The sequence below is a fragment of the Eggerthella sp. BIOML-A4 genome (assembly GCF_009875575.1).
Lineage (GTDB): Bacteria > Actinomycetota > Coriobacteriia > Coriobacteriales > Eggerthellaceae > Eggerthella > Eggerthella lenta.
On the sequence record NZ_WWRX01000009.1, the window covers coordinates 44,096 to 100,913 of the forward strand.

The 56,818-nt window shown below is 66.1% G+C and carries 51 protein-coding genes, 5 tRNA genes and 1 pseudogene (1 of these 57 only partly in view); 40 read left to right on the plus strand and 17 right to left on the minus strand.

Translation table 11 applies throughout. The annotated features are described in order from the left end of the window. The first annotated feature begins 74 nt into the window (after positions 1-74). From GT613_RS10425 to whiA, 7 genes are all read left to right on the plus strand, one after another. Complete coding sequence (locus GT613_RS10425; protein ID WP_009307186.1) at positions 75-1,019, plus strand: lysine exporter LysO family protein; 945 nt, start codon at positions 75-77, stop codon at positions 1,017-1,019. 86 nt (positions 1,020-1,105) lie between these two features. Next, the gene (locus tag GT613_RS10430) at positions 1,106-3,307 is read left to right on the plus strand and encodes an ATP-dependent helicase (RefSeq protein WP_181870087.1); all 2,202 of its coding nucleotides are present in this window, start codon (positions 1,106-1,108) and stop codon (positions 3,305-3,307) included. 694 nt (positions 3,308-4,001) lie between these two features. Next, positions 4,002-4,430 (plus strand): hypothetical protein, encoded by a 429-nt coding sequence (locus tag GT613_RS10435; RefSeq protein WP_009307184.1) that lies wholly within the window; start codon positions 4,002-4,004, stop codon positions 4,428-4,430. Positions 4,431-4,646: 216 nt separating this feature from the next. Beyond that, positions 4,647-7,013 (plus strand): excinuclease ABC subunit UvrC, encoded by a 2,367-nt coding sequence (gene uvrC / locus GT613_RS10440; protein ID WP_009608666.1) that lies wholly within the window; start codon positions 4,647-4,649, stop codon positions 7,011-7,013. Between the two features lie 4 nt (positions 7,014-7,017). After that, the gene (gene rapZ, locus GT613_RS10445) at positions 7,018-7,986 is read left to right on the plus strand and encodes an RNase adapter RapZ (protein ID WP_009307182.1); all 969 of its coding nucleotides are present in this window, start codon (positions 7,018-7,020) and stop codon (positions 7,984-7,986) included. A 10-nt stretch (positions 7,987-7,996) separates the two neighbouring features. Further along, positions 7,997-9,121: a gluconeogenesis factor YvcK family protein gene (gene yvcK / locus GT613_RS10450; RefSeq protein ID WP_009307181.1), complete on the plus strand. Its 1,125-nt coding sequence runs from the start codon at positions 7,997-7,999 to the stop codon at positions 9,119-9,121. After that, positions 9,100-10,032 (plus strand): DNA-binding protein WhiA, encoded by a 933-nt coding sequence (whiA, locus tag GT613_RS10455; RefSeq protein WP_009307180.1) that lies wholly within the window; start codon positions 9,100-9,102, stop codon positions 10,030-10,032. Before yvcK ends, whiA begins: the two co-directional genes overlap by 22 nt. Positions 10,033-10,074: 42 nt before the next feature. On the opposite strand, the gene GT613_RS10460 is transcribed toward whiA, so the two are convergent. Then, positions 10,075-10,488: a PaaI family thioesterase gene (locus GT613_RS10460; protein WP_009307179.1), complete on the minus strand. Its 414-nt coding sequence runs from the start codon at positions 10,486-10,488 to the stop codon at positions 10,075-10,077. A gap of 285 nt (positions 10,489-10,773) precedes the next feature. On the opposite strand from GT613_RS10460, the gene gap reads away from it, so the two are divergent. The 8 genes from gap to GT613_RS10500 all read left to right on the plus strand — a co-directional run bounded on the left by gap (position 10,774) and on the right by GT613_RS10500 (position 17,865). Further along, positions 10,774-11,775, plus strand: coding sequence for a type I glyceraldehyde-3-phosphate dehydrogenase (gene gap, locus GT613_RS10465; protein ID WP_009307178.1), 1,002 nt, complete (start codon positions 10,774-10,776; stop codon positions 11,773-11,775). Between the two features lie 62 nt (positions 11,776-11,837). After that, positions 11,838-13,022 carry a phosphoglycerate kinase gene (gene pgk, locus GT613_RS10470; protein ID WP_009307177.1) on the plus strand — a complete coding sequence of 395 codons (1,185 nt, stop codon included), beginning with the start codon at positions 11,838-11,840 and terminating at the stop codon, positions 13,020-13,022. A gap of 68 nt (positions 13,023-13,090) precedes the next feature. Further along, complete coding sequence (gene tpiA, locus GT613_RS10475; RefSeq protein WP_009307176.1) at positions 13,091-13,864, plus strand: triose-phosphate isomerase; 774 nt, start codon at positions 13,091-13,093, stop codon at positions 13,862-13,864. Positions 13,865-14,023: 159 nt separating this feature from the next. After that, positions 14,024-15,595 (plus strand): 2,3-bisphosphoglycerate-independent phosphoglycerate mutase, encoded by a 1,572-nt coding sequence (gpmI, locus tag GT613_RS10480; RefSeq protein ID WP_009608658.1) that lies wholly within the window; start codon positions 14,024-14,026, stop codon positions 15,593-15,595. 165 nt (positions 15,596-15,760) lie between these two features. Then, positions 15,761-16,015 (plus strand): preprotein translocase subunit SecG, encoded by a 255-nt coding sequence (secG, locus tag GT613_RS10485; RefSeq protein WP_009307174.1) that lies wholly within the window; start codon positions 15,761-15,763, stop codon positions 16,013-16,015. Between the two features lie 68 nt (positions 16,016-16,083). Beyond that, positions 16,084-16,171: transfer RNA gene (locus GT613_RS10490), tRNA-Leu, on the plus strand. 89 nt (positions 16,172-16,260) lie between these two features. After that, a complete protein-coding gene (locus GT613_RS10495; protein ID WP_009307173.1) occupies positions 16,261-17,166 on the plus strand; it encodes a cation diffusion facilitator family transporter in 906 nt (301 codons plus the stop codon). A 6-nt stretch (positions 17,167-17,172) separates the two neighbouring features. Continuing rightward, positions 17,173-17,865 (plus strand): HAD family hydrolase, encoded by a 693-nt coding sequence (locus GT613_RS10500; RefSeq protein WP_009608608.1) that lies wholly within the window; start codon positions 17,173-17,175, stop codon positions 17,863-17,865. A gap of 64 nt (positions 17,866-17,929) precedes the next feature. Here the strand turns inward: GT613_RS10500 and GT613_RS10505 are convergent. The 3 genes from GT613_RS10505 to GT613_RS10515 form a co-directional block, all read right to left on the minus strand. Then, positions 17,930-18,005: transfer RNA gene (locus tag GT613_RS10505), tRNA-Gly, on the minus strand. A 51-nt stretch (positions 18,006-18,056) separates the two neighbouring features. Continuing rightward, positions 18,057-18,130: transfer RNA gene (locus GT613_RS10510), tRNA-Cys, on the minus strand. 67 nt (positions 18,131-18,197) lie between these two features. After that, positions 18,198-18,273: transfer RNA gene (locus tag GT613_RS10515), tRNA-Gly, on the minus strand. 162 nt (positions 18,274-18,435) lie between these two features. Here GT613_RS10515 and GT613_RS10520 point away from each other — a divergent pair. After that, a tRNA-Val gene (locus GT613_RS10520) sits at positions 18,436-18,510 on the plus strand. Between the two features lie 365 nt (positions 18,511-18,875). On the opposite strand, the pseudogene GT613_RS10525 reads toward GT613_RS10520, so the two are convergent. Next, positions 18,876-19,025 (minus strand): annotated as a pseudogene (locus GT613_RS10525) (hypothetical protein); the annotation flags it as partial. Between the two features lie 423 nt (positions 19,026-19,448). Between GT613_RS10525 and thiS the strand changes: the two are divergent. From thiS to GT613_RS10560, 7 genes are read left to right on the plus strand one after another with little or no spacing between them, the layout of a single operon-like run. Further along, positions 19,449-19,646: a sulfur carrier protein ThiS gene (gene thiS, locus GT613_RS10530; protein ID WP_009307167.1), complete on the plus strand. Its 198-nt coding sequence runs from the start codon at positions 19,449-19,451 to the stop codon at positions 19,644-19,646. Continuing rightward, positions 19,646-20,254: a sulfur carrier protein ThiS adenylyltransferase ThiF gene (gene thiF, locus GT613_RS10535; RefSeq protein WP_009307166.1), complete on the plus strand. Its 609-nt coding sequence runs from the start codon at positions 19,646-19,648 to the stop codon at positions 20,252-20,254. The genes thiS and thiF overlap by 1 nt, the downstream gene beginning before the upstream one ends. Before the next feature lie 42 nt (positions 20,255-20,296). Beyond that, positions 20,297-21,070 (plus strand): thiazole synthase, encoded by a 774-nt coding sequence (locus GT613_RS10540; RefSeq protein WP_009307165.1) that lies wholly within the window; start codon positions 20,297-20,299, stop codon positions 21,068-21,070. Between the two features lie 8 nt (positions 21,071-21,078). After that, entirely contained in the window at positions 21,079-22,320 is a 1,242-nt protein-coding gene (gene thiH, locus GT613_RS10545; protein WP_161172614.1) for a 2-iminoacetate synthase ThiH, read from the plus strand. After that, positions 22,307-22,942: a thiamine phosphate synthase gene (locus GT613_RS10550; protein WP_161172615.1), complete on the plus strand. Its 636-nt coding sequence runs from the start codon at positions 22,307-22,309 to the stop codon at positions 22,940-22,942. Before thiH ends, GT613_RS10550 begins: the two co-directional genes overlap by 14 nt. A gap of 53 nt (positions 22,943-22,995) precedes the next feature. Further along, positions 22,996-24,195, plus strand: a complete 1,200-nt coding sequence (locus tag GT613_RS10555; RefSeq protein WP_009307162.1) for a GAF domain-containing sensor histidine kinase — start codon at positions 22,996-22,998, stop codon at positions 24,193-24,195. Continuing rightward, positions 24,192-24,836, plus strand: coding sequence for a response regulator transcription factor (locus GT613_RS10560; RefSeq protein ID WP_161172616.1), 645 nt, complete (start codon positions 24,192-24,194; stop codon positions 24,834-24,836). Before GT613_RS10555 ends, GT613_RS10560 begins: the two co-directional genes overlap by 4 nt. Positions 24,837-24,914: 78 nt before the next feature. Here the strand turns inward: GT613_RS10560 and GT613_RS10565 are convergent, their stop codons facing one another. The 6 genes from GT613_RS10565 to GT613_RS10590 form a co-directional block, all read right to left on the minus strand. Then, positions 24,915-25,811, minus strand: coding sequence for a 4Fe-4S binding protein (locus GT613_RS10565; protein WP_156732904.1), 897 nt, complete (start codon positions 25,809-25,811; stop codon positions 24,915-24,917). Beyond that, on the minus strand, positions 25,808-26,065 hold the full coding sequence (locus tag GT613_RS10570; RefSeq protein ID WP_015760753.1) for a chaperone NapD: 258 nt from the start codon (positions 26,063-26,065) through the stop codon (positions 25,808-25,810). The genes GT613_RS10565 and GT613_RS10570 overlap by 4 nt, the downstream gene beginning before the upstream one ends. 121 nt (positions 26,066-26,186) lie before the next feature. Next, positions 26,187-26,519, minus strand: coding sequence for a hypothetical protein (locus GT613_RS10575; RefSeq protein WP_009307158.1), 333 nt, complete (start codon positions 26,517-26,519; stop codon positions 26,187-26,189). 10 nt (positions 26,520-26,529) lie between these two features. Next, a complete protein-coding gene (locus GT613_RS10580) occupies positions 26,530-29,094 on the minus strand; it encodes a molybdopterin-dependent oxidoreductase (protein ID WP_161172617.1) in 2,565 nt (854 codons plus the stop codon). A gap of 100 nt (positions 29,095-29,194) precedes the next feature. Further along, complete coding sequence (locus GT613_RS10585) at positions 29,195-29,809, minus strand: 4Fe-4S dicluster domain-containing protein (protein ID WP_161172618.1); 615 nt, start codon at positions 29,807-29,809, stop codon at positions 29,195-29,197. A 223-nt stretch (positions 29,810-30,032) separates the two neighbouring features. Next, complete coding sequence (locus GT613_RS10590; RefSeq protein ID WP_015760750.1) at positions 30,033-30,815, minus strand: hypothetical protein; 783 nt, start codon at positions 30,813-30,815, stop codon at positions 30,033-30,035. Between the two features lie 373 nt (positions 30,816-31,188). Here GT613_RS10590 and GT613_RS10595 point away from each other — a divergent pair, with 373 nt between their 5' ends. Continuing rightward, positions 31,189-32,298: a TerC family protein gene (locus tag GT613_RS10595; protein ID WP_009307154.1), complete on the plus strand. Its 1,110-nt coding sequence runs from the start codon at positions 31,189-31,191 to the stop codon at positions 32,296-32,298. 93 nt (positions 32,299-32,391) lie between these two features. Here the strand turns inward: GT613_RS10595 and GT613_RS10600 are convergent, their stop codons facing one another. After that, complete coding sequence (locus tag GT613_RS10600; protein WP_009307153.1) at positions 32,392-33,303, minus strand: diacylglycerol kinase family protein; 912 nt, start codon at positions 33,301-33,303, stop codon at positions 32,392-32,394. 75 nt (positions 33,304-33,378) lie between these two features. On the opposite strand from GT613_RS10600, the gene rnd reads away from it, so the two are divergent. From rnd to GT613_RS10630, 6 genes are all read left to right on the plus strand, one after another. Beyond that, the gene (gene rnd, locus GT613_RS10605) at positions 33,379-34,524 is read left to right on the plus strand and encodes a ribonuclease D (protein WP_009307152.1); all 1,146 of its coding nucleotides are present in this window, start codon (positions 33,379-33,381) and stop codon (positions 34,522-34,524) included. 158 nt (positions 34,525-34,682) lie between these two features. Beyond that, complete coding sequence (locus GT613_RS10610; RefSeq protein WP_009307151.1) at positions 34,683-35,354, plus strand: zinc metallopeptidase; 672 nt, start codon at positions 34,683-34,685, stop codon at positions 35,352-35,354. Positions 35,355-35,363: 9 nt separating this feature from the next. Next, entirely contained in the window at positions 35,364-36,806 is a 1,443-nt protein-coding gene (xseA, locus tag GT613_RS10615; RefSeq protein ID WP_035577115.1) for an exodeoxyribonuclease VII large subunit, read from the plus strand. Further along, positions 36,803-37,060: an exodeoxyribonuclease VII small subunit gene (gene xseB, locus GT613_RS10620; RefSeq protein WP_009307149.1), complete on the plus strand. Its 258-nt coding sequence runs from the start codon at positions 36,803-36,805 to the stop codon at positions 37,058-37,060. Before xseA ends, xseB begins: the two co-directional genes overlap by 4 nt. 33 nt (positions 37,061-37,093) lie before the next feature. Continuing rightward, entirely contained in the window at positions 37,094-37,447 is a 354-nt protein-coding gene (locus tag GT613_RS10625) for a histidine triad nucleotide-binding protein (RefSeq protein ID WP_009307148.1), read from the plus strand. Positions 37,448-37,626: 179 nt separating this feature from the next. Beyond that, complete coding sequence (locus tag GT613_RS10630; RefSeq protein WP_009307147.1) at positions 37,627-38,841, plus strand: acetate/propionate family kinase; 1,215 nt, start codon at positions 37,627-37,629, stop codon at positions 38,839-38,841. Between the two features lie 79 nt (positions 38,842-38,920). Here GT613_RS10630 and pta read toward each other — a convergent pair whose 3' ends face one another. Beyond that, positions 38,921-39,919 carry a phosphate acetyltransferase gene (gene pta, locus GT613_RS10635; protein WP_009307146.1) on the minus strand — a complete coding sequence of 333 codons (999 nt, stop codon included), beginning with the start codon at positions 39,917-39,919 and terminating at the stop codon, positions 38,921-38,923. Positions 39,920-40,138: 219 nt separating this feature from the next. Here pta and glf point away from each other — a divergent pair, with 219 nt between their 5' ends. The 3 genes from glf to GT613_RS10650 all read left to right on the plus strand — a co-directional run bounded on the left by glf (position 40,139) and on the right by GT613_RS10650 (position 43,624). Beyond that, entirely contained in the window at positions 40,139-41,353 is a 1,215-nt protein-coding gene (glf, locus tag GT613_RS10640) for a UDP-galactopyranose mutase (RefSeq protein ID WP_009307145.1), read from the plus strand. A 4-nt stretch (positions 41,354-41,357) separates the two neighbouring features. Beyond that, positions 41,358-42,380 carry a glycosyltransferase family 2 protein gene (locus GT613_RS10645; RefSeq protein WP_009307144.1) on the plus strand — a complete coding sequence of 341 codons (1,023 nt, stop codon included), beginning with the start codon at positions 41,358-41,360 and terminating at the stop codon, positions 42,378-42,380. 185 nt (positions 42,381-42,565) lie between these two features. Beyond that, on the plus strand, positions 42,566-43,624 hold the full coding sequence (locus GT613_RS10650; protein WP_035577118.1) for a hypothetical protein: 1,059 nt from the start codon (positions 42,566-42,568) through the stop codon (positions 43,622-43,624). A 73-nt stretch (positions 43,625-43,697) separates the two neighbouring features. On the opposite strand, the gene GT613_RS10655 is transcribed toward GT613_RS10650, so the two are convergent. After that, entirely contained in the window at positions 43,698-45,425 is a 1,728-nt protein-coding gene (locus GT613_RS10655) for an OPT/YSL family transporter (RefSeq protein WP_009608684.1), read from the minus strand. A 145-nt stretch (positions 45,426-45,570) separates the two neighbouring features. Between GT613_RS10655 and GT613_RS10660 the strand changes: the two genes are divergently transcribed. The 3 genes from GT613_RS10660 to cydC all read left to right on the plus strand — a co-directional run bounded on the left by GT613_RS10660 (position 45,571) and on the right by cydC (position 50,461). After that, the gene (locus tag GT613_RS10660; protein ID WP_009608624.1) at positions 45,571-46,371 is read left to right on the plus strand and encodes a type III pantothenate kinase; all 801 of its coding nucleotides are present in this window, start codon (positions 45,571-45,573) and stop codon (positions 46,369-46,371) included. A gap of 107 nt (positions 46,372-46,478) precedes the next feature. After that, positions 46,479-46,928: a YbaN family protein gene (locus tag GT613_RS10665; RefSeq protein WP_009608708.1), complete on the plus strand. Its 450-nt coding sequence runs from the start codon at positions 46,479-46,481 to the stop codon at positions 46,926-46,928. Between the two features lie 2 nt (positions 46,929-46,930). Continuing rightward, positions 46,931-50,461 (plus strand): thiol reductant ABC exporter subunit CydC, encoded by a 3,531-nt coding sequence (cydC, locus tag GT613_RS10670; protein WP_009608678.1) that lies wholly within the window; start codon positions 46,931-46,933, stop codon positions 50,459-50,461. Positions 50,462-50,480: 19 nt separating this feature from the next. Here the strand turns inward: cydC and yfcE are convergent, their stop codons facing one another. The 3 genes from yfcE to GT613_RS10685 form a co-directional block, all read right to left on the minus strand. Continuing rightward, positions 50,481-51,029 carry a phosphodiesterase gene (yfcE, locus tag GT613_RS10675; protein ID WP_009608614.1) on the minus strand — a complete coding sequence of 183 codons (549 nt, stop codon included), beginning with the start codon at positions 51,027-51,029 and terminating at the stop codon, positions 50,481-50,483. Between the two features lie 26 nt (positions 51,030-51,055). Beyond that, positions 51,056-52,282, minus strand: coding sequence for a deoxyguanosinetriphosphate triphosphohydrolase family protein (locus GT613_RS10680; protein ID WP_009608672.1), 1,227 nt, complete (start codon positions 52,280-52,282; stop codon positions 51,056-51,058). A gap of 239 nt (positions 52,283-52,521) precedes the next feature. After that, entirely contained in the window at positions 52,522-53,691 is a 1,170-nt protein-coding gene (locus GT613_RS10685; RefSeq protein ID WP_009608647.1) for a hypothetical protein, read from the minus strand. A 212-nt stretch (positions 53,692-53,903) separates the two neighbouring features. Here GT613_RS10685 and GT613_RS10690 point away from each other — a divergent pair, with 212 nt between their 5' ends. The 4 genes from GT613_RS10690 to GT613_RS10705 all read left to right on the plus strand — a co-directional run. Continuing rightward, on the plus strand, positions 53,904-54,095 hold the full coding sequence (locus tag GT613_RS10690; protein WP_009608583.1) for a hypothetical protein: 192 nt from the start codon (positions 53,904-53,906) through the stop codon (positions 54,093-54,095). Positions 54,096-54,103: 8 nt separating this feature from the next. Further along, complete coding sequence (gene dnaG, locus GT613_RS10695; protein ID WP_009608671.1) at positions 54,104-55,984, plus strand: DNA primase; 1,881 nt, start codon at positions 54,104-54,106, stop codon at positions 55,982-55,984. 70 nt (positions 55,985-56,054) lie between these two features. Then, positions 56,055-56,483, plus strand: a complete 429-nt coding sequence (locus GT613_RS10700) for an NfeD family protein (RefSeq protein ID WP_009307134.1) — start codon at positions 56,055-56,057, stop codon at positions 56,481-56,483. Position 56,484: 1 nt separating this feature from the next. Beyond that, positions 56,485-56,818, plus strand: partial view of an SPFH domain-containing protein gene (locus tag GT613_RS10705; RefSeq protein WP_161172619.1) — the 5' portion only. It continues 584 nt past the right edge of the window; 334 of the gene's 918 nt are visible here — the first part of the coding sequence; it begins with the start codon at positions 56,485-56,487; its stop codon lies beyond the right edge, outside the window.

Below are 56,818 nucleotides of genomic sequence, written 5' to 3' on the forward strand. Positions count from 1 at the left end.
GCTTTCCGCAGCGTGCAGGGGAGGCGTCGCGCCGATCGTACGCGCCCCCACGCTGATCGATGGAAAGGGGAGTCGTGGAGATACTGGCGGTCATGGCGGCGGGCGTGCTCGTAGGGGCGACGGTGTTTCCTGCACGGCTCAAAGGGCTGAACGAGAAGCTGACGCTCGCGGCCACTGGACTGCTCATTTTCTCGATGGGGGTGCTGCTCGCCGGACGCGATTCGTTTCTGGAGGAGCTGGGCCAGGTGGGATGGGCCAGCATCCTGTTCTGCCTCGTGCCGGTGGCGTTCTCGACGATCGCCGTGTACGCGCTGACGAACCTGTTCATGTCCGACATCGCCCGGCGTCCGGCGGGCCGGCATGTGTCTGCGGCGCAGGACGATGCCGAGGGCGGCGCGGATGCGCGCGGCGAGGCCGTCATGATCGGCGTGGCGGTGGGAGCTCTCTCGCTGGGAGCGGCGTACGGCCTCTCGGGCGTCTCGCTCGCGCCGGTCGACCTTGTGGCCGATCATTCGGAAGCCGTCCTCTACGCGCTCATGTTCTTCGTGGGCATCAGCGTGGGCGGCAGCCGCGGCCTCTTGGGCAAGCTGCGCCAGTACCATGTGCGCGTGCTCATCATCCCGGCCGGCATAGTGGCCGGATCCGTGCTCGGCGGGCTCGTCTGCGCGCCGCTCGCGGGCATGTCGCTGCCCACGGGCGCCGCCGTGGCGTCGGGCCTGGGATGGTACAGCCTGGCGGGCGTCATGATGACCGACATCGCCGGAGCGCAGGTAGGCAGCATCACGTTCCTGGCGAACCTGCTGCGCGAGCTCGTGTCGTTCTTCAGCATCCCCTGGATCGCCAAGCATCTCAACTATCCCACGTGCATCGCGCCGGCCGGCGCCACAAGCGAGGACACCACGCTGCCCATGCTCATCCGCTGCACGAACGGCGAGACCGTCGTGCTCTCGGTGCTGAACGGCGTCATCTGCTCCGCGCTGGTCCCCGTGCTGATCGAGGCGTTCCATCAATTCATGTAGGGAGCGGCGGTTTTTTCGTGCGCCGAATGCTTCGCGCGAAACATTTGTTCGGGAACATCTGTGCGTTTTCTGGTATACTGAACCCTATGGAACAAATGATCGACATGCAAGCGGAAAACCGACACGGCCTTCTCGGGGACGATGCGCCGCGCTTGAACGCGGCGCAGCGCGAGGCCGTCACGGCTACCGAGGGGTACGTGCGCGTGATCGCCGGGGCCGGCACGGGCAAGACGCTGGCGCTCGCGCACCGCTTCGCCTACCTGGTGAACGAGCTGGGCATCATGCCCGGCAACGTCCTGTGCGCCACGTTCACGAACAAGGCGGCAGGCGAGATGCGCCGCCGCATCCGGCGTCTTACGGGCGACAACGACACCGGCTACATCAACACGTTCCACGGCTTCTGCGTGTCGGTGCTGCAGGAGGACGGCCATGCGCTGCAGTACCCGAAGAGCTTTCTCGTGCTGGACAACGCCGACATCGATGCCATGCTGCAGGTTATCTACGAGGAGCGCGGGCTCACCCTGCGGGACATGACGTTCTCGAAGGCGCGCGACATGATCGAGATCATGAAACTGAAAGAGCGCCCGGGATACTACCGCGACATGCTGGCCATGCCGCTCGAAGGCCTGAGGCAGAAGTACCTCGACGCGACGGACGCGCGCGGCATCATCTTCTACGGCTACCTCTACCAGGAGAAGAAGTGCTTCGGGCTGGACTACAACGATCTCATCGTGTTCGTGCTGTACCTGTTCGAGCAGAACCCCGACATCCGGCTCAAATGGCAGAAGCGGCTCGAGTACATCATGGTGGACGAGTTCCAGGACATCGACGGCCTGCAGCACGAGCTCATGGAGGTGCTGGCCGGCTACCACAAGAACCTGTTCGTGGTGGGCGACCCCGACCAGACCATCTACACCTGGCGCGGGGCTGACGTGCGCTACCTGCTGGACTTCGACAAGCGGTTCCCCGGCACGCGCACCGTCATGATGTTGGAAAACTACCGGTCGGCGCCGCGCGTGGTGGCCGTCGCGAACTCGCTGATCGAGAAGAACCGCGAGCGCGTGCCGAAGCGGCTGGCGGCCATGCGCTCGGTTCACGGCCCCACGGTGTGGCGCCATGCCAAGAGCCCGGACGGCGAGGCCGCGTGGATCGCCCAGGGCGCCCTTGCGCTGCACGGCGAGGGCGTGGCGTACCGCGACATGGCGGTGCTCTACCGCGCCCATTACGCGTCGCGGCCCGTGGAAGAGGCGCTTTTGCGCGCGGAGGTACCGCATGCGGTGTACAGCGGCGTGCCGTTCTTCGGCCGCCGCGAGATCAAGGACGCGCTGTCGTACCTGCGCCTCGTCGCCTACCAGGACGACCTCGACTTCGCGCGCGTGGCGAATGCGCCCAAGCGCAACCTGGGTGCCCGGCGCATGGCGTTTCTGCGCGAGAAGGCCGACGAGCTGGGATGCAGCCTGTTCGAGGCGCTCGAGCGCTTCGTGGACGACGATCTGTTCAAGCGCACGAAGGCGCGCCAGCTGCTGCAGCTGGTCGACCGCTTCCGCTCGTCGTACGAGGGCCGGCCGGTGTCCGAGGTTCTGGCGGCCGTGCTGTCGGAAAGCGGCTACGAGCGCGCGCTGCGCACCGAGGGCAGCCAGGAGCGGCTCGACAACCTGGCCGAGCTAAAACAATCCGTATACGAGTTCGAGACGACGTGCGGGGAGGAAGTGACGCTTGAGCACTACCTGGCGCACACGGCCCTGCTCACGAACGCCGACGCGATGGACGACGCGCAGGACAAGGTGCGGCTCATGACCGTCCATGCGGCCAAGGGCCTCGAGTTCGCGCACGTGTTCCTCTGCTCGATGACCGAGGGCGTGCTCCCGTCGCGCAAGACCGACACGCCGCAAGGCATGGAGGAGGAGCGGCGGCTGGCGTTCGTGGCCATGACGCGTGCGCGCGACGGGCTGTACCTCACCGAGGCGGAAGGGCGCGGCCACGAGGGCGCGCCGCGCTATCCCTCGCGCTTCCTGCTGGACATCGACCCGGCGGCGCTCGAGTTCTCGAACAAGCCCGCCGAGCGCGAGCTCGACGACGCGCGCGCAGCCTACGCGCTCGCCGACCGGTGGATCGCCGACCTCGTCCGCGACGCGCGCTTCGCGGTGGGCGACCGCGTGACGCATGCGGCGTTCGGCTCCGGGCGCGTGCTGGCGGTCGATTCCCAGAAGCGCGCCTACGAGGTGGCGTTCGACGATCTGGACACGCCGCGCACCATCTCGTTCAAAGCCAAGCTCGAGCAAGCCTGACGAACCTCTTCCGCTCCGAGCTCCTTCGCGCTCGGCGTCCAAGCGCTCGCGACATACGCGGTTCGCGTCCTGCGCTGCCTCCTCGAGGGTCTGCTTCTGCACCCGAGCCCCGAATCCTGCTCGGCGGTCCGCATCGTACGCCTGGAGCCAACATCCGTTTCGCTGCAGCCATTCGCTCTTCTGCAAGATGTTTCACGTGAAACATTCGTTCGCTCATAGTCCGGGCGGGGTGCGGGCGAGGTACTGCGGGGAAGGGTGGCGCCTGCCGCGGGCTGTCCGCGCCGGCTGTCCACGCCCCGCTCGGCTGCGAGCGCTCCGCCAGCGCTGGTTTTCGGGCCGGTTCTGCAAGTTTTTCGACTTCGTGGCAAGCAGCTTCCGAGGACCGGCTTATTCACCGGGCGTTTTGCGTCTACATCGGGAAGGAGCGACCGGGCATCGAGAGGCGCCGAGGCTAAACCCCCGGTCGCGAACGACGTCCTTTGCCACGAAGTCGAAAAACTTGCACGGGCGGCCCTGTTTCCCGCTTCCGCAGCCTTCGCTCCCGTGCGATCCGGGCAAACTCCCCCGGACGCCGCCGCGGTCCGACGTCCCCGGCCGGAGGGAGAGGCGCACTGCATGATCGAGGATTGTGCGTTAAACAAGGAGTCGGAACATTCGTTCGCATGGTATACTGTCGGTGGCGAAAGGAGGAGGCATGCGGCGGATCGCCATGATCGGGTTTGCTCTGGCGACGGTCTCGGTGCTGCTCGCCGGGTGCGCGGCGGAGTCGTCGCAGGAGCCTCTGTACACCACGGTCGACACGCCGTACTACGACGTCATGCTGCCGACGTCGCTCTTTTCGTCGCTTGCGGTCGATTATGACGACTCGTACCGTTTGGACGGGGACACGGGGGAGGGCATCGGGTTCTGCGTTTCCGTGTGCGACGAGGGCACGGAAGAGCCGCTCTGGTACGTGCTGTGCGCCACGTCTTCGTACGGTCCGGACCCCGGCTTTCCGCGCACGGTGGACAAAGGCGCTCCTTCCGCATGGCCCGCAGCGCACGTGTACGTGTCGCAGCCGATCTTCCCATTCGACGCTCCCGACCGCGTAGCCGTCTACGCCCGCTACGTCGCCGTGAAGTAGTAGCACTGCCGAGGATGTGTCATGTGAAGCATCCATTCGTGTGCGTGGCATGTTGCCGCATCGGATTGCCGATAGGGGAATGCCGTGCCGTTCCCGACCGGATTCGTCGGCGGTGCGCTCGGCGAAACGCCTTCCGCGATCCGTCTCTCTTCTGCAAACCGCGTGGAGCGAACGTGCGCTCAGGGGAACGCTTGTGCGGTTTGCTATACTGGCCGCATGGACGATCTCAACGAAACCACTCAAAGCAAGCGCCCGCTCGACGAAGGGCTTCTCGCATTCGACGGGGCTCCTGCGCCCGCTGACGCTTCCGCATCCGACGATGCTTCCGCGCCCGGCGACGGGGCGGCTGCATCGGACGCCGTGCTCGGCATGCCCGATGCGGGCGGCGTCGAGCGCCTGACGGGCGACGCCTCGCTCCACGCGGGGGAGCTGCGCGACGACGAGCGCCTCGAACGCGAGGGCCGCCGCCGGCCATCGCTCGAACGCGCTGCGCGCGAGCACGACGCCGACGCCGCGCGCGCCGAAACCGGCCAGCGCGCCAAGCTCGAGCGCATCAAGGAAGAGCTGAACAGCGTGCCCACGCTGCCGGGAGTGTACCTTTGGAAGGACAAATCAGGCCAGGTCATCTACGTGGGCAAGGCCAAGCAGCTGCGAGCCCGCATGCGCCAGTACGTGAACTTCCAGGACGAGCGCGCGAAGATCCCTTTGCTGGTCGACCAGATCGACAGCTTCGACTACATCGTGGTGGAGAACGAGCACGAGTCGCTCGTGCTGGAGAAGAACCTCATCAACCAGCACGCGCCGTTCTTCAACGCCGACTTCAAGGACGACAAGTCCTACCCGTTCATCGCGCTCACGAAGGGCGACGTGTTCCCTGCCATTAAGTACACGCGCGAGAAGCACCGCGCGGACACCAAGTACTTCGGTCCCTACACCGACAGTCGCGCCGCCCGCGACATGGTGGACATCGCCCGGCGCGTCGTGCCCCTGTGCGCCACGTCGTGCGCCGATTGGCGCCAGCTCAAGCGCCGTTTGGAGAAGGACCCGCTCGCTCTCATGTCGCACGACGCCCGCCCGTGCTTCGACGCGCACGTGGGCCTGGGCCCCGGCGCCTGCTGCGGCGGCATCACGCCCGAGGAGTACCGCGTCCACGTCAAGCGCATCGAGCGCTTCCTGTCGGGCCAGCACCGCGAGTTCGTCGACGAGCTGCAGGCCGAGATGCAGGAGGCGGCGGCCGAGCTGGACTTCGAGCGCGCCGCGCGCATCAAGGCGCGCATCGACACCATCAACAGCCTCACTGACAAGCAGCATGCGGTGTCAACGCGCAACCTCGACGCCGACGTCGTGGGCCTGTTCCGCGAGGAGACGGTGGCCGGCGTGCACGTGTTCATGGTGCGCGAAGGCCGCATCATCAACTCCAACGAGTTCGTGCTCGACCGCGGCAAGGACGTGCCCGACGACGACCTCCTGCACATGTTCCTGCTGCGCTACTACGACGCCACCACGTCCATCCCGCACGAGGTCATCCTGCGCGACGAGCCCGAGGACAAGGCCGCCATGGAGGCATGGCTCACCGAAAAGCTGGCCAGCGCCTACGGGGCGAAGGTTCGCATCACCGCGCCGCAGAAGGGCGAGAAGGCCGAGCTCGTGGGCATGGCCGAGACGAACGCGAAGCACACGCTCATGCGCTACAAGGTGCGCACGAACTACGACGACAAGCGCATCAACAACGCGCTTTTGCAGCTGGAGAGCGCGCTGGCCCTCGACGAGCCGCCCATGCGCATCGAATGCTTCGACATCTCCACCATCCACGGCTCCTACACGGTGGCCTCGATGGTGGTGTTCACGAACGGCAAGCCCGACAAGAACCAGTACCGCCGCTTCAAGATCAAGACGCCGCTCGACGAGGCGAACGACTTCCTGTCCATGCAGGAGGTGATGGGCCGCCGCTACGCGCCCGAGCGCATGGCCGACGAGCGCTTCGGCAGCAAGCCCGACCTCATCATTCTCGACGGCGGCAAGCCGCAGCTGTCGGCGGCGCTCGAGATGTTCGAGCGGATGGGCATCGACGACATCGCGATGTGCGGTCTGGCCAAGCGCGACGAGGAGCTGTTCGTGCCCTGGCAGGACACGGGGCCGGTGGTGCTGCCCAGCGGCTCGGCGTCGCTGTACCTCGTGAAGCAGGTCCGCGACGAGGCGCACCGCTTCGCCATCACGTTCCACCGCGAGCTGCGCGGCAAGGGCATGACGGCCTCCATCCTCGACGACGTGACGGGCATGGGGCCGGTGCGCAAGAAGGCGCTGCTGAAGGCGTTCAAGTCGTTCAAGAACCTGAAGAGCGCCACGCTCGAAGAGATCAAGGAGGCGCGCGTCGTCCCCGTCGAGGTGGCCGAGGAGCTGTACCGGGTGCTGCAGCAGTATAATAGGGAGCGGAAAGACGAGCGCGTGGTGGGCGGCGAGGCCGGAGAGGCCGCCTGCCCGCCCGCAGGCGAGGGCCCGGCGGCGGTCGAATCCGCCGCGGTGGACGCGGCGGTCGAGGCCGCCGTGCAGGGCGAACGCGCGCGCACGGACACGGAAGGATAGCGCTATGAGCGAAGAAACCGCAGGCAAGACGGCAGACCAGTCCGTCGATCTGCAGCATATGCCCGAGCTGGTCATCGTCACCGGCATGAGCGGCGCCGGGCGCACCGAGGCCATGCACTCGTTCGAGGATCTCGGCTACTTCTGCGTGGACAACCTGCCGTCCAGCCTGATCGGCAATCTTTTGGAGCTGACCGGCATGCCCGGCCAGCCCGACGAGAAGCGCCGCCTCGCCGTGGTGTGCGACGCGCGCAACCGCGACTTCTTCGCGAGCCTCGCCGGCGAGCTCAAGAAGTTGAAGGGCCTGGGCATCGACTACCGCATCCTGTTCTTGGACGCCGCCGACGAGAAGCTCGTCGCGCGCTACAAGTCCAGCCGACGCCGCCATCCGCTGTGCGCCGACGGTGCGTCCATCGCGCAGGGCATCGAGCGCGAGCGCGACCTTCTGTTCGAGGTGCGGGAGAACGCCCATCACGTCATCGACACCACGTCCATGCTGCCGCCGCAGCTGCGCTCGACCATCCGCGCGCTGTTCGCGCCGGGCGAGGAGCGCGCGGGCCTGTCCGTCACCGTGTACTCGTTCGGCTTCAAGCACGGAGCGCCGCTTGACGCCGACCTGGTCATGGACGTGCGCTTCCTGCCGAACCCCTACTACGAACCGCAGCTGCGCAGCCTCACGGGCCTCGACAAGCCGGTCAGCGACTTCGTGCTGTACCGCCCCGAGACCGAAGAGTTCCAGGAGAAGTGGCGCGCGCTTCTGGATTGCGTCATGCCCGGCTACGTGGCCGAGGGCAAACAGCAGCTGGCCATCGCCGTGGGATGCACGGGCGGCCAGCACCGCAGCGTCGCGCTGGCCGAGTCCACGGCCGACTACCTCAAGGCGAAGGGCTACCGCGTGAGCATCGCGCACCGCGACCTGTCGCTGGCCGAGGGCGCCGACGCCTCGGCGCGCTCCGGTGCCGCTGCAGGCCGGTAGGGGAGCGACCATGGTTGCCCGTCCGTTCTCCCACGACCCCTCGGCTACGGCGGCGTTCGCCGCACTGCGCGAATCGCAGCCCGTCGTCGCGCGCGACGAGCGCTTGCGCGTCGTCGTCATCGGCGGCGGCACCGGCGCGCCCGTGTCCATACGCACGCTCCTGTCCATGGGACTGGATACGAGCGCCGTCGTCGCCATGGCCGACGACGGCGGCTCCACCGGCATCCTGCGCGAGGAAGCCGACGTCACGCCGCCGGGCGACGTGCGCAAGTGCATCGCCGCAATGGCTGCGGACCCGAACGACCCTTTGACCAAGGCGTTCAAGTACCGCTTCTCGTTCGCTCGCAACCACACGCTGGGCAACCTCATGCTGTCTGCGCTCGAGGATGCGGCCGGGTCGTTTCCCGAGGCCATCTCCATCTGCGAGCGGCTGCTGGATGCGCGGGGGCACGTGTATCCCTCCACGCTCGATCGCGTGACGCTCACGGCTCGCACGCGCGACGGCCGCTCCCTCGAGGGGCAGGCCGTGGCCTGCCATTCGCGCACGGCGCTCGAGCGGGTGGGCCTGCGCGCCGCGCACGAGGTGGTGCCCTACCAGCCGGCGCTCGAGGCTATCCGCGAGGCCGACCTCATCGTTCTGGGCCCGGGCTCGCTGTTCACGTCCATCATCCCGAACCTGCTCGTGCCCGGCGTGGTGGATGCGATCCGCGCGTCGAAGGGTTCCACGCTGTTCGTGTGCTCGCTTGCCGACATGCAGGGGGAGACCTGGGGTCTCACCGCGCGCGAGCACGTGGAGGCGCTCATGGACCACGGCACGCGCGGGCTGCTGGATTACGTGCTGGTGCATACCCCGGTCTCGCTGCGCCCCGACAGCCCGGCCACGGGCGTGTTCACCGCTGTGACGGGTGCCGACTCGGAGCACGCCTCCACTGCCGACCTCGACGATCTCGTGCTGTCCGGACGCATCCGCCCCGTGCGCGTATGCTACCAGGACGTGCAGGCCATCCAGGCGCAGGGGCCGGTGGTCATTGCGCGCAACCTCGTCGATCCCATTCATCCAACCTGGCACGATCCTGCTGCCTTGCGCGATGCGTTTGCGGGGGTGTTGAAGCTATGTCGTTCACGGCGGAGGTAAAGGACGAGCTGGCTCGCGTCCCTCCCACGTGCTCGCACTGCGAGAAGGCGACGCTGGCCGCGCTCGTGCGCATCGAGGGAACGCTGTTCTTCAGCGGCCAGGGAAAGTACCGCATCGAGATAGCAACCGACGTGCCGTCCGTGGCGCGCCTCATCATCAAGCTGCTGCACGAGCTGTACCATCTCGAGACGAACCTCACGGTGCGCCGCAGCGTGCTGCACAAGACCCCGAACTACCTCATCGAGGCTCCTTCGCAGCCCCGCCTCGCGCCGGCTCTCGTCGACATGGGGGTTCTCTCGCCCGATGGAGGCTTGGAGCTTGGCCTCAAGCCCGACCTCGTGGAGAAGCAGTGCTGCACGGCGGCCTACCTGCGCGGCGCGTTCCTCGGCAGCGGCTTCGTGTCCGACCCGCGCGGCGACTTCCACTTCGAGATCACCGTGGAGAGCGAGGACCTGGCCGGAGGCCTGGTCGACCTGCTCGACCGCAAAGGCATCCGCGCGCGCGTCATGCAGCGACGCAGCTCCTACATGGTGTACCTTAAAAGCGGCAGCGCCATCCTGGAGTTCCTCGCGTTCGCCGGCGCGCACCAGAGCGCGCTCGCCATGGAGAACGCGCGCGTCATCAAGAGCGTGCGCAACGACGTGAATCGCATGACGAACGCCGAGATCGCGAACCAGGCCAAGGCCGCGAACGCCTCGGTCGACCAGCTGTACGCCATCCGCGTGGTGCTCGAGGCGCACGGCATGGAGAACCTGCCGCCGGCGCTGCAGGACTTCATCAAGCTGCGCGTGACCTATCCCGACGCCACGCTCAAGGAGCTGGGCGAGCGCGCGAACCCGCCCTTGTCGAAATCCGCCGTGTACCACCGCGTCCGCCGCATCGAGCAGATGGCGAAGGAGGCGCAAGGCTAGGAGGCTTCAGCCGGAAGACGGAGACGCTCGGTGCAGGATGCGCTAGCTCTCGAGCGGCCCCAGGAAGAACATCGTGAATGTGGACTCGGCCACGAGCCTGCCGCGCTCGTCGACGATGGCGCAGTGCGCCACCGACGTGCTGCGGCCCTTGTGCGAGGTGTCGGCGCTCACGGTGAGGCGCTGCGGGCGTACGGCGCGGACGAAGTTCGTCGCGCAGGAGACGGCCACGTTGCTCTCGCCGTAGGCGTACGTCGCCATGCCGGCGGCGATTTCCAGCATGGTGGACACGAAGCCGCCGTGGATGCAGCCGTGGTAGTTCAGCACGTTGTCCGGCACGTCGATCTCGTAGCGCACGCTGCCCGGCGAAGAGGCGAGGATGCGGATGCCCTCGAGCTCCTTTTGCGCCGGCACGTTGCCCATCAGCTTCTCCACGGTTTCCTGCGGTACTGCTTCCATGCTGCTCCTTCGGTCGGACGTGCGTCTACGGGCACCTTACCGCAGCCGTCGGCTGTGCGACACGGACGGATCGGGCGAACTGGCCGATGCTGGGAGAAGCGCGCTGCTGTACGGCGCGCACCGGGTGCGGAGCCCCTCGGCGAGCGGTGTGAAACTTCTGTGAATGGCCTGTTCGGTTGCTTTTTTTATACGGCTGCCAGATAAGGCTTGCAGCATCTGGGCGGCTACCGCTATGATCGGGGCGTTCCTGCAATTCTTAGTGCGAGTATCTGAAAGGGGATACGCATGGCAATCAAAGTAGGCATTAACGGATTCGGTCGCATCGGCCGCCTGGCGTTCCGCGCGATGGTGAACGATCCCGAGATCGAGGTTGTGGCAGTGAACGACCTCGGCGACATTCCGACGATGGCCCACCTGCTCAAGTACGATTCCATCCACGGGCGCGCCTTCGACACGGTCGAGGTCACCGAGGACGGCTTCGTGGCCGACGGCCATGCGGTCAAGGTGCTCTCCGAGCGCGAGCCCGCCAACCTCCCCTGGGGCGAGCTGGGCGTCGACGTCGTCGTCGAGTCCACCGGCTTCTTCACCGACGGCACGAAGGCCAAGGCGCACCTTGACGCGGGCGCCAAGAAGGTCGTCATCTCCGCGCCGGCCAAGAACGAGGACATCACCATCGTCATGGGCGTGAACGACGACCAGTACGATCCCGAGAAGCACAACATCATCTCGAACGCCTCGTGCACGACGAACTGCCTGGCCCCCTTCGCGAAGGTGCTCATGGACAACTTCGGCATCAAGCGCGGCTACATGAACACGATCCACTCCTACACGAACGACCAGAAGATCCTCGACCTTCCCCATAAGGACTTGCGTCGCGCCCGCGCGGCCGCCATGTCGATGATCCCCACCACCACGGGCGCCGCCCGCGCGGTGTCGTTGGTGCTGCCCGAGCTCAAGGGCAAGCTGGACGGCTTCGCCACCCGCGTTCCCACGCCGGACGGATCGATGGTCGACCTCACCGTGGAGCTTGAGAAGGACGCCACGGCCGATGAGATCAACGCCGCGATGAAGGCCGCCGCCGAGGGCCCGCTCAAGGGCATCCTGGAGTACACCGAGGACCCGATCGTCTCCATCGACATCGTGGACAACCCGCACTCCTCCATCTTCGACAGCAAGCTGACCATGGTGCTGGGCGGCGAGGGCAACTTCGTCAAGTGCATCTCCTGGTACGACAACGAGTGGGGCTACTCGAACCGTGTGAAGGACTTGGTGAAGATCCTTCTTTAACAGCATTCCCCGAAACGAGCCTGCCTTGGCAGGCTCGTTTCTCGTTTAGACAGGAGGGCCCCATGGCCGAGATCAAAACCATCGACGAGCTGGACGCGCGCGGCAAGCGCGTGCTCGTGCGCGTCGACTTCAACGTGCCGGTGAAGGACGGCGCCGTCACCGACGACACGCGCATCCGCGCGGCGCTGCCCACCATCCAGAAGCTCGTCACGCAAGGCGCGCGCGTCATCCTCATGAGCCATCTCGGCCGTCCGGCCGGCGAGGGCTTCGAGGAGTCGTTCACGCTGCGTCCCGCCGCCCAGAAGCTCTCCGAGCTTATGGGCAAGCCCGTGGTGTTCGCCACCGACACGGTGGGCGACGACGCCCGCGCGAAAGCCGCCTCGCTGCGCGACGGCGACGTGCTGGTGGTGGAGAACCTGCGCTTCGACAAGCGCGAGAAGAAGAACGATCCCGCGTTCTGCGAGGAGCTGGCCGCGCTCGGCGAGGCGTACGTGAACGACGCGTTCGGCACCGCGCACCGCGCCCATGCGTCCACGGCGGGCGTCGCCGCGCTCTTGCCGGCGTACGCGGGCTACCTCATGCAGCGCGAGGTGGCCACGCTCTCGGGCATGCTGGAGGAGCCGCGCCGTCCCTTCGCCGCCATCCTCGGCGGCTCGAAGGTGTCGGACAAGATCAAGGTCATCGACGCGCTCATGGACAAGTGCGACACGCTCATCATCGGCGGCGGCATGTGCTTCACGTTCCTTTTGGCCCAGGGCAAGGCCGTGGGCACCTCGCTCAAGGAAGAGGACTGGGTGGAGCGCGCGGCGGCCATGATCGCGAAGGCGGAGGAACGCGGCGTGCAGCTGCTGCTGCCGGTGGACGTCGTGTGCGCCGACCGCTTCGCCGAAGATGCCGAAACGCTCACGGTCTCGGTCGACGGGATTCCCGGTGATATGATGGGCCTCGACATCGGGCCCGAGACGGCTAAGCTGTACGCCGACGCGGTGGCCCAGGCCAAGACCGTGTTCTGGAACGGCCCCATGGGCGTGTTCGAGATGAAGGCGTTCGAGGCCGGCACGAAGGCCGTGGCCGAGGCCGTGGCCGCCAACGCGGATGCGGACACCATCATCGGCGGCGGCGACAGCGTGGCCGCCGTGAACAAGTTCGACCTGGCCGAGCAGATGACGTTCATCTCCACCGGCGGCGGCGCCTCCATGGAGCTCGTGCAGGGCGAGGCGCTCCCGGGCGTCGAGGCGTTGAAGTAGCAAGCAGGCGATTGCCCCGAACGGGAGACGGTTCCCGTCCGGGGCGTTTCGATGGAAAGGAAGTTCGCATGGCGCGCAAACCCATGATGGCAGGCAACTGGAAGATGAACAACACCATCGCCGAGGCCGTGGTGCTGACGCAGGAGATCTCCAACCAGTACGACAAGGAGACCTGGGGCGAGGACGTCGACATCGTCATCTGCCCGCCCTACGTCGACCTCAAGCCGGCCAAGACCGTGCTCGACTTCGACAAGACGAAGGTGGCCGTGAACGCCCAGAACGTGTACTGGGAGCCCTCCGGCGCCTACACCGGAGAGATCTCGGTGCCCATGATCAAGGAGATCGGCTGCGCGGGCAGCATCGTTGGCCACTCCGAGCGCCGCGAGCTGTTCGGCGAGACGAACGAGGACGTGAACCGCAAGGTGAAGGCGCTCGTCGAGGCGGGCCTGTACGCCATCGTGTGCGTGGGCGAGTCGCTGGCCGTGCGCGACGAGGGCACCACCGAGGAGTTCGTGTGCGCCCAGGTGCGCGCCGCGTTCGCCGGCGTGGACGCCGCCGACGCGCAGCGCTGCGTGGTGGCCTACGAGCCCATCTGGGCCATCGGCACGGGGCGCACGGCCACGCCCGAGCAGGCCGAGGCCGTCTGCGCCGCCATCCGCGCGACGCTCGCCGACCTGTACGGCGCGGAGGTCGCCGAGGAGATGCGCGTGCTGTACGGCGGCTCCATGAACCCGGGCAACGTCGAGGGCCTCATGGCCCAGCCGAACATCGACGGCGGCCTCATCGGCGGCGCCAGCCTGAAGGCGGCGTCTTTCGTGCAGCTGATCAACGCCTGCCTGTAGCCCTGTCGCCGTCCCGGGCGAGCGAAGCGGGTCGAAGGGCCTTCTCGTCAACGGAGGTTCTTCGTCGAAGCTTCGCTTCGGACGGCGGATCCGAGAACCTGTTGTCCCGGCGGCGCGCACTCCGCGCCGCCTCCCGTCATACCGAGCGGAGCGAGCGAAGTGAGCGCAGTCGAAGAATCCCGTGCGGCATCAGCCGAAAACCTTACCCTTCCCGCATGCCTTATCATCATGGACGGCTTCGGCCTGGCCGAGCCGGGTCCGGGAAACGCCATCTCTCAGGCGCGCACGCCGTGCCTCGACGAGGTGTTCGCCACCCGTCCATGGACCAAGCTCGAGGCATCGGGCGAGGCCGTGGGCTTGCCCGCGGGGCAGATGGGCAACTCCGAGGTGGGACACCTCAACATCGGCGCCGGGCGCGTGGTGTTCCAGGAGCTCACCCGCATCAACCGTGCCTGCGCCGACGGTTCGCTGGCGGCGAACCCCGTGCTGAACGAGGCGTTCGCGGCGGCCGCACGGCCGGGGGCGGCGCTGCACCTCATGGGGCTCGTGTCCGACGGCGGCGTCCATTCCTCCAACGAGCACCTCTACGCGCTCGCGCGCGCTGCGAAGGCGGCCGGGGCATCGCATATCGTGGTGCACTGCTTCATGGACGGCCGCGACGTGCCGCCGAGAAGCGGCGCGGGCTATCTGGACGAGCTGGAAGGCGTGCTCGCCGAGCTGACGGATGAGGGCTGCACGGCCGAAATCGGCAGCATCTCGGGACGCTACTACGCCATGGACCGCGACAACCGGTGGGAGCGCGTCGAGCAGGCGTGGCGCGCCGTCGTGGCCGCCGAGCCGCGCGCGGACGCGACGGCCGCCGAGGTCATGGCCGCTTCCTACGCCGCGGATGTCACCGACGAGTTCGTCGTGCCCACGGCGCTGACCGGGCGCGGCGTGCGCGACGGCGACGCGGTCGTGTTCTTCAACTTCCGCCCCGACCGCGCCCGCGAGATCACGCGCGCGCTGGTGGACCCTGCCTTCGCGGGTTTCGAGCGCGGCGCGTGCCCGCAGGTGAGCTTCGTGTGCCTGACCGAGTACGACCCCGAGATACCCGCTCCGGTGGCCTATCCCAAGGAGTTCCCCGCCGACGTGCTGGCCGACGTGCTGGCCGAGGCGGGCCTTGCGCAGTACCACATCGCCGAGACCGAGAAGTACGCCCACGTGACGTTCTTCCTGAACGGCGGGCGCGAGGAGCCGAAAGCAGGGGAGGAGCGCGCGCTCATCCCCAGCCCCAAGGTTGCCACCTACGATCTGAAACCTGAGATGAGCGAGCCTGACGTGGCTGCCACGCTGGCCGCGGCCATCGACGCGGACGAGGCCGACGTGTACATCGTGAACTTCGCGAACCCCGACATGGTGGGGCATACGGGCGTCATCCCGGCCGCCGTGGCCGCCATCGAGGCGGTGGATGCGGGCGTGTCCCAGGTGCTGGCCGCTCTCGAGCGCAAGGGCGGCACGGCGCTCATCACGGCCGACCACGGCAACGCCGATAAGATGCTCAGCCAGGACGGCAGCCCCTTCACGGCTCATACCACGGCGCCTGTGCCGCTCGCGCTCGTGGACTTCGCGGAAACGGGGCGCACGCTCGACGGTCGGCTCGGCGCGCTCTGCGACATCGCGCCCACGCTGCTCGAGCTCATCGGCCTCGAAGCCCCTGCCGCCATGACGGGGAGGAGCCTGCTGGCGTAGGTGGCGTTTTCGCGGGGATGAGGCGCGGGGGACGGGGCTGGCGTCCCGCTCCGTCTCGTCCCGCTACGCGAACGCCTGCGCCGCCCTTGCCCTGACGGGAGCCTTTCGCTATACTTAGCAACTTGCGTACCGATATACCTTTGATCGAAAGAAGAGAGACGAACCTTGAATCCGCTCCTCATCATCACGCTCATCCTGCTCGTCGTTTCGGGCATCGGCCTCATCGTGTTCATCCTGCTGCACTCCGGCAAGGGCACGGGCATCTCCGACATGATCGCCAGCTCGGTGTACTCCACCCAAACCGGTACGAGCATCGTCGAGAAGAACCTCGACCGCATCACCATCGCGTTCGCGATCATCTTCATGCTTTCGCTTATCGTCCTTATGATCATCTACCCCCACGGGACGATTGCAAAATAGCGAAAATTGCCCCTTCACAACGCAGAAGGGTTCGGGTAGAATAACCTGCGTTGCGTTTCGAGCAACACGTCGGAGTGGTGGAACGGCAGACACGCTAGCTTGAGGTGCTAGTGCCCGTTTAAGGGTGTGCGGGTTCAAATCCCGCCTCCGACACCAGAGAGAATGGAGAGAGCCTTCGGGCTCTCTTTTCTTATACCTCTGCATTGCATATGCGGACGGAGCCGCTTTCGGCGAAAGGAGCGGGCGTGGCGAAGGCGCTTGCAACGAAGAACCCGGTATCGGAGCGTATGCGCTCCATCCGGCGCGTGCTGTGGGTCATCCTCGTGTTGAACCTGGCGGTGGCCGCTGCGAAGTACGTCTACGGCCTGATGAGCGGATCGGCGTCCATGCAAGCCGACGGTATCCACTCGGTGTTCGACTCGGCCGGCAACGTGGTGGGCCTCGTCGGCATCGCGTTGGCGGCGCGTCCGGCCGACGACAGCCATCCTTACGGCCATGCGAAGTTCGAGACGTACGCAAGCCTCGTGATCGGCGTGCTGCTGCTTCTGGCGGCCTTCGAGGTGGGTTCGAGCGCGGTGGGCAAGCTCGTGTCCGGCGTGTACACGGCCGAAGTAACTCCCGTGTCGTTCATCGTCATGGTGGGCACCCTCGCCGTCAACATCGGGGTGACCACCTACGAGCGCCGGTGCGCGAAGCGGCTCAAAAGCGAGGTGCTTGCGGCGGATGCGAACCATACGCTGTCCGACGCGCTCGTGTCCATCGGGGTCATCGTCGGTCTGGCGGCCGTGGCGCTGGGCTTTCCCATGGCCGACCCCATCATGGCGCTCGTGGTGACCGTCGCCATCCTGGCCACGGCCTACGATGTATTCAAGCACGCGCTAGCCACCCTGTCCGATCATGCGCGCATTCCCGACAAGGACGTGCGCGCCGTGGCGATGGGCGTGCCGGGCGTGCAGGATGCCCATCACATCCGCACGCGCGGCACCGAGGGAGAGGTGTACGCCGACCTGCACGTGCTCGTGGCGCCCGGGATGACCGTGGGGGAGGCCCACGAGCTGTCCGAGCGGGTGGAGCGCGCCATCATGCAGCGGTTCCCGAACGTGATCGAGGTGCTCGTCCACATCGAGCCGAACGACGGCCATGAGGACTGAGGGCGCATGACCGAGGCGGTGTTCTTCGACGTGGGCTCGACGCTCATCCGGCCGTGCCCGTCGGTGGCCGAGACGTTCGCGCGCGTTGCGGCCGAGCGCGGCCACGACTTGACCGTGCGCGACGTCGAGCCGCACATGCCGGCCATGGACGCGTACTACGAGGCGGAGTATCTGCGCGACGGCGACTTCTGGTGCTCGCACGAGGGGTCGACAGCCATTTGGCTGGACCAGTACCGCTACGTGTGCCATCTCGCGGGCATCGGCCACGATGCGGAAGGCGTGGCGCAGACGGTGCACGAGGCCTATCGGCGCGCGGAATGCTGGGAGACGTACGCCGACGTCACAGCGTGCCTGAGAGCGCTCAAGGAGCGTGGATACGCGCTGGGAGTGGTATCGAACTGGGATGCGGGCTTGGAAGGGCTCCTGCGCGACCTCAGGCTGCTGCCGTACTTCGACACGGTAGTATCTTCGGCGGTGGTGGGCTACCGCAAGCCGAACCCGGTCATCTTCAACCTGGCTTGCGAGCAGATGGGCGTGCGCGCCGAATCGAGCGTGCATGTGGGCGATCGCCCCGATGCCGACGGGGACGGGGCGGCCGCTGCCGGCATCCGCGCGGTGATCGTCGACAGGCACGATGCCGAGAAAGATTGCGGCTACGAGCGCGTGACGGCGCTCACCGACCTCTTAGAGCTGCTCTAACCTTCGTCGTTCGGAGCGAGGCACGAAAAAAGCCCGTCGGCGAACCGACGGGCTTGTACGATCATGGAGCGGACGACGGGGTTCGAACCCGCGACCCCGACCTTGGCAAGGTCGTGCTCTACCAGCTGAGCCACGTCCGCATGGGTAACGCTTTTCAATTCTCAAACCGTCCGCCCCGCAAGGGGAGCGAATGGAGGCGACGCCCGGATTCGAACCGGGGGTGAAGGCTTTGCAGGCCTCTGCCTTACCACTTGGCCACGTCGCCATCTCGTCGACACCGTCATGAAAAGGCCGGTCAAAACTTTTGATAATGACCGGCCTGTTAGCGACGATGGAGCGGACGACGGGGTTCGAACCCGCGACCCCGACCTTGGCAAGGTCGTGCTCTACCAGCTGAGCCACGTCCGCATCGGCGAGGAAATATAATACTGGAAGTGTCCGTAGCGCGCAACCCCCGATTTCAGAAAAGTTCGCAAAAATATTTTCGAAATTTGTCTTTGATGGTCGTCGAACTTCTGGTAGACTATCTGCTTGCTGACGCGGAAAACTTCCAAAGCAGCAAGCATTCATGGGCGATTAGCTCAGGGGGAGAGCACTACCTTGACACGGTAGGGGTCACAAGTTCAAATCTTGTATCGCCCACCATGAATTCGAAAGAGCCTTCGACCTGCGAAGGCTCTTTTTTGTTGCCCCGGCTCCGAGGCTTCTCTCGTCAAAGTGACCCGGAAAAGTGCGAACGCGCGAACGATTTGGGAAATGACGGCGAAAGCGGGGTCTGCTGGCGCAAGTGGGGCGGTTTGGTAATCTTGGAGCCGCTCTATTCTCTCGTTTGATGCGGGGAGGGGGCGATGCGCGTGCGTTTGTGCAGGTCGGATGTTCTCGGCATGTCGGAGGCGGCGGCACCGGTTACCAAACCCCTTGATTCCTGCCGTACGCAGAGGTTTTCGTCGTCATCGCGGCCCCTGCGGGGCCGGCAGCGTGCCGGACTTGCTGCCGGCCCTGGCGTTCGGTCAGTCTTCCAGTTTGGTGAACTCGTGGTGTCCGCAGTTGGGACATGCGGGAAGGGCTTCGGCATCGCTCGTGATGCGAACGACGTAGCCGCAGTTGTCGCAGCGGTAGCGTCCCGCGCCCGGCTTGTCGCCTGTCTTGTACTTCATGGACGTCTCCTTATCTGATCGTCGGTTGCCTTGGTCCGTTCAGCGTACCGCAGGGCGTCGGCTGGTCGGTTGCGGCGGCGCAACGGTTCTCTATCCGCTCGTTTGCGCGGCATGGCGGCCGTGTTGCTGACAGCGCGCATGCGCATCATCGCCCGAAAAACACGGAATCGAGCGCGAAAGCGTGTTTTTCGGGCGATGATGCGCCATCGGGCAGCCGCCTTGCGCCCCATCCCGCTGCATCTTGCGCCCGCCGCTTACCGGCGGGGCGTTGCGGGGGCGGGCGACTTCGGATATCCTAGCCGTCGTGAGAGTACGCAAGCGCGTACGAAGGGGCGCACCACCTCGGGTGCGATTTGCTTCGTGCGCGCTTTTTTCGTGCCCGGAGGCCGGCGGATGCGCCGGCGGGGGCGGAAAGGAGGGCGAGACGTGGCGCAGGTGAACGGACGGGCGCGGCCCGAGGCGGACGGTTCGACGCTCGCGCAGCTGCTGGAGCGCGACGGCTTCGACGCCGCGCGCGTGGCGTGCGAGCTGAACGGGGCCATCGTGCCGCGCGACGCGTACGCGGCCACGGTGCTGCGGGCAGGCGACGTGCTGGAAGTGGTCCGCTTCGTGGGAGGCGGCTGATGGACGCGCTTTCGAGCCGCATCGGAGAAGAGGCGCGCGTGAGGCTGGCGGCGGCGCGCGTGGGCGTGGCGGGGTTGGGCGGCCTGGGGTCGCACATCGCCGTGATGCTGGCGCGCTCGGGGGTGGGCGCGCTGCACCTCGTGGACTTCGACCTCGTGGACGAGTCCAACCTCAACCGCCAGCACTACTTCCGCGAGCATATCGGCCGGCCGAAGACCGAGGCGCTGGCCGAGCAGCTGCTGCGCATCGACCCGGGCATCGAGCTTACGCTCGACCGCGTGCGGGTGGATGCCGGCAACGCGGCGGCGCTGTTTGCGGGCGAGCGCATCGTGTGCGAGGCCTTCGACGACCCCCGCTGCAAAGCCGACCTCGTGAACGCGCTGCTGACGGAGGCGTCGAATACCGTGGTGGTGGCGGGCAGCGGCATGGCGGGTGCGGGACCGGCCGACGCGCTGGTCACGCGGCGCGTGGGGCGGCGGCTGTTCGTGTGCGGCGACGGCGAGGCCGACGTGGCCGACGAGGCGCTCTTCGCCCCGCGGGTGGCTCTGTGCGCGGCGCAGCAGGCGCTCGTCGTCGTGCGCCTCGTGCTGGGACTCGAAGGAAACTGACGGAAGCAACGGGCCGCAGAGGGCGGTCGGGAAGGGATATCCATGGCATACGAACCGGATACTTGGTCGCTGGGCGACCGGACGTTCACCTCGCGCTTCATCCTGGGGTCGGGGAAGTTCAACCTCGACCTCGTGGAGGCGGCCGTGCGCGATGCGGGCGCCGAGATCGTCACCTTGGCCGTGCGTCGCGCGAACACGGGGCAGGACGGAAGCATCCTTGACGCCATTCCCGAGGGCGTGACGCTGCTGCCGAACACATCGGGGGCGCGCACGGCCGACGAGGCGGTGCGCATCGCGCGGCTGGCGCGGGCGATGGGATGCGGCGACTTCGTGAAGGTGGAGGTCATCCGCGACGCGGCCTATCTCATGCCCGACAACGCCGAGACGGTGCGCGCAACGGCGCAACTGGCCGAGGAGGGCTTCGTCGTGCTTCCCTACATGTTCCCCGACCTCGTCTGCGCGCGCGACCTGGTACGCGCGGGCGCGGCGGCCGTCATGCCGCTGGCGGCGCCCATCGGGTCGAACAAGGGGCTGGCCGCGCGCGACTTCATCAAGATCATCGTCGACGAGGTGGACGTGCCCGTCATCGTGGACGCGGGCATCGGCCGGCCCTCGCAGGCGTGCGAGGCCATGGAGCTGGGCGCGGCCGCGGTCATGGCGAACACCGCGGTGGCCACGGCGGGCGACGTCCCCCTCATGGCGGCCGCGTTCAAACGCGCCGTGGAGGCGGGGCGCGCGGGATACCGAGCCGGCATGGGGCGCGTGCTCGACCGCGCCGAGGCCTCGTCGCCCCTCACCGGGTTCCTCGCGGATTAGGAGGGGTCATGACGCAAGCAGGCACCCGCTCCGCAACGCCCTCGGCGGTCCCGCGCTTCACGCGCCTCGAGGCGGTGGACCCCGCCGACGTGGCGCGCGATCGCGGCATCGACCCTATGGCTTACCTTCCGGACATGGACGTCACCGACTCGCCCGTGCTCGACGAGCTGCTGGCACGCGCGGCGGCGTTCGACTTCGACGCGGCGACCGAGGCCGACGTGCGCGCCGCGCTCGCGGCCGACCGCCTTTCCCCCGAGGGCTTCGGCGCGCTGCTGTCGCCCGCCGCCGAGCCGTTGCTGGAAGAGCTGGCCGCCGCCGCCCGCCGCGCGCGGCGGCGCTGGTTCGGCAGCACGGCGTACCTGTTCACGCCGCTGTACCTGGCGAACTACTGCGACAACCACTGCGTGTACTGCGGCTTCAACCGCGACAACGACATCTGCCGCGCCCGTCTCGACCGCGCGGGCATCGTCGCCGAGCTCGACGCCATCGCGGCGACGGGGCTCGAGGAGATCCTGCTGCTCACGGGCGAAGACCGCGCGCGCACCGACCCCTCCTACATCGGCAAGGCGTGCAAGATTGCCGCCGAGCGCTTCCGCATGGTGGGCGTGGAGGTGTACCCCATGAACGAGGACGAATACGCCTACCTGCACGGATGCGGCGTCGATTACGTCACGGTGTTCCAGGAGACCTACGACCCCGCGCTCTACGGCAAGCTGCACCTGGCGGGGCGCAAGCGGGTGTTCCCGTACCGCGCGAACGCCCAGGAGCGCGCGCTGAGGGGCGGCATGCGGGGCGCGGCGTTCGGCGCCCTCTTGGGCCTCGGCGACTTCCGGCGCGACGCGTTCGCGTGCGGACTGCACGCATGGCTTGTGCAGCGCGCCTACCCGCACGCCGAGCTGTCGCTGTCGTGCCCGCGCCTGCGCCCCATCGCCGGGAACGGGTCGCTGGGGCCGCGCGGCGTGGGCGAGCGCCAGCTGCTGCAGGTGATGTGCGCCTACCGGCTGCTGCTGCCGCAGGCGGGCATCACCATCTCGTCGCGCGAGCGCGCGGGCTTCCGCGACCAGGTCATGGGCATCGCCGCCACGAAGATATCCGCCGGCGTGTCCACGGGCGTCGGCGAGCATGCGGACGGATCGACTGCGGGCGACGACCAGTTCGAGATCGCCGACGGCCGCGACGTGGCGCAGGTGCGCACCGCGCTGCGCGGCGTCGGCCTCGAGCCGGTGATGAACGACTATGTTCGCCTGTGAGCCCTCGGCGGCGGACCCGACGTTTCGGCGCGTGTTCGTCACCGACCGCCTCCGCTGCGCTCTCCCGTTGCCGCAGCAGACGGCGTTCCTCGCGGAGTCGGGCGCCATCGACGCGGTCATCCTGCGCGAGAAGGACCTCGACGATGCCGCCTACGAGCTCCTCGCTGCGGAGATGGCCGCCATCTGCGCGCGCTGCGGCATCGCCTTCGTCGCGCACTCCCACGTGGAGGCGGCGCGCCGCCTCGGTTGCGCCGCCGTGCACCTGCCGCTGCCGCTGCTGCGCGCGCAGGGCCGTCCCGACGGGTTCGCGTGGGTGGGTACGAACGTCCACGAGGCCGACGAGGTGGCCGAGGCCGAGGTTCTGGGAGCCGACGTTCTCGTCGCGAGCCCCGTGTTCGCGCCTTCGTGCAAGCCGGCGTCCACGGCGCGAGGGTTGCCCTTCCTGCGCGCCGTGCTGGATCGCGCGCATGCGCCCGTGTTCGCGCTCGGCGGCATCACCGACGAGAACGAGCGTCTGATCAGGGAAGCAGGGGCCGCGGGAGCGTGCCGCATGGCGGATTATGCGCGTCGTCGAGGCGTTCGGCAAGCCGCCCCGTGCAAATACGAGCGAAGTAGGGGATAATAGACCGTCGACGAGCGAACGAGCGGATCGGCAACGGGAACGGGGGAGACGCGGTGGGAGCGTCCAATTTCAGCGAGCGGGAGCTGGCGGGCGCGTGCGAGAAGTACGCGCGTGCGGTGAACGACATCAAAGATCGGTACGGGTTCGATTTCGTGTCTATCGGGTTGACGGCGTTCATCGGCGCGCCGCTCAAGTGGATATACAGCGCAGGCGCTACCGGCGAGCGCCATCGCCGCATCGTGCTGGCACCGGGGCACGGCATCGGCGGCATCACCATCAAGGCGGGCAAGCCCATGATGTTCACGAACATCGACGAGGAGATCGACCCGCGCGAGTACTCGTCGTACCCTATCGTGTTCGCCGAGGATCTGCATAGCTTCTGCGCGTTGCCGCTCACGCGCGACGGGCGCGTGGTCGCCGTGCTGCTGTGCGCGTTCCGCACGGTGAGCGATCGGCACGAAGCGGCGTACCGCCAGGTCATCGACGATCTGGACGGCACCTTGTGCGATTTGGACGTCGTTTCCGACGACTTCATGGATTTCGAAAGAATCGCGGTGGAGAAACGCGCCGACGATCAGAAGAACCCTATCTTCATCCGCTCGGAGCTTGCGCGCGTCATCGCCGCTCAGGAGGACGAGCGCAAGCGCATCTCGCGCGAGCTGCACGACGGCATAGCGCAGGAGCTGCTGACGCTGTCGTTCGTGTTCAAGCGCCTTGTCGCGCATGTTGACGAAGAGGGCTACGAGCTGCTGGCGGAAGCGAACAACGATCTTGCCAACGTGCTTGACGAGCTGCACAACCTGTCGGTGCAGCTGCGACCTTCGGCTCTCGACCATCTTGGTTTCGTTGCGGCTCTGCGCTCGCAGGCTGCCGTGTTCGAGCGCACGTACGGCAACGAGATCGTGTTCGAGGGCAGCCTGTCGTGCGATCGCTTCGATCAGGCTCTCGAGACGCAGGCGTACCGCATCTGCCAGGAGGCCATCCTGAACGCCTGCAAGTACTCGGGTTCCGAGAAGGTGATCGTCCGGCTCGAGGATTCGGCCGGATGGCTGCATGTGAGCGTGATCGACCACGGATGCGGCTTCGACACCGAGCAGCCGGAGATCAAGGGGAGCGGCTGCGGTCTCGTAGGCATGCAGGAGCGCGCGAGCGTCATCGGCGCCCGGCTCGCGATGGAATCCGACGAGCATGGCACGAAGATGACGCTGGTTGCGCCGATGCACGTGGCGGAAGGCAAGGAGGCGGGCGCATGATCAGAGTAATGCTGGCGGACGACCACGAAGTGGTACGCGTGGGTTTCAGGATGATACTCGAGCAGGATCCCGACGTGCGGGTGGTGGCCGAGGCAGCCGACGGCGCGCAGGCTTACGCCATCGTGGCGCGCGAGAAACCGGACATCCTGCTCATGGACATCTCCATGCCCCCGGGGCAGAGCGGGCTGGTGGCCTGCGAGAAGATCGCGAAGGACTTCCCCGGCACGAAGGTGGTCATCCTCACGATGTTCGCCGAACCGGAGTACCTCTTCTACACGCTACGCGGGGGAGCGGCGGGCTACGTGCTGAAGAACTCGACGTCGGAAGAGCTGATCGCCGCCGTCCATGCGGTGGCCGAGGGCGGCAGCTACATCCATCCGAAGATCACGGCCATGCTCACCAAGCAGCTTGTGGCCGGAGGAGAGGAAGAGGATCGCTCCTACCAGCAGCTCTCGAACCGCGAGCTGGAGATCCTCCAGCTTCTGGCCAAGGGCTTCACGAACAAGGAGATATCCGAGCAGATATTCCTCTCGGTCAAGACGGTGGAGGCCCACCGTTCGAAGATATACCAGAAGCTGGGCCTGAAGACCCGCGCCGATTTGGTGGACTACGCCCTCAGGCACAAGCTGCTGAACGTGTAAAGGGGAAGGCGGCGCGCGCGAAAGGTGGGGCCTCTGGTGCATCGCGAAGCCGCGCGATGCACCAGAGGCCGCACCGGATCATTCCTCGCCATTCGGGGCGGCCGGCTTGGAGGCGCGTCCCAGGGTGAACGACAGGGCGCGCGTGGGGCAGGCGTCGATGCACGAACCGCAGGCCATGCAGTCGCCGGCCCGCACGATCGCGTCGCATCCGTCGAGCGCTGGCTCGAGGATCGCGGGATCGGACAGGCATGCATGCTTGCACGCGTCGCAGTGAATGCAGGCTGCGGGATCGATCTTCACGTTTACCTGGCCGAATCGGCCAAGCGCCTCGTAGAAGCCGCCCAGCGGGCACAGCGAGCGGCACCACACGCGATGGCCCCAGAACAGTTCCGTCAGCACGATGGCCAGCAACACCCAAACGCCTGTCACGGCACCGAAGAGGATGCCCTTGTTGACGGCGCTTATGGGTGAGAACGCCTCGAACACCGGCACGCCGGTCAGCGCTGACAGGCCCAGCACGGCAAGGGCTATCCACAGCTTCGCATGGCGCGGCACCGGCATCTCGCGCACGTCGATGCGCAGCTTGCGGCGAGCGAAGTCCACGATCTCGAGGAGCAGGTTCACCGGGCACACCCATCCGCAGAACGCCCGGCCTCGGATCAGCCCGTACACGATGAGCACCGGCAGCGCGGCCAGCAGCCAATCGAGCTCGAACGTTTTGGAGGCGGCGATGACCTGCAGAGCGCCGAAGGGGTCGAGGATGTCGAGACCCCCGATGGACGAGGAGGACAGGCTGCCGAAGAAGGGAAGCTGGGCGGGGGTCGCCGCGGCGTCGTCGCCGCCGACGGACGTTCCGAACAGGCTCCATCCGGCCGCAAGCACCGGGGCGGCGAACAGCACGAGAGCCGCCGCCTGCACGGCATGGCGCAGCCAGGACCAGCGAAACGCGCGCCGCGTGTCCGAAGCTTCGCTCATCGCGTACCGGCCTCGGCCAGCGTGGGATCGTCCTCGAAGTTAGCGTACACGAGGTTGATGCCGGTCACGCCTTCGATGCCGATGAAGCCGCTCGCGATGTCGTGCGAGTCGTCCACGGTGTCGGCCTCGATGGTGACGACGATCTTGTGCCCGTTCGTCTCGTGCACCTCGACGCCTTCGCGCAGCGCCAGCTCCCGGGCCACGTCATCGGTGCGATCGGGCATCGTTTCCACGACCAAACTCGAAATAACCATGATGGGTTCCTCACGTTCGTTCTTCTTATCCTCCGAGGGCCCGCCCCCTTGGAAGGAGGGGGCGGGGCGAGGAGGGAGGGCGGACGCGCGACGCTCCGTCCGCCGGGTAGGCACGTATCTCTTACGCCTGCGCGTGGCAGGTGATGCACTGCTCGTGCGTCGGGTCCATTTCCAGGGAACCCGCGTCGCCGCCCGCGTAGTGGTCGGCGGGCAGGGCGGTTGCGTCGGCCAGCATGGGGTTGGCCTGGTCGTTCGCGCCGTGGCAGCCGTAGCAGCCCGCCGCGCCGAGATTTTCGAAGCGCCCGTCGTGGCTCGTCGGCATCAAAGGCGGGGCGCCGGCGGGCACGTTCGCGTTCACGTCTTCCCTGGGGGCTTCCTGGCTGCAGCCTGCAACCGTGCCCAAGCCCAGCGCCATCACGGCCACGAGGGCGGCGGTTATCATGTGCTTCTTCATCGTCTTCCCCTTAGAGCTTCGTAATGGATACGCAGGTCTTCTTGTAGTCGGGTTCCTTGGACAGCGGGCAGTACACGTCCTGCACCGCCAGGTTCACCAGGGTCTCCTCGGCGAAGAACGGAGCGAACGTCACGCCGGCCGGGGGCTCGGTGCGGCCCGCCGTGGACACCTTGATGTCGAACTCGCCGTACGTCGACTTCACCTTCACCATGTCTCCGTCCTGGATGCCCAGCTTCTTGCAATCGTCCGGGTTCATGTTCAGCAGCGCCTCGGGCAGCGCGCGGTCGAGCTCGGGCACGCGACGGGTCATCGTGCCGGTGTGCCAGTGCTCCAGCAAGCGACCCGTGACGAAGTAGAACGGGTACTCGTCGCTGGGGGTCTGCGCGGGCGGTTCGTAGGGGCGGAACACCACGGACGGCTTCAGGTTGGCGGACTTGTAGAAGCTCACGCCACCGGCCTGTCCGGGCTTGCCGTACTGCTTCACGCCGACCTCGTCGAAGCCCTCGTCCTGCGAGCCCTCGGCGAAGCGCCACTTCGTGGACTTCCAAGTGCCGTTCACGTTGCGCACCGGCCACGTCATGCCGTGGTTGGCAAGGTACTCCTCGTAGGGGGCCAGCTGCTTTGCCTCCATTTTGAGCTTGGCGCCGAACGTGCCGTCGGTATCGTCGTTGATAGCCTTGGCCTTGTCGTTCATCTCGGGGTTCGAGAAGATGCGGTACTCCTCCCACAGCAGGCGGTTCGTCTCGCGGTCGTCATTCTTGAAATCGCGGGCGTTCTTGTCGTAGATGAAGCCGAACAGGTGGTCGAAGGCATCCTCGCTGCCGATCTTCTCGCTATCGAGCACGCGATGCGCTACTTCCATGAACGTCCAGAGGTCCCACTTGGCCTCGCCCGGAGCGTCCACGGCCTTCTCGAAGACGGCGGTGCGGCGCTCGGCGTTGCCGAACTGGCCCTCTCGCTCCACCCACAGCGCCACGGGGAACACGACGTCGGCGTACTGCGTGGACAGGGTGGGATACACCTCGTTGACCACGATGAACGTGTCGAAGATGCCCTTGTTGTCAGCGCCTTCGCCCAGGAAACGGGTGAGGTTCGGCATGGACTGGGCCCAGTTGTTATGGGCGGACCACATGAAGTCGATGTTGCCCTTGGAAAGCTCGCGGAACATCTTCACCGTGTGCATGCCGGGAGCCTTGATCTCGTCGAGGTAGCCTTGCGGGAGATCCCAGATAGCCTCGGTGTAGCGGCGGTGCTGCTCGTTTGCCACCAGGAGGTCGGCCGGCAGGCGGTGGCTGAACGTGCCCACTTCGCGGGCGGTGCCGCAGGCGGTGGGCTGCCCGGTCAGCGAGAAGGGGCCGCAGCCGGGCTGGGCGATCTTGCCGGACAGCAGGTGGACGTTGTAAATGCAATGGTTCATCCATGTGCCGCGGTTGTGCTGGTTCACGCCCATGGTCCACAGCGACATGACCTTCTTGTTCGGGTCCGCGAACACCTCGGCCAGCTCCTTGAGGTCCTCGACGGCCACGCCGGAGAGCTGAGAGGTGTACTCGAAGGTGTAGGGTTCCAGGCGCGCGGCGTACTCCTCGAAGGTGATAGGGCTCACCGCGTCCACCTTCGAGCCGATCTCGCTCTTGTCGTAGCCGTCCTCGAAGGAGTTGCCGATGTCCTCGGTGCCCTGCTTGAACTGCAGGTGGTCGTTCACGAAGGCCTCGTCGTACTTCTTCTCCGACACGAGGTAGTTCGCGATACAGTTCGCGATGGCGAGGTCGGTGTTCGGATGGAAGATCATCGTCTTGTCGGCGCTCGCGCTCGTGCGCGTTCTGATGGTGCCGAGGTCGTAGTGCTTCACGCCCTCGCCCGAGAGCTTGCGGGCCGTCAGGCGCGAGTATAGCATGGGGTGCGCTTCGGCCATGTTGGCGCCCCAGGTGACGAACACGTCGGCTTCGTCGAGGTCGCTGTATGATCCGGCGGGCTCGTCGGTTTGGAACACGTTCATGAACGCCACCACGGCGCTGGCCATGCACAGGCGCGCGTTCGGGTCGACGTTGTTCGAGAGAAGACCGGCTTTGATGAACTTGGCGCAGGCGTAGCCTTCGGTGATGGGCTGCTGGCCGCTCAGCCAGAAGGCCAGGCGCGACTTGTCGTTCTTCCACGTCTCTTTGAGCTTGGAGGACACGAGGTCGAGAGCTTCGTCCCAGCTCGCCTCGCGCAAACCTTCGCCGGTGCCCTTCGTGGACTTGTCCTCGCGGATCATCGGCGTGGTCAGGCGGTCGTCGCCGTACATGATCTTCGCCAAGTAGTAGCCTTTGACGCAGTTGAGACCCTTGTTGGACTCGTTGTCCGGGTCGCCTGTCACGCTGATCAGCTTGTTGTCCTTGACCTCGCAGATGACGCCGCAACCGCAGCCGCAGAAGCGGCACACCGACGTGTACTTCTGTCCGTCGCCCGAAGCGGCGGTCGTCGATTGGCCTTCGCCGCTTGCGCATCCCACGAGCGACGACATGGTGCCTGCCGCCGCCGCGCTCGCCAGCGCTACTGCCGTGGCCTTGACGAATCCTCGTCTTGAGATGTCCATGACATCCCTCCTTTTCCTCCCGTTACCCATTGCTATGTCCTAAACCTCCAACGGTTTGGCAGCTTGTTCAGGGGAGCTCGGCGCAGCTGCGCCGAGCTCGTCATGCCGAGGGCTCGATGCCGCCCGCCCGCTCCCCGTCGCTTGCGATGCGGATGGCCACCCGGGGCTCGCTGACCACGCAACGTTCCACGCATAGGCCGCATCCCACGCACTTGTCCTCGTCGATGACGGGGGCGAACACGGAGTGGATGGCATCGCCTTCGCGCAGGCGGTAGTCGATGACGATAGCTTCGTCGATGAGAGGGCAGGTGCGGTAGCATACTTCGCAGCGCATGCCCTGGAATGCGATGCATAGATCCTCGTCGATGACGGCGATGCCCATCTTCACGTCGGAGCGGGTTTTGATGTCGCGCAGCGCGTTCGTGGGACAGGCCTCGACGCAGGGAAAATCCTCGCATAGGCGGCAGGCCTGGGCGCGCGCATCGATCATCGGCGTTCCCACGGCGGTTCCTGCGTCGTCGCGTGCCGGCTTGATAGCGATATAGGGGCAGGCCTCCATGCATTTCCCGCACTTGACGCAGCGCGAAGCGAAGTCTTTCTCGCCATGCGCTCCGGGGGGCCGCAGCAGATCGGCTTCGCCATGGGAGGCGTAGAGCGCCGCCTGGAATGCCACCAAGGCTGCCGATGCACCCGCTATGACGCTCGATACTTTCATGAAATCTCCTCTTCCTTGCTCCGTATCATGCGCTCGAGCAGGTCATATGCCTATCGGGGTATATCCGAGGGCGCGTGAGGATAAACCCGACGCGGGGCAAGGGTTTTATACTGTTTTTAGAAAAGAATAATATTGAGGTGGAGAAACAAAGCGCCCCGCATCGTCGAAAGCGATGCGGGGCGCGAATGTTCGAATGCTCGAATGCGAGGATGGAAGCGTGCGGCTAGGAGCTCAGGCGAACGCCGACGTACACGGCGGTTTCGGGCAGGCCCGAGATGTCGTACATCTCGGACAAAGGGAGAGCCGAGACCTTCCATGTGTACGCGGTCCCGTCGACGTCGACCGTGCCCTGCTTGAACGTGTTGCCCACTTCGTCCACGCCCATGCCGTCCTCGGCGATGGTGGCCGGATCGAAGCCCTCGGCGGCGATGGCGGCGTCAATGGCGGCATCGAGGCTGCCCGAAGAGAAATCGGCGTAGCGCAGTCGCATGGACGTGCCGTCGCTGCGGTCGGCGTCGAGCGTCCACGAACCGTTGAGCAGCAAGGCCGCCTCGCTTGCGGAAAGCTTGGACACGCCTTTGTTGTACATCAGTCCCGCGTCGAGCTCGCTCACGTCGGACGGAAGCTTGATCAGCTCGAGGGCGGCTTCCGGATCGTCCGACATGCCTCCCTTGTCGATGACGGTAAGGCCTGCATCGGCGACGGCCTGCTTGATCTCGTCGTCGTTCAGCGTGATGTAGGATGTGAGCGCCGGCAGGTCGTAGGACACCTCGCGCGACAGGTTCTCCTCGACGCTGGCTTGCGCGCGAGCCGTGCCGCCCCTCACCGCGTCTAGGACGTTGAACAGCAGGTAGCCGCCGATAAGGGCTGCGACCAGGACGAAGGCGAACATGATGGCGATTTGCGGCCTCGGCATGTCGAGCGGGCGACGAAGGCCGCTGTCATCCAGATAGCGCACGGGGCCGTCCGTGTCCGCGTATTCGTTTCTGCGTGATTTGAATAGCATTGCGTCTCCTGCGACGATGTGCATGATCGGCGCGCAACCCACGTTGCGCTCTGCGCATTATAGCATTGCCCGCCGCGCCCCGCGTGCAAGCGCCTGCGACAACGCGATATGTACGCGTTGTGTTGAATTACGGTTTCGGTCATTATGGAGTTCCTGCGTCGTGGTAGGATACCAGACGCCCGTGGGGGAGTAGTTGGCTTGCGTTTCGAAAGCGCAAGCGGCACGATCAACATCATGGCCGAAAGGCCTGGCGTGTCTTAAATAACGAGACTCATGGCGCGGTCCGCTCTCATGCGGCCGCGCCATGAGTCTTTTTTTATGGACGTCCCCCGCGCGGAACAGACGAGGAACTCGAAGAAGGAGCTTGCAACCCGTGGACCTATCAATCTTCGCGTCACCCGAGGCATGGATCAGCCTGGTCAGCCTCATCTTCCTGGAAATCGTGCTCGGCGTGGACAACCTGGTGTTCATATCGATCACGACGAACCGTCTGCCCGAGGACAAGCAGCATATCGGCCGTAAGCTCGGCCTGGCCGGCGCCCTGGTCATGCGCATCCTGTTTCTGTGCTTCGCATCGTTCCTCGTGCACATGACCGCGCCGCTGTTCACCATCGACCTCGGGCCTTACGCGCACGGATTCTCGGTGCGCGACCTCGTGCTGCTCGTCGGCGGCGGCTACCTTATATACAAGGGTATCGCCGAGCTGCGCGACACGCTCAAGCTGACCGAGCTCAAAGCCGAGCACTGCGAGGAACACAAAGCGCTGCACCGTATCGCGCTGCCGCAGGCCGTGGGCACCATCATGGTCATGGATCTCGTCTTTTCCATCGACTCGGTCATCACGGCCGTGGGCATGGCCGACCACCTCATCATCATGATCATCGCCGTCATGCTGGCCGTGTTCCTCATGATGATCTTCATCGACCCCATCTCGAACTTCATCAACGGCCACCCCGAGATGAAGATGCTCGCGCTCACGTTCATCGTGGCCATCGGCGGCCTGCTGGTCATCGACAGCGCGGGCTTCCATACCGGCATCGAGCTTCTGCATATGCCGCTCGAGAAGCTGATCGTGTACTTCGCCATGGTGTTCTGCATCGTGCTCGAGCTCATCCAGATGCGCTACAACGCCAACTTCCTCGCGTGGCGCAAGGATCGTTGGAAGAACGAGACTGCCGCGCAGATCGACAGCGTGCGCGCCGAGATGATGGAGCAGATGAAGCGCGAGGACGCCCGGCCGCAAGATGCGGACGCGTCCGGCGTTTCGGACGCTCGTCCCGAGCGCATCACGCCGGTCATCATCGGAAACAACGTATACGTCATGATGCCCATGGCGGGAGAGGACGCCGCGTCGTTCAAGGAGCTGATGGCGACTTCCGACACGGCGAACGCTGCGTTCGGCCAACCGCTCGAGATCGGCGCGCAGGTGGAAGACGTCCCCGCATCGGAAGATCCGTCCTACGAGGTCCCGGAAGGGAAGTAGCGCTTGTCGGAAAGGGGCCTGCAGGCCCCTTTCCGTTCGGTTTGATGCCTGTTCGTCGATGTCGGACGAAGGCGATTCTCGTCGGACAGTTCCCTATTCGACGGCGAACAGGTCGTAGCCTTCCTCGCTCACGAAGAAGCGCGCTGCGCGCGGCAGGATGCGCGCCGAGAACGGGGTCATGAGGCGCGTCGCCTCGCCGTCGTACTGCACCTCCATGGGCGGGTCGGCTTCCACGCGCACCGTGCGTGCCCGGTGGATTTCCAGCGCGCCCGTGCGGTCGGGAAAGTCGCCGCCGCGGTCGAGGAGGCCGGCCAGCACCGCCGGAATCAGCTCGAAGGCGGTTTTCGCCTTGAGCACCACCACGTTGAACTCGCCGTCTCGCGGCTCGTTGTCGTGCGTTACCGTGATGTCGAACTGGATCTTCGAGAAATTCACGAGCAAGATGCCAAGCCCGTCGCTCTCCAGGCGCTCGCCATCGAGGTCGAGGATGAAATGCGATTTCTGCGGCATGGGGTTCGCGATGGCCGCCGATAGGTAGGCCATGGGACCGAACAGGCGCTTGCCCGCTTCGGCGCCGTGCATGATGGCCGCGTCGTAGCCCGCACCCGCCATGATGCCGAAGCCGAACTTGCGGCCTTCGACTTCGATCTCGCCGAGGTCGAAGTCGAGCGTGCGGCCCTCGCGCACCATCTTCGCCAGCGCGTGGGGCTCCATGGGGGAGGCCAAGTTGAGCGCAAGCAGGTTCGCGGTGCCGGCTGGGAAGGGCAGGACGGGGATGCCCGAGTCGGCGAGCATGTAGCTGACCGTGGCCACGGTGCCGTCGCCGCCGCTTGCGATGACGGCGTCGAACGACGCGGCGTCGTCCAGAAGGGTGCTCACTCCGGTGGTTCCGTCCGTCGAGCGCAAGCATGCCTCGTCGCCGTCCTGCATGAACGAGCGTACGAAGTCGTACACGGCTCCTTCGCCGAAGCCGGAGGAGAGGTTGTTGATGACGAGCAGTTTCACCGGTTCCCTTTCCGATCGTTTGCTATGATGGCATGGTACAACATGAACCGAGAAACACAAGGTAAGGAACACCGGGTGTACATAGCAAACCAAGAAAACCTCGCGGCGTTCGCGGAGCGCGCCATGCATTCCAGCGTGCTGGCCATCGATACGGAGTTTCTGCGCGAGAAGACCTACTATGCGAAGCTATGCCTGATCCAGCTCGCGACCGACGATGAGACGGCCATCGTCGATCCGTTCGCCGTCGACGATCTGAAGGTACTCGCGCCCGTGCTGCGCAACGAGAACGTTATGAAGCTGTTCCATGCAGGCAACCAGGATCTGGAGATCCTGCTGCGAGAGGTGGGCGTGCTGCCGCATCCCCTGTTCGACACGCAGGTGGCCGCCGCGCTCCTGGGCCATACGCAGCAGATCGGCTACGCGGCGCTCGTGCATGCCGAGTGCGGCGTGACGTTGAAGAAAATCGACTCGTTCACCGATTGGTCGCGTCGTCCGCTGTCCGATTCGCAGTTGGAGTACGCGGCCGACGACGTGGTGTATCTGCCGCGCATGTACGAGCGCATGCGGGCGCAGCTCGTGGAGCTGGGGCGACTGTCATGGCTCGATCGCGACTTCGAGGATTTGGCGGATCCGGCGCGCTACGCTGCCAACGAGCGCGAGCGCTACAAGCGGCTCAAACGCGTGTCCCAGCTGTCGCGCCGTCAGCTGTCGGCCGCGCGCGAGGTAGCGGCCTGGCGCGAGCTTGAAGCGCAGCGACGCGACGTGCCCCGCAAGTGGGTGGTCACCGACGAGCAGATCGTGGAGGCCTGCAAGCGCGAGCCCCGTTCCATCGACGACCTGTTCATGGTGCGCGGGCTGTCCGACCGCCTCTCCACGAAGGACGCGCGCACCGTGGTGTCGCTGATCGCGTCCGCGTTGGACGCGTCTCCCGACACCTGGCCAGAGCCTGATCGCTGCGGCAAGAACGAGCCGAACGTCGACGCGGAGCTGGATCTCATGTGCGCGCTCGTGCGGCTGCGCGCGAAGCAGAACGGCGTGGCGTTCCCCACGCTGGCCAGCCATGACGACCTGGCGCGCGTCGCGCGCGGGTACCGCGAGGGCGTCGATCTTCTGCGCGGTTGGCGTCGTGCGCTCGTGGGAGAGGAGCTGCTGGAGCTTCTGGAAGGCAGGCTCGCGCTCAGCATCGACGGCTCCGAGCTGCGCGTGGAGCATCGGAGTTGAGCGCCTCCGGCGTCTCGGCGCCGTCAGTTACGAATCTTTCGCGCTGAATCCATGACGGTTTCGAGGCGATCATCTGTTTCATTATAGAATAGCGGGGAACGAAAACGATGCGGACGAGAGCGTTCGCGCATGCAACCTTCTGAAGGAGTGTTACACCCATGTTCGGATTGAGCAACGGATACCTGCTGCTGATCGTCGTCACGCTGGCCATCGGCGGCCTTGCAACCTGGTACGTGAACTCCCAGCTTAAGAAATACACGCACGTGCCCATATCCACGGGCCTCACCGGCGCCGAGGCTGCGCGCCGCATGCTCATGTATTACGGCATCGGCGACGTCGAGGTGCATCGCGGCGGTCCCGGCCAGGACTTCTTCGACCCGCGGACGAACTCCGTCACGCTGTCGCCCGACGCCTACGCCGGCCGCTCCATCACGGCCACGGCCACGGCGTGCCACGAGGTGGGCCACGCCTGCCAGTACGCGCAAGGCTACGCTCCCATGAAGATCCGCGGCGCGCTGGTGCCTGTGGTGAACCTGGCGTCGAACGCGTGGATCTTCCTGTTGATGATGGGCATCTTCCTGAACATCGCCGGCCTCACCACGGCCGCCATCGTCATGTACGCCGCGGTGGTCATCTTCCAGCTGGTCACGTTGCCGGTGGAGTTCAACGCCTCGCAGCGCGCGATGGCCTACATGAACACGACGGGCCTGCCCCAGGCCGAGCAGGCGGGCTCGTTCAACGTGCTGCGCGCCTGCGCCCTCACCTACGTGGCGGCCGCCCTCACCTCCATCCTGCAGCTGCTGTGGCTGCTCGGCCAGCGCCGGGACTAGCGGCGAGCCATGGGGTACGGGGAGATGGCGCGCCAAGACGGCCTCGGCGCCGCGCTCGAGCGGGCTCGCGCGGCGACGCGCTCCGAGGGCGGGGGGTCGCCGGATGCGCTGTCGGTGTCGGGCGCGATGGCGTTGGCGAAGGGAGCGCTCGAGGGCGTGACCGTGAGGCTCGTGGGCGAAGTGTCCGAGGTCTCGAACAAGCCCGGCTACAAAGCCGTGTACTTCACCGTGAAGGACCAGCGCGCTGCGTTGCCGTGCATGATGTGGAACAACCGTTTCCAAGCGTCCGGCGTGCGGTTGGCCGTGGGCCAGCTCGTGGAACTGACCGGGCGTTTCACGCTGTACGCACCGAAGGGCCGCATGAATTTCGACGTGTTTTCCATCGCGCTGGCCGGAGAGGGTAACCTGCGCATGCAGGTGGCGAACCTCGCGCGCAAGCTGGAAGCCGAGGGCCTTATGGCGCCGGCTCGCAAACGGCCGGTGCCTGCGTATCCGGCGCTCGTCGGACTGGTCACCTCGCCGCGGGGCGCGGCCGTTCACGACGTGCTGCGCACACTGCGCCGCCGGTTCCCGCTGGCTCGCGTGCTCGTCGCGGGCGTGGCGGTCGAGGGCTCGAACGCGCCCGCCGGCATCGTTGAGGGCATGCGCGCGGTCGTGCGCGCCGGGGCCGAGGTGGTGCTCGTGGTGCGCGGCGGCGGGTCGTTCGAGGATCTCATGCCCTTCAACGACGAGGGGCTGGCGCGCATGATCGCGAAGTGCCCCGTGCCGGTGGTCACCGGCATCGGCCACGAGCCCGACACGTCCATCGCCGACATGGTGGCCGACCTGCGCGCCTCTACGCCCACGGCCGCCGCCGAAGCCGTAAGCCCCGCCCGCGAGAGTCTCGGCCGCTTGTTCGAGGCGCGTTCGTCGTCGCTGCGCGCCAGCATGTCCCGGGCGCTCGACCGCGCCGGGGCCGAGGTGCGGCGCTGCGCTACGCGTCCGCTGTTCTGCGACGCGCAGCTTCTGTACGCCACCGAGGCTCAGATGCTCGACCTGGCCTCCGATCGTCTGTTCCGGGCGCTGCCCGCGAACCTGGCGCGCGACGAGGCTTCGGTCGCGCGCCAGCGCGAGCGCTTGGCCTGCGCGTTGCCAGCCAGCCTCGATCGCAGCCGCACGCGTCTCGAGCACGAGCGCGAGCGCCTGGCGTCGTGCGGCGGCGCTCTCGTGCCGCGCTTCGGGCAACAGGCGGCGCTTGCCGCCGCGCGTCTGCACGACCTGTCGCCGCTTGCCGTGCTGGGGCGCGGCTACGCCGTCGCGCGCACGGAAGACGGCGCCGTGGTCAAGAGCGTGGAGGCCGCGCCGCCTGGCACGGCCGTGGACGTCGCCGTCGCGGACGGCGTGCTCGCCTGCCGGGTGGAGCAAGCCAGGCGCGTGGACACCGAAATCATCGATTGGGAGGATGCATCATGACGGAGAACACCGAACTCAGGCCCATCGAGGAGCTGACGTTTCGCGAGGCCATGGCCGAGCTGGACGGCATCGTCGGAGTGCTGGAAAGCAATTCGCTGGAGCTGGAAGACAGCCTGAGAAGCTACGAGCGCGGCGTGGCCCTGCTCGCGGCGCTGCAAGGCCGTCTGGCTGAGGCTCAGCAGAAAGTGGACGTGCTCATGGGCGAGCTCGTGGCCGACGCCGACGACGGTGCGCGCGACACCAGCTTGTCCTAGCGGGGAAAACCGGCTTTCGAGAAGGAGAAGGATATGCGCAAGGAAGACTGCCTGTTCTGCAAGATCGTGGCGGGGGAGATCCCCTCGGCGAAGGTGTACGAGGACGACCGCGTGCTCGCGTTCGAGGACGTGAACCCGCAGATGCCCGTGCACACCCTCATCGTGCCGAAGAATCACTACGACAACATCGGAGACGGCATCCCCGACGACGAGATGGGTTATCTGTTCAACACGGTGAAGAAGATCGCCGAGCTCAAGGGCATCGCCGAGAGCGGTTACCGCGTGATCGTCAACACGAACGACGATGCGCAGCAGTCCGTGCATCATATCCACGTGCACGTGCTGGGCGGCGCTCCCATGAACTCGGGCGATCCTTCGGCGAAGTAATATTCTGACCTGCGAATACGCTTCGATCGAGGTCGTCTTGCCGTTGTCCGGCAGACGGCCTCGACGCTTGTTTTCGGTGAGCGGCGCGCCGCTGGCCGATACAGGCCTCCGTTTGCCCGCGGAGCTTTCCGCCGCCACCTTAGAATATATGCTTTAGGAATACCGAAGGAGGCAGGTCGTTGAACGTACTAGTCATCAATGCGGGGTCATCTTCCTTGAAGTACCAGCTGGTCAACGTGGAGCAGCAGGAGCTGCTTGCGAAGGGCATCTGCGAGCGGGTAGGTTCGGCCGAGGCGTTCCATAAGCACGGCCTCGATAAGAACGAAGAGGTCATCGATGCCAAGATGGCCGATCATGACGATGCGATGGCGCTCGTCCTCGAATCGCTGACGAGCGGGCCGACGAAGGCCATCGACTCGCTCGAGGAAATCGATGCGGTAGGCCATCGCATCGTGCAGGGAGGCAAGTACTTCGATCGCTCGGTGCTTATCGACGACGACGTCATCCAGAAGATCGACGAGCTGGCGGAGCTCGCGCCTCTGCACAACAAGGCGGCGCTCATGGGCATCAACGCGTGCCTCAAGCACATGCCGAGCACGCCGATGGTTGCCGTGTTCGATACGTCGTTTTTCCAGACGCTGCCGCCGAAGGCTTACATGTACCCCTTGCCCTACGAGCTGTACGAGAAGTACGCCATCCGCAAGTACGGCGCCCACGGCACCTCGCACCGCTACATCTCCGAGCGCGCGGCCGCCGTGCTGGACGAGCCGATCGAGGACCTCAAGCTCATCACGTGCCACCTGGGCAACGGTTGCTCGATATCGGCCATCGACCATGGTGTGGCGGTGGACACCTCCATGGGCCTCACGCCGCTCGACGGCCTTATGATGGGCACGCGCTGCGGGGCCATCGACCCGGCCATCGTCCCGTTCGTGATGGAGCACGAGGGCCTGACTGCGGGCGAGATGAACGACCTCATGAACAAGAAATCGGGTCTTCTGGGCATATCCGGCATCTCGAACGACCTGCGCAGCGTGAGGGATGCCTCCGAGCAGGGTCACGAGCGCGCCATGCTGGCCTACGACATGTACTCGAACTCGGTGAAGAAGTATATCGGCCAGTACATCGCCGTCATGGGCGGCGTGGATGCCATCGTGCTCACGGCCGGCGTCGGCGAGAACTGCGAGAAGATGCGCCGCATGATCTTCGCGGGCTTGCAGCCTCTCGGCATGATCCTCGACGAGGAGAAGAACCGCCAACGCGGCTTCGAGCGCGAGATATCCACCGAGAGCTCTCCGGTGAAGATCATCATCATCCCCACGAACGAGGAGTACATGATCGCTCGCGACACTTACGAGATTCTCCATGAGAAAGTGGACGTCCCGCTGGTGTAAACGCACGAAGCTGTAAACGACGAGGCCCCCGCAGTTCAACGCGGGGGCCTCGTCGTTTGGCAAGCAGGCGGCGTCCGCCTTACTCCGCCTGCTTCGCTTGAGCCTGCACGCAGGTGATGGCGATGACGCCGACGATGTCGTCGGCGGTGCAGCCGCGGGAAAGGTCGTTCACGGGGGCGGCGATGCCTTGGGTGATCGGACCGTAGGCTTCGGCCTTCGCCAGGCGCTGCACCAGCTTGTAGCCGATGTTGCCGGCATCGAGGTCGGGGAATATCAGCACGTTGGCCTTGCCTGCGACGGGGGAGTCGGGAGCCTTCGAGGAGCCCACGGACTCGACGATGGCCGCGTCCAGCTGCAGCTCGCCGTCGAGCGCGAGACCGGGCGCCAGCTCCTTCGCGATGGCCGTTGCTTCGACCACTTTGGCCGCGTCGTCGTTCTTGGCCGAGCCGTAGGTCGAATGCGACAGCAGCGCCACGGCGGGCTCGGTGCCCATGAGCGTCTTCCACGACTTCGCGGAGTTCACGGCGATGTGCGCGAGCTTTTCGGCATCGGGCTGCACTTCCAGGCCGCAGTCCGAGAACAGGAACGTCCCCTCTTGGCCCAGGTCGCAGTCGGGCACCACCATGACGAAGAACGAGCTGACCAGCTTCACGCCCGGCGCGGTCTTGAGGATCTGCAGGCAGGGGCGCAGCACGTCGCCCGTGGCATGGCATGCGCCGGCCACCATGCCGTCGGCGCCGCCGGTCTTCACCATCATCACGCCGAAGTACAGCACGTCGTCCATGAGGCCCATCGCCTGCTCGGGCGTCATCCCCTTGGCCTTGCGCAGCTCGTAGAGCGCCTCGGCGAACCCTTCGCGCAGCTCGGACGTGCGCGGGTCGATGATGCGCGCACCGCTGAGCTTGTAGGGGCTGGCCGCGATGGCGTGGGCGTCGCCGAGGATGACGAGGTCGGCGATGTCGTCGGCCAAGATGCGCTCGGCCGCCGCCAGGGTGCGCTCGTCGTCGCCTTCGGGCAGCACGATCGTCTGGCGATCCGCTTTGGCGCGGGCGAGCATCGTTTCCAGGAATGAACTCATGGCAGGCCTTTCGATTCGCGCGACGCCCTCTTCGCATGCTGCAGCGGCGGGTCGTCGCTCGCTTCCATTTTATCCGCTTTGTATGATAATCCACGCAACCCGGAGCCTTCCCGGTAAAATAGCGTTCGGCATCTATGGCGCGGCAAATACCGCGCTTTATTTCTAGGATATCGCGACCGCGCGGTTCGTGCGGGTCAATACGGACAAGGAAGGTTCCCCATGGGTGTGCGTTACTGCGATTTGCATGACATCGATCGAGGCGATTTCGACGCCGTGGTGGTGGGCAGCGGGTTCGCCGGCAGCGTCATGGCGCGCGAGCTGGCAGAGCGCGGCGGCAAGCGTGTTCTCGTGATCGAGAAGAAGCCCCATATCGCCGGCAACATGTACGACGAGGCCGACGAGGCGGGCATCCTCGTGCACCGCTATGGGCCGCACATCTTCCACACCAACGACAAGCGCGCGTTCGACTACGTCCGCCGCTTCACCGAGTGGCGCGACTACCAGCACGAGGTGCTGGCCGACTGGTACGGCACGTACATGCCGGTGCCGTTCAACAAGAACTCGATGGAGATCGCCTTCGGCGAGGAGCGCGCCTCGCAGCTCATCGAGAAGCTCATCGCCACGTTCGGCGACGAGCGCAAGGTGACCATCACCGAGCTGCGGAGCGTCGACGACCCCGATCTCACCGAGGTGGCGGACTTCATCTACAAGAACGTGTTCCTCTACTACACGCAGAAGCAGTGGGGGCTCACGCCGGAGGAGGTGGATCCGTCGGTGACGGCGCGCGTGCCCGTGTTCCTGTCGCGCGACAACCGCTACTTCCAAGACGCCTACCAGGGCATGCCGCTCGAGGGCTACACCCCGCTGTTCGAGCGCATGCTCGACCACGAGCGCATCATGGTGTGCCTGGAAACCGAAGCCGAGAACGTGTTCGAACTGGAGTTCGAGAGCAACGACGAGAACGCGCCTCTGTCCGCCATTCTCATCAAGGGCGCGCCGTTCGAGGGGCCCATCGTCTACACCGGGCCGCTCGACGAGCTGTTCCTGTCGCGTTTCGGCCGACTGCCGTACCGCAGCCTCGATTTCGTGTACGAGACGCACGACGTCGAGCACGTGCTGCCTTGCGGAACGGTGAACTTCACGGTGACCGAGGATTACACGCGCATCACCGAGTTCAAGTACCTCACCGGCCAGGTAAGCGACAAGACCACCATCATGAAGGAGTACAGCCACTCCTACGACGATCCGAAGAAGCAGATCCCGTACTACGCCATCATCAACGACGAGAACGCCGCGCACTACGAGCGCTACCGCGCGCTCACCACGTCGCTTCCGAACTTCCATCCGCTGGGCCGTCTGGCCGAGTACCGCTACTACAACATGGACGTCATCATCGGCCGTGCGCTGGCGCTCGCCGACGAGCTGGTGGGGTAGCGGCATGAAGACCATCTCCTTCGCCGTGCCGTGCTACAACTCGGCCGCCTACATGGATACCTGCATCGAGTCGATTTTGAAATGCGGGGACGACATCGAGATACTCATCGTCGATGACGGATCCACGAAGGACGACACGGCCGCCAAGGCCGATGCGTGGCAGGAGCGTCACCCCGGTTTGATCCGCGCCATCCATAAGGAAAACGGCGGTCATGGATCGGCGGTGAACATGGGATTGGCGAACGCGACGGGCCGCTACTTCAAGGTGGTGGACTCCGATGACTGGCTCGACGAGCACGCCATGGCCGAGATCATGGTTTACCTGCGCCGTCAGGCCGAACTGCCGCATCCAACCGATCTCGTCATCGGCAACTACGTGTACGAGAAGGTTCACGAGGGCGCGCGCACGGTCATGCACTACCGTAACGTGTTTCCCGAGGGGCGCGAGTTCGGCTGGGCCGACGTGGGCCATTTCGGGCAAAGCCAGTATCTGCTCATGCACTCGGTGATCTATCGTACCGATCTTTTGCGGGACATCGATCTCAAGCTGCCCGAGCATTGCTTCTACGTGGACAACATCTTCGTGTACGTTCCTCTTCCGCATGTGAAGACCATCTACTACCGTGACGTGGACATGTACCGCTACTTCATCGGGCGCGAAGATCAGAGCGTGAACGAGAACGTCATGATGGGTCGCATCGACCAGCAGCTGCGCGTGACGCGCGAGATGATCGATGCCGTGCGCCTGCCCGACGATGTGCCCGAGAAGCGCCTGGAGCGCTACATGGAGAACTACCTGTCCATGATGATGTGCATCTGCTCCATCTTCCTGCGCATGATCGACACCGACGAGGCAGAGGACAAGCGCGAGGCCATCTGGGAGTACCTCAAAGCGCACAATCCGGACGCCTACCGTCCCATCCGGCGCAGCACGCTCAACATGGGCACGAACCTGCCCACCTCGTTCGGTCGCCGCATCGGCATCACCGGCTACCGTATGGCTCAGAAGATCTTCAAGTTCAACTAGCGTGCATGCGGAACGGCGAGTCCGTTAGCGGAAGCTGTCGCCCGAAACGGACAGAATCGCCGCTCAAACCGTCCGTTTCGGGCGACAGTGTTCGTCTTGCGAACTGCGCGGCTCAAGCCGTCAGGTTGTTTGTTTTCTGGGAAGATGGAACGAAGTTGCATGGATGCGGATGGCGGTGGTGCGCGATGAAAGCCAACGATGTCGAAATGGCCCAGCTTTTCCTTCGGGCGGAGCGCATGCGGATGTGCGCGATTTCGTCCTGCGAGCGGACGCGCAAGATTCTGCGGCGGCATGTGGAGCGAGGTGAGGTCGTACGGCCTGCTCGGGGCATGTATGCCAGAGCCGCTTATTGGAGCGGGCTTTCGAAGCCCGAGAAAATGCTTCATGTGATGCGCACTGCACAGAGCATTCATCCCGATTGGGTTTTCTGTCACGAATCAGCTGCCGTTGCGTTCGGTCTGCCGGTATCGTACGAGAGGCTGGGCGCAATCCACGTTGCGACGACCCGATCGAACCGCAATGCGAATTCGAAGACCGTTCGGTGGCACGTTGTCGCCGAAGACGAATCCGTCATTGTGCAGGGACTCCGTGTGACGTCGCTGCAGAGGACCGTCTTCGATTGCATGCGCATGGTGGATTTCGGGCAGGCCCTGGCCGTTGCGGATTTCGCGCTACGCCTCGGTGGGGGCAGGGCAAGCGCGTTCGTTTCCCATGTTAGGCGCATCGGCGGCAATCTCGAAGGAGCGGCACATGCCATGCGGACGATGCACTACGCTGATGCCCGTAGCGAAAGCGGTGGCGAATCCATCGCGCGCGCCGCGATGATCCAGCATGGCTTCGCGCTTCCCGAGCTTCAGGTGGCTTTGCCTCGGCCGCTCGATCGACGGCGTTCGTATCGCGTCGACTTCCTCTGGACGCGGCTGGACGGCAGCAGGGTTATCGGCGAGTTCGATGGGATGCAGAAGTACGAGGACGCGGCGCTGCGCGGCGGCCGGACACCGATGCGCGTCCTTGCCGACGAACAGCACCGAGAGGCTCAGCTCACCCTTTACGGCATGCCGATCATGCGGTTCTCGAGCAAAGACGTGGCGAACACGGGTCGCTTCGTCAAGCTCCTCGATCAGTATGGAATTCCTCGGGACGATGAAACGGCTCGTGTCGTTCGGCGCCTGTCGCGCTCTCGCTCGACTTCGGCGCACGTGTTCGCCGTATGCGCCTTGCACGACGAGCCATTCGTCGCCTGATTGGGGAAGCTGTCGCCCGAAACGGACGGAATCGCCGCTCAAACCGCCCCCCGCGGCCGCGATCACGCCGCGTTTACGCTCCCAGGCCCGTCGCCACGGCGGCGAGCGCCACCAGGACGCCTACGATGGATTCGCCGCCCAGCAGGCCGGACGACACCACGAGGGCCGTTTCGCCCTGGGCCTTCTCCTTCTCCGCGGCCGCCTCGGGCGAGAGCCCCTTGCGGCGCAGCTTGCACACGGCGTCGTAGGCGACTTTGGCCATGGCTCCCAGAAACGCGGTCAGCGACATGTAGAAGGGTAGGTAGATGCCCAGCCCCAGCATCATGGCGGGGAAGTTCAGCAGGTAGAGGACGAATCCCGCCGCAAGCCCGATGGCGAACGCCGGCACCGAGGGGATGCCCGACACCATGGTGGCCACGACGGACGCCTGCGCGGACACGAACGACGCCGTGGGGCCGAACGACTCGGGGCCGTACGCGCCCACGAGGATCGCCATGACGGCGACGGCCACGAGCGCGCCCAGCACGGCGCCGATGGCCTGGCCGATCCACTGCGCCTTGGGGCTGGTGCCCAGCACGTGGCCGGCGTGGAAGTCGTTCATCACGTCGCCGGCCAGCCCGCACGCCACGGCCACGATGCCCGCGACGAAGAACAGCTGCACCTGCGGCACGCTGGATACGGCCGCCACGGCCAAAAGCACGATGAGGCCGAATATCTCCATGGGGTCGATGCCCGTCTGGCCGACGCTCTGCGCGCTCATGGCCGTGGCGACGAAGGCGAGCAGCACCACGATGACGGCCGGGACGGGGCCCAGCTGCAGGCCGAAGCAGACGATGAGCGCGACGGCGGCCACGGCGAGCGCGGCCAGCCCGGCGGTGAGGCGGAAGCTGCCGATGCGCAGCCGTCCGTCCTTAGCGCCGCTTGCGGGCGCATCCATGGTGCTTGCGGCGGTGAGGCCGAACGCGTTCGAGCTGCGGGCGTCGCGCAGCATGCGCCAGGCCTTGGGCAGGATGTTCTTGAAGATGACGCCCAGGCCCGCGCCCATCATGACGCCCATGCCGAGGCTGGACACGATGCCCTGCGCGGACGCCACGTCCCAGAGTCCCGCGGCCGAGCCGCCCACGATGATGCCGAAGTTCGCCAGCAGCGCTCCGACGAACCACACGACGACGGCGCCCGTGCCCACGAGGAAGCCCACGGCCAGAAGCATCGGCGACAGGTAGATGCCGAACGCAACGCCGGGGACCGCGGCGTTGCCGAAGAGCATCGCGGGGATCACGCCGAAGAAATCGCGCAACGCCGTGAACGCGCCCGCGAAGCCCATGGAGCCGAACAGCTTCCAGCCGGTCTTGCCGCCGGAATCGCCCGCGATGAGCGTCTGGGCGGCCGCTTCGCCGATGGGGTACTCCAGCTCGGAGTCCTCGATGAAGTGGCGGCGCAGAAGCGCGGTGCAGACGAGGCCCATGATGACGCCCGAGACGGCTACGAGGAGCATCTCGAACCAGCCCACCTCGTCGGCGTAGCCCAGCATCCAGATGCCGGGGATGGTGAAGGCCAGGCCGCCCGCCACCATAGCGCCTGCGCTCATCACGGTGTGCGTGACGTTCGCCTCGTTGAGGCTGGCCTTGCCGTGCCCGAGGGCCTTGAGGAAGAACAGCGAGATGATGGCCGCGAACACGATGGGCCAAGGAAGCGCCCCCATCTTGAGGGCCGTGTACACCGATGCCGCGGTGATGATGGCGCAACCGACGCAGCCTATGACGATGCCGCGCAGCGTCAGCTGCCCTTTGACAGAATCCATTCTCTTCTCCTTTGCGTATATCCGCTTCCCCTCACGTTTTAGGAAGTCGGGTTACTGAACGGACAGGTACAGTATACTGGACGAAAAGGGCGAGCGGCATCGCTAAATTCGCATGATTGTGGCAATTCGGGAAGGGCGGGAGGCTATGGGCAACGGAAGGGACGCATCGCGCACGGTGCTGTGCGTGGACGTGGGGAACTCGGATACGAACCTGGGCCTCTTCGTCGACGGCGAGCTGGAAGCCACCTGGAAGGTGACCACGACGGAGCACATGACGGCCGACGAGGCGCGCATGCGGATGGCGGGGCTGTTCGACATGCTGGAGCGCGACGGCCGTCGTGCGATCTGCGACGATGCCGTCATCGCGTCGGTGGTGCCGGGGCTCACGGATGCATGGGTGACCGCGACGCGCGCGCTTACCGGCCGACGCCCCCTCGTGGTGGGACCCGGCGTGAAGACGGGCGTGAAGATGCGCTACAACGACCCCGGCGAGCTGGGAGCCGACCGGGTAGCCGACCTCGTTGCCGCCCGCACGGCCTATACGGCGCCCTTCATCGTGGTGGATCTGGGCACGACGACGAACTTTGAGGTGGTTGACGAGGGCGGCTCGTTCGTGGGCGGCATCATCGCGCCCGGCGTGAAGCTGTCGGCGAAGGCGCTGTCGGATGCCGCCGCGCAGCTGGCGATGGTCGATCTCAAGGCTCCGGCATCGGTGGTGGGCAAGAACACGCGCGAGGCCATGCAAGCGGGCGTCGTGATGGGGGAGGTCGCGCTCATCGACGGCCTCATCGACATGGTATGGCGCGAACTGGGCTACGAGACCGACGTCATCGCCACGGGCTCGGATGCCGCTGCCGTCGCCGCGCTGTCGCAGCGCGTCGCCCGTACCGACGAGCATCTCACCCTGCGGGGCCTGAGCATGCTGCACACGTTGAACCGTCGCTAAAAATTAACCAAGGTTTACAATTTAATCCAGTTCGCGTACAATTCCCACCTTGTTAGACAAAGGTAACTATTTGCCGGCGCAGGGCGTCGGCGCTGGGAAGGATGCTCATGACGAACGAGAGAGACCGGCGCGCGGCCAGGTGCCTTCGCGCCCTGTGGGCGGTCGGGGGCTTCGCCTGCTTCGGGCTTGGGGCTCTGGGGGCGGTGCTTCCCGTTCTGCCGACGGTGCCGTTCCTGCTGGGAGCCGCGTACTGCTTCGCGCGCAGCTCGGAGCGCCTCGACGCATGGTTCCATGGAACGAAGCTGTACCGCACCGTGCTCGAAGGCTTCGCGAAGAAGCGCGCGATGACCGTGAAGGCGAAGCTCATGCTGCTGGGCCCCGTCACGCTCGTGTTGGGCGCCTCGTTCCTTCTGATGGCGAACGTGCCGGTGGGACGCGCCGTCGTTGCTGCCGTATGGGTGGCGCATGTCGCGTATTTCGGCTTCATCGTGAAGACGGATCGCGGCTCTGCGACCGAGCGCGGCTCCGAACGCGTTGTCGAGCGGACGGAGGGCTAGGCATGTTCAGCAAACGGCTGGCGGGCATGGTGCCCGAAGCGCGCAAGTACGTAGCGGCAAGCGTCGCGCTCCAGTGGGTCGCGCTCGCGGCGAACATAGCGCTCATGCTGCTCATGGGGGCGTTCGTGCAGTCCCTCGTCGAGGGTGGGGACGTCGCCGCGGCGCGGGCGAACCTCGTGATGGCCGCTGCGGCGGCTATCGTCGTGCGCGTTTGCTGTTTGACGCTCTCGCAGCGCATGGGCCAGGCGGCAGCTGCGGCCGCGAAGCGCACCGTGCGCAAGCTCGTATACGACAAGCTCGTGCGCCTCGGTCCGTCGTACTCCGAGCGCGTGTCCACGAGCGAGGCCGTGCAGGTGAGCGTCGAGGGCACCGAGCAGCTGGAGAGCTACTTCGGTTCGTACCTGCCCCAGCTGTTCTATTCGGTCTTGGCGCCGCTCACCCTGTTCGCCTGTCTCGCTCCGCTGTGCTTTCCGGCAGCCGTGGCGCTTCTGGCCTGCGTGCCGCTCATACCCGCGTCCATCGTCGCCGTGCAGAAGATCGCGAAGCGCGCGATGGGCTCGTACTGGGACGCCTACACCGACTTGGGCGCGACGTTCCTCGAGAACCTGCAGGGCCTCACCACGCTCAAGATCTACCGCGTCGACGCCGATCGCCACGAGGCGATGAACCGCGAGGCCGAGACGTTCCGCCAGGCCACGATGCGGCTTTTACGCATGCAGCTGAACTCCGTGACGGTGATGGACGTGTTCGCCTACGGCGGGGCGGCGGTGGGCATCGTCATGGCGCTGTGGCAGTTCTCGCTCGGGCAGGCGCCGTTTTTCGCGGCTTTCGCCGTGATATTCCTGGCGGCCGAGTTCTTCATCCCGCTGCGCACGCTGGGGTCGTTCTTTCACACGGCCATGAACGGCATGGCGGCGGCCGACAAGATGTTCGCGATTCTCGATGCGCCGGAACCCAAGCGCGGCTCGCGCGTCATCGAAGCCGATCGCATCTCCTTTGCATGCCGCGGCGTGGGGTATTCCTACGATGGCGAGCGCACCGTGCTTTCCGACGTGGATTTCGATGCGGCCGCCGGATCGTTCACGGGCATCGTCGGCGAGAGCGGTTCGGGAAAGTCGACGTTGGCGGGCATCCTGTCGGGACGCAACGCCGGATTCGCGGGGTCGGTCGAAGTGGGCGGCGTGCCGATCCAGGAGGCGTCCCGCGCCTCGCTTGCGAGCACCGTCACGGTCGTTCCGTTCTCGAGTTACCTGTTCAAGGGGAGCGTGCGCTCGAACCTGCTGCTAGCCGACCCCCAGGCGAGCGACGAGGAGCTGTGGGAGGCGCTTCGTCGCTGCCGCGCAGAAGGGTTCGTGGAGCAGGCGGGCGGGCTCGATGCAGCGATAGCGGAGGAAGGCGGAAACCTTTCGGGTGGTCAGCGGCAGCGACTCGCGCTGGCTCGCGCCTTGCTCCGAGATACGCCTGCGTACGTGTTCGACGAGGCCACGTCGAACGTCGATGCGGAGAGCGAGCGAGCCATCGTCGAGGTCGTCCATGAGCTGGCGCGCACGAAGACCGTCGTCGTGATCTCGCATCGCCTGGCGGCCGTGGCCGGCGCCGACCGCATCTACGTGTTGGAAGACGGCCGTGTGGCAGAAGCCGGGACGCACGGCGAATTGCTGGAGCACGGCGGCCCGTATGCGCGCCTATGGAGCCGGCAAGCCGAGCTCGAGCGCTTCTCTGCTGCGGTCGAAGCGGACGATCCCGAGGATCGGCTGACGGAGGCGCCGTCTGCGGTTTCCGGAGGATCCGCGCGCGCCGCGGCCGAGCCTGCGCGCTGCCCCGACTGCCCTGCGCATGGGCGAAGAGGGGAAGAGCCTGCGCCCGTCGAGCCGACGCGCCGATCGCACTTGTCGGTGATGCTGCGGCTGGTGGGGCTCGTGCGCCCTCTGGCTCCCTGGATGGCGTTGGCCGTCGTGCTGGGAGTGCTGGGCTTCGGGGCGGCCATCTTCCTCACGGTGTTCGGGGTCTACGCGCTCGTCGATCTGGCGGGCTTTCCGCAGACTGTCGGCTACGGCGCCGCGCTGGCGCTCGTGGCCGTCTGCGGCGTCGCGCGCGGGCCTCTGCGCTACGGCGAGCAGCTGTGCAACCATTATCTCGCGTTCAAGCTGTTGGCGCTCGTGCGCGACCGCGTGTTCGCCGCGCTGCGCCGCTTGGCTCCGGCGAAGCTGGAAGGCCGCGACAAAGGCGACCTTGTTTCGCTTGTGACCGGCGATATCGAATTGCTGGAAGTGTTCTATGCTCACACGTTGTCCCCGGCGATCATCGCGTTCGTCGTGTCTGCGGGCATGACGGCGTTCGTCGCGACGATATCTCCGGCGCTGGGGTTGCTGGCTCTTGCATCCTACCTGCTGGTGGGCGTAGCGGTGCCGTACGCCTCCTCGAAGGCCAGCGGCATGGGCGGGCGCGAGCTGCGGGAGGGGCTGGGCGGTATGAACGCGTTCGTGCTTGACAGCTTGCGAGGCTTGCGCGAGACGCTGCAATTCGGCCGAGCGGCCGAACGTTCGCGCGAGCTGGACGAACGCATGGACGAGCTTGCCCGCGCGGAAGCGCGCCTCAAGGGGCGCGGCGCTCTGGCGATGTCGTTGACGAACGGGCTGGTGCTGGCGCTCGACGTTGCGATGGTGCTGGCGTCGGGGGCGCTGTGCTTGTCCGGTGCCATCGCGCCCGACGGAGCTCTTGTGGCCACGGCCGCCCTCATGTCGTCGTTCGGCCCGGTCATCGCCGTGGCGAATCTCGGCTCCACGCTGCAGCAGACGCTTGCGTCCGGGGGGCGCGTGCTTGAGCTGCTTGACGAGCGCCCGCAGACCGAGGAGGTCGACGACGGTGCGGATCTGGGGACGTTCTCGGGCGCTGCGGTGCGTCGCGTCGACTTCTCCTATGGAGGGTATCCCGTGCTCGACGACGTGAGCCTGCGCATCGAACCGGGCAGCGTGGTGCACCTGTCCGGGCGCAGCGGTTCGGGCAAGTCGACGCTGTGCAAGCTGCTCATGCGCTTTTGGGATGCCACGCGCGGCGTGGTGGAGGTGTCGGGCACGGATGTGCGCCGTGCGAACACGGCCAGCTTGCGCGAAACGCAGGGCTACATGACGCAGGAAACGCATCTGTTCGCCGGCACCATAGGCGAGAACATCCTCCTTGCGAAGCCGAGCGCCTCGCCCGAAGAGCTGGCCGAAGCATGCCGCAAGGCGGCGTTGAGCGGTTTGATCGAACGTCTGCCGCGCGGGCTGGACACGCCGGTGGGCGAGCTGGGGGAGACGCTCTCGGGAGGCGAGCGGCAGCGCATAGGCCTTGCACGCGTGTTCCTGCACGACGCGCCGTTCGTGCTGTTGGACGAGCCCACGTCGAACCTCGACAGCCTGAACGAGGCCGCCGTGCTCCGCGCGCTCTCCGAGGGCCGCGGCGACAAGACCGTCGTGCTGGTGAGCCATCGCGCCTCGACCGCCGCGATAGCCGACGTGGAATACACGGTGGATCGAGGACGGTTAGGTTAAGGGTCGAGCGCCGTTCGGGTTACTCCCATCCGCCTTCGCGCAGCGTGTTCCCATCCAAGTCCTTCAGGATGAACGCGCCGTGTTCGTACACGGCGTAGCTGGCGGAGCCGTCCTTCGGGATGGAGGTGCTTCCCGGGTTGACGAACAGCACGCCGTCGCGCTCGTCGAGCGTCTTCGCATGGGTATGGCCTGACAAGAAGGCGCTGCCGGGAGCGAGCGTAGGCGGGTCGTCGGGGGACTTGCCCGGCAGGTGGCCGTGGGAGAGGTACAGGACGTGCCCGTCGGCCTCGACGAGGGCGTAGTCGGCCATGCACGGGAAGTCGAGCACCATCTGGTCAACTTCGGCATCGCAGTTGCCGCGCACGGCAACGATGCGTCCGGCCAGGCCGTTGAGCAGCGCGATCGCCTCTTTCGGCGCGTAGCCTTCCGGCAGGTCGTTGCGCGGGCCGTGGTACAGCAGGTCGCCCAGCAAGACGATGCGGTCGGGCGCTTCGGCTTCGATGCGGTCGACGAGCGCGCGCACGGCGGGCGCCGCGCCGTGCAGATCGGATGCGATGAGCAGCTTCACAGGCGTTTCCTTTCCTCGGTGGGCCCTCAGCCTAAATCGGAGCAGTAGCCGCGCGTGATGATGCGCTTCTTGCTTCTCGGGAACAGGTGGGCGTAGAGCGCCATGAAGTAGCTGTCGGTCATCGAGGCCATGTAGTCGACGACCACCTGGTTCGGATCCGATGCCAGGTACTCGTCGATCTCAACGGTGCGAGACTTGGCGGCGAGGGAGGCGGCATGGTGCTTGAACACCGGCGAGCCCTCGTCGCCTGCGAGAAGATCCTCCAAGAGGCGCTCGTACAGCTCCTCGAACATCTCTTCCACGATGTTGCCTGCGCCGTTCACCATGCCTTCGCGCTCGTATATGAGCTCGTAGTTCTGGCGTTTGGCGCGCTTGAGGTCGGCGAACGCCCTTTCGCTGAGCGCGATGCGGTCGGTGCCGTAGCTCGTGTTCACGAGGTCGACGGTGAGGTTGTTGATGATGCGCGCGTTGTCGCGGCCGATGACCTCGCTGTCGAACACGTCGAGCGAGTCGATGACGCCCATGTCGAGCGCGTCGGCGCGATCCTTGCCAACGTAGGCGATCATGTCGCTGACGCGGACGACGCAGCCCTCCAGCGTGGAAGGACGCAGCGTCTTGATGGCAAGCTCGTCTGCGGTGCACGCTTCCACGAGCCTGTCGAGCGCGACGAAGTCGGCCGTGTCGCCCATGCGCAGCACCTGCTGGGCGAACTCGCCGTTGTGGCACAGCACGCCGTCGAGGGTCTGCAGGCTGACGTTGCGGCGGTACAGCTGGTCGAGCACGCGCACCGAGTGCACGTTGTGGTTGAAGTAGCGCCCGGTTCGTCGATGGTAGCATGCGCTCAAGTAGCGCTCGCCGGCGTGGCCGAAGGGCGTGTGCCCCACGTCGTGGCCCAGTGCGATGGCCTCGATGAGCTCGCAGTTCAGCCCCAGCAGCGATCCGATGCCGCGCGCCACGCGGCTGACCAGCTGCACGTGCAGCCCGCGGCGGCTGATGTCGTCGTTCTCCACGAACGAGAACACCTGCGTCTTGTCCGCGTAGCGGTTGTACGCCGGCACGTTGAGGATCTTCTCGATGTCGCGCGCGAACGCGGGGCGCGTGAGCGTGGCGTCGTCGTGCGGGTTCCGCTCGCGGCGCACGACGTTCGCGTCGTCGAAGCGATGCGGGTGCGCGCGCCCGGCGGCGCGGTCGGCGCGGATGGCGGCCTCGATGTCGGGGTTGAGTGAGAGATAGGGGATGTTCGTGCGTTCCATGGGCGTCCTCTGCTGATGCAGCCCGCCGCGCGGCGGCGGGCGTCGCGGGTATCGGGGACATTGTAGCGCATGGAGCCGCGTACGGCGAAGAGGCCGGCGAGCGAGCGCATGCGCCGGCTCCAAGCGGTTGCAGTCCGCTTACGCACGCTTTTGACAAGCAAAACCGCCTTTCATACGTACGAAAGCTTGACAAAAGCGTGCATTAACGAAGCGGGTCAGTGCTGATGGTAACGAAGCGCCTAGTACCGGTACAGCGCGGCGATGCCGGAGTCGCCGGGAATCTTCTCGGCGGGAAGCTCGAACACGTCGGCGTCCTGGGCAAGGGCCGCGCGGACGAAGCCGTCGGCCAGCTCGGGGCCCTGGAAGCGGCCGTGCGGCTCGCGCTCGAACAGGAAGACCTCGCCCGTCTGCTCGTCGAAGCCGCCGGGGATGTAGGCGCCTTCGGCCAGGAACAGGGCGCGCACCTTGCGCTCTGCAAGCGCGAGCCCGATGGCCTCCAGGTCCGACGACGCGCCGCCGTGCGCCTCGGCATCGCCGAACTTCTCCAGCAGCTCGGTCGCGCGCGCCTCGCGCACATGCTCGATGACGGCCTTCGCATCGGCCAAGAGCTCGGGGGCCTCGATGCCGCCGATGTCCTTCTCGATGCCCTCGTCCAGCAGATGGGGGATGGTGGAGATGCGGCGGAAGGCGCTTTGGTGCTCGGGCAGGCTCACGAGGATCACCGGCAGGTCGGTGCCGGCCACGAGGTAGTCGGTCACCGCCTTGTTCACGTACTGGAAGAACTTTCCGGCCTCCTCCTTCCTCACGTCGTTGCGCGACTTCCAGCCGTGGTAGGGCGGCATATGGTTCTCGAGCGACGAGTAGTCCAGCGCACCCTCGTGCCCGTCGTACACGAGCGGGAACTCCTCGCTGAACGCGTCGAGCACGTCGCGGGGCAGCTCCACGCGCTCGAGCGAGCCGAAGTCGCCGTGGACGAACGCGAAGCGGTCGGCCGAAAGCCCCAGTAGGAAGTAGTGCGATCCGAACTGGAAGTTCTTCAGCAGCGGCTTGACGTAGAACCGCTCGCCCACGAATGCGAGCGGGCCCGCCTCGTAGCCAAGCCGGTAGATGTAGGTTCGGTCGTTGCCTGCGAGCACGGCCAGGCTTCCGCCGGGCGCGGGGTTCGTCAGATCGTCGAAGTGCTCGGCTGCGTAGGCGAGCCGCTCGTCGACGCCTTTGTATTCGCGGCGCTCGCGCTCCTGGGCGAGCTTCGCGCGCGCCTGCTCCACGAGGGCCTCGAACTCGATGCGGTCGCTCTCGTCGCCGGGAGCACTGCCGTGCGTGGGCAGGTAGAGCGATACGAGGGGCGGCTCGACCTGCTCGTAGAGCGCAGAATCGAAGTCCGCCAAAATCGTGATGTCGTCGTTCATGGCAAACCTCTCTTTTCGGGCGATCGTTCGGAATGCCGGCGAAGCGCGACCGGCCGATCAAGCATAGCAGCGGTCCCGCCGGCGTCCGATACCGCTGCGGTTTTGTCAGGATTCGGTTGGCGTTCTGCTGATTGCCCTGCGCCTTCCCGCCGCGGCGCCGCGAGCGCGCGCTTGCGCTATACTGGACGGTGACGAACACGGAAAGGGAGCGCATGCAGAACAGGCAGTGGATATTCGCGGTTATCGGGGGCTTGAGCTTCGTCCTCATGACGGGCAGCCTCGTGCTCGCGTACGCGAACGCGGGCGAGGAGGGCGTCGGCATCGCCGAGCTGGGGCCGTCGCTGGCGTTGGCATTCGTGTTCCTCGTGAACGTGGTGCTGGCGAAGCAGAACAGACGCAGGTAGGGGTCGCGATGGCGGGCGGCATCAGCGAAGAGGACATCCAGAAGGTGCGCGAGGCCAACGACCTCGTCGAGGTTATCGGAGAGCGGACGCCGGTGAAGCAGCGCGGGCGCGATTTCTGGTGCTGCTGCCCGCTGCACAACGAGAAGACCCCGTCGTTCAAGATCGATCCGGCCTTGCAGCTATGGCACTGCTTCGGCTGCGGCGAGGGCGGCGACGTGTTCGGCTTCATCATGAAGACCGAGGACCTGTCGTTTCCCGAAGCCGTGCGCCGGTTGGCCGAGCGCGCGCACATCGACATCGCCGAGAGCGGCGGGCGCAAGAGCATCGGCAGCAGCCGCAAGGCCCGCCTCAAGGCCGTCTGCGACGAGACCTCGCAGTTCTACCATTGCCAGCTCATGCGCAACCCCGGCTCCGACGCGTCGGCGGCGCGCAGCTACCTGGGCGCGCGCGGCCTGGGGGGCGAGGTGCCGAAGACCTGGCAGCTCGGTTTCGCGCCGGGGCACGGGCAGCTGGTGCGCCACCTGTCTGCGAAGGGCTTCAAGCCCGACGAGATGGTGCAGGCGAACGTGGCGCTGTCGAACGACGGGGGCAAGCTGCGCGACCGCTTCTACAACCGCATCATGTTCCCCATCAACGATCCGCAGGGCGAGTGCATCGCCTTCGGCGGACGCGTGGTGGGCAAGGGCGAGCCGAAGTACCTGAACTCGCAGGAGACTCCGCTGTTCCACAAGTCGCAGGTGCTCTACGGTATGGACAAGGCGAAAGCGGCCATGGCCTCGACCGGCATAGCCGTGGTGGTGGAGGGCTACACCGACGTCATCGCGCTGCACGAGGCGGGCGTGAGGAATGCGGTGGCCACGCTGGGCACCGCGCTCACCATGCGCCATATCCGCCTGCTGTCGCGCCATGCGCAGCATGCGATCGTGTACCTCTTCGACGGCGACGAGGCGGGCCAGCGCGCCGCCGACCGGGCGCTCGCGTTCATCGACGACTCCATGACGCCCGAGGCGGGCAAGAGCCGCATCGAGCTGGCCGCCGTCACGCTACCGGACAACCTCGACCCGGCCGACTTCGTGGCCCAGCGCGGCGCCGAGGAGCTGCAGAAGCTCATCGCGAACGCCCAGCCGCTGCTGAAATACGGCATCGAGCGCCGCCTTGCCCGCCACGACCTCGGCCGCGCCGAGGGGCGCGCCGCCGCCCTTGCCGACGCGCTGCAGGTGCTGGCCCCCATCAAGGACTCCATGCTCGCGCGCGACTACGCCGTGCAGATAGCCACGAGCGTGCGCGCCCGCGAGCAGGACGTGATCGACCAGCTGGAGCATCTGAAGGCGCCGAAGGTCGAAGGGGAGCGCGACGACGAGGGCGCGCCGGACGGTTTCGAGCAGGCCGCCGCGCCGCAGAGGCCGGCCCGCAGCCTGCCGCGCGCCGAGGTCAACCGCCGCCGCTTCGAGCGCCAGCTGCTGACGCTGGCCGCGCGCCGGCCCGACCTGGCGCTTCTGCACGCCGACGCGCTCGCTCAGACGCAGTGGCACGAGCAGGCGCACGCCGTCGTCGCGCAGAGCATGCTCGACGCGCTGGCCGAGGATCCGGCGGCTTCGTCGGCGCGCCTCGTGACGGAGGCGTCGCGCGCGCTTCCGGCCGCCGCCGCGGTGCTGACGTCGGGCACCGTGTCGGAGACGGCCGCGCCCGAGCAGCTGGCGGCCTTCCTCGTGGAGGAGCTCGCCATCGGCGACGCCGAGGACGCGGTGGGGGCCCTGCGCGCCCAGATCGCCGACCCGTCGCGCCTCGATCCCGACGAGCTGGAGATGCTCTACGAGACCGTGGCCGCCATGCAGCAGGACCTCAAGCGCCGCCGCGCCGCCCACAAGCCGCTTTCCCCGCGTTCCTGATCGGTTCCCTCGCCTCGCTCATGCGCGAGGCGAGGGATGGTATACTCGACGCGGAAGAAAGGAGGAGCCCGTGAGCCCCTTCGTCTGGTTGGCCGTCGCCGCCGTCATGGCGGTCGTCGAGGTCGCTTCGTTCGGCCTCATCACCATGTGGTTCGTCATCGGCGCGCTCGCGGCGTTCGCCGCGAACCTGCTCGGCGCCGATCTGCTCGTGCAGATCGTCGTGTTCCTGGTCGTTTCCGTCGTGTGCCTCGTGGCCCTGCGCCCCGTGTTCGTGAAGTACCGCGACCGCGGAAAGCAGGAGGAGCCCACCCATGTCGGGCAGACCGCCGTCGTGGTGGAGGACGTCGACAACGAGGGACTCACCGGCCGCGTGGAAACCGACAACCGCATGACCTGGGCCGCGCGTTCCGCCGACGGCTCGTTCATCCCCCAGGGCGCCGTCGTGCGCATCGTGGGGCAGGAGAGCGTGAAGCTCATCGTCGAAAGGAAGGTGTCCTAGCATGATCACCCTCGACCCGCTTCTGATCGCCATCATCGTGATCGTCGTGCTCGTGGTGCTGTTCTCGGTCACGTGCATCAAGATCGTCCCGCAGGCCGAAGCCGCCATCGTCGAGCGTCTGGGCTCGTACCTCGACACGTGGAACAACGGCCTGCACGTCAAGGTGCCATTCATCGACCGCGTGCGCCCCTACATCTCGCTCAAGGAGCAGGTGTTCGACTTCCCGCCGCAGCCCGTCATCACGAAGGACAACGTCACCATGTCCATCGACTCGGTGGTGTTCTTCAGGATCATGGATCCGAAGCTGTACACCTACGGCGTGGAGAGCCCGATCC

Excerpts from the sequence above, each read along its gene's own strand:
- GT613_RS10430 (WP_181870087.1), top strand. The coding sequence starts at position 1,106 with ATGGAACAAATGATCGACATGCAAGCGGAAAACCGACACGGCCTTCTC.
- GT613_RS10435 (WP_009307184.1), top strand. The coding sequence starts at position 4,002 with ATGCGGCGGATCGCCATGATCGGGTTTGCTCTGGCGACGGTCTCGGTG.
- uvrC (WP_009608666.1), top strand. The coding sequence starts at position 4,647 with ATGGACGATCTCAACGAAACCACTCAAAGCAAGCGCCCGCTCGACGAA.
- rapZ (WP_009307182.1), top strand. The coding sequence starts at position 7,018 with ATGAGCGAAGAAACCGCAGGCAAGACGGCAGACCAGTCCGTCGATCTG.
- yvcK (WP_009307181.1), top strand. The coding sequence starts at position 7,997 with ATGGTTGCCCGTCCGTTCTCCCACGACCCCTCGGCTACGGCGGCGTTC.
- whiA (WP_009307180.1), top strand. The coding sequence starts at position 9,100 with ATGTCGTTCACGGCGGAGGTAAAGGACGAGCTGGCTCGCGTCCCTCCC.
- GT613_RS10460 (WP_009307179.1), bottom strand. The coding sequence starts at position 10,488 with ATGGAAGCAGTACCGCAGGAAACCGTGGAGAAGCTGATGGGCAACGTG.
- gap (WP_009307178.1), top strand. The coding sequence starts at position 10,774 with ATGGCAATCAAAGTAGGCATTAACGGATTCGGTCGCATCGGCCGCCTG.
- pgk (WP_009307177.1), top strand. The coding sequence starts at position 11,838 with ATGGCCGAGATCAAAACCATCGACGAGCTGGACGCGCGCGGCAAGCGC.
- tpiA (WP_009307176.1), top strand. The coding sequence starts at position 13,091 with ATGGCGCGCAAACCCATGATGGCAGGCAACTGGAAGATGAACAACACC.
- GT613_RS10500 (WP_009608608.1), top strand. The coding sequence starts at position 17,173 with ATGACCGAGGCGGTGTTCTTCGACGTGGGCTCGACGCTCATCCGGCCG.
- thiF (WP_009307166.1), top strand. The coding sequence starts at position 19,646 with ATGGACGCGCTTTCGAGCCGCATCGGAGAAGAGGCGCGCGTGAGGCTG.
- GT613_RS10540 (WP_009307165.1), top strand. The coding sequence starts at position 20,297 with ATGGCATACGAACCGGATACTTGGTCGCTGGGCGACCGGACGTTCACC.
- thiH (WP_161172614.1), top strand. The coding sequence starts at position 21,079 with ATGACGCAAGCAGGCACCCGCTCCGCAACGCCCTCGGCGGTCCCGCGC.
- GT613_RS10550 (WP_161172615.1), top strand. The coding sequence starts at position 22,307 with ATGTTCGCCTGTGAGCCCTCGGCGGCGGACCCGACGTTTCGGCGCGTG.
- GT613_RS10560 (WP_161172616.1), top strand. The coding sequence starts at position 24,192 with ATGATCAGAGTAATGCTGGCGGACGACCACGAAGTGGTACGCGTGGGT.
- GT613_RS10565 (WP_156732904.1), bottom strand. The coding sequence starts at position 25,811 with ATGAGCGAAGCTTCGGACACGCGGCGCGCGTTTCGCTGGTCCTGGCTG.
- GT613_RS10570 (WP_015760753.1), bottom strand. The coding sequence starts at position 26,065 with ATGGTTATTTCGAGTTTGGTCGTGGAAACGATGCCCGATCGCACCGAT.
- GT613_RS10575 (WP_009307158.1), bottom strand. The coding sequence starts at position 26,519 with ATGAAGAAGCACATGATAACCGCCGCCCTCGTGGCCGTGATGGCGCTG.
- GT613_RS10580 (WP_161172617.1), bottom strand. The coding sequence starts at position 29,094 with ATGGACATCTCAAGACGAGGATTCGTCAAGGCCACGGCAGTAGCGCTG.
- GT613_RS10585 (WP_161172618.1), bottom strand. The coding sequence starts at position 29,809 with ATGAAAGTATCGAGCGTCATAGCGGGTGCATCGGCAGCCTTGGTGGCA.
- GT613_RS10590 (WP_015760750.1), bottom strand. The coding sequence starts at position 30,815 with ATGCTATTCAAATCACGCAGAAACGAATACGCGGACACGGACGGCCCC.
- GT613_RS10610 (WP_009307151.1), top strand. The coding sequence starts at position 34,683 with ATGTTCGGATTGAGCAACGGATACCTGCTGCTGATCGTCGTCACGCTG.
- xseA (WP_035577115.1), top strand. The coding sequence starts at position 35,364 with ATGGGGTACGGGGAGATGGCGCGCCAAGACGGCCTCGGCGCCGCGCTC.
- xseB (WP_009307149.1), top strand. The coding sequence starts at position 36,803 with ATGACGGAGAACACCGAACTCAGGCCCATCGAGGAGCTGACGTTTCGC.
- GT613_RS10625 (WP_009307148.1), top strand. The coding sequence starts at position 37,094 with ATGCGCAAGGAAGACTGCCTGTTCTGCAAGATCGTGGCGGGGGAGATC.
- pta (WP_009307146.1), bottom strand. The coding sequence starts at position 39,919 with ATGAGTTCATTCCTGGAAACGATGCTCGCCCGCGCCAAAGCGGATCGC.
- glf (WP_009307145.1), top strand. The coding sequence starts at position 40,139 with ATGGGTGTGCGTTACTGCGATTTGCATGACATCGATCGAGGCGATTTC.
- GT613_RS10645 (WP_009307144.1), top strand. The coding sequence starts at position 41,358 with ATGAAGACCATCTCCTTCGCCGTGCCGTGCTACAACTCGGCCGCCTAC.
- GT613_RS10650 (WP_035577118.1), top strand. The coding sequence starts at position 42,566 with ATGAAAGCCAACGATGTCGAAATGGCCCAGCTTTTCCTTCGGGCGGAG.
- GT613_RS10655 (WP_009608684.1), bottom strand. The coding sequence starts at position 45,425 with ATGGATTCTGTCAAAGGGCAGCTGACGCTGCGCGGCATCGTCATAGGC.
- GT613_RS10660 (WP_009608624.1), top strand. The coding sequence starts at position 45,571 with ATGGGCAACGGAAGGGACGCATCGCGCACGGTGCTGTGCGTGGACGTG.
- GT613_RS10665 (WP_009608708.1), top strand. The coding sequence starts at position 46,479 with ATGACGAACGAGAGAGACCGGCGCGCGGCCAGGTGCCTTCGCGCCCTG.
- cydC (WP_009608678.1), top strand. The coding sequence starts at position 46,931 with ATGTTCAGCAAACGGCTGGCGGGCATGGTGCCCGAAGCGCGCAAGTAC.
- GT613_RS10680 (WP_009608672.1), bottom strand. The coding sequence starts at position 52,282 with ATGGAACGCACGAACATCCCCTATCTCTCACTCAACCCCGACATCGAG.
- GT613_RS10685 (WP_009608647.1), bottom strand. The coding sequence starts at position 53,691 with ATGAACGACGACATCACGATTTTGGCGGACTTCGATTCTGCGCTCTAC.
- GT613_RS10690 (WP_009608583.1), top strand. The coding sequence starts at position 53,904 with ATGCAGAACAGGCAGTGGATATTCGCGGTTATCGGGGGCTTGAGCTTC.
- dnaG (WP_009608671.1), top strand. The coding sequence starts at position 54,104 with ATGGCGGGCGGCATCAGCGAAGAGGACATCCAGAAGGTGCGCGAGGCC.